Origin of the sequence: Hymenobacter actinosclerus (assembly GCF_900111515.1) — a bacterium.
Classification (GTDB): Bacteria; Bacteroidota; Bacteroidia; order Cytophagales; family Hymenobacteraceae; genus Hymenobacter; species Hymenobacter actinosclerus.
Genome location: NZ_FOHS01000005.1, coordinates 57672 through 115342 on the forward strand (window position 1 = coordinate 57672; position 57671 = coordinate 115342).

At 59.5% G+C, this 57671-nt stretch carries 42 protein-coding genes and 1 pseudogene (2 of these 43 cut by a window edge); 12 read left to right on the plus strand and 31 right to left on the minus strand.

Translation table 11 applies throughout. The annotated features are described in order from the left end of the window. The 20 genes and pseudogenes from BMY67_RS16360 to BMY67_RS16450 form a co-directional block, all read right to left on the minus strand. Window positions 1-1463, minus strand: the 5' portion of a protein-coding gene (locus BMY67_RS16360; protein ID WP_092773888.1) for a PKD domain-containing protein. It extends 2614 nt beyond the left edge of the window; the window shows 1463 of its 4077 coding nt (coding positions 1-1463); its start codon is at window positions 1461-1463; its stop codon lies off the left edge, out of view. A gap of 692 nt (window positions 1464-2155) precedes the next feature. Beyond that, a complete protein-coding gene (locus tag BMY67_RS19405) occupies window positions 2156-2389 on the minus strand; it encodes an integrase core domain-containing protein (RefSeq protein ID WP_177189887.1) in 234 nt (77 codons plus the stop codon). Then, the gene (locus tag BMY67_RS19855; protein WP_394333376.1) at window positions 2386-2763 is read right to left on the minus strand and encodes a DDE-type integrase/transposase/recombinase; all 378 of its coding nucleotides are present in this window, start codon (window positions 2761-2763) and stop codon (window positions 2386-2388) included. The genes BMY67_RS19405 and BMY67_RS19855 overlap by 4 nt, the downstream gene beginning before the upstream one ends. Beyond that, window positions 2664-2909: pseudogene (locus BMY67_RS19860) on the minus strand (hypothetical protein); the annotation flags it as partial. The gene BMY67_RS19855 and the pseudogene BMY67_RS19860, both read right to left, overlap by 100 nt. A 35-nt stretch (window positions 2910-2944) precedes the next feature. Continuing rightward, window positions 2945-3280: a transposase gene (locus BMY67_RS16375; protein ID WP_092773656.1), complete on the minus strand. Its 336-nt coding sequence runs from the start codon at window positions 3278-3280 to the stop codon at window positions 2945-2947. Window positions 3281-3384: 104 nt separating this feature from the next. After that, window positions 3385-4554, minus strand: a complete 1170-nt coding sequence (traN, locus tag BMY67_RS16380; protein ID WP_092773658.1) for a conjugative transposon protein TraN — start codon at window positions 4552-4554, stop codon at window positions 3385-3387. A gap of 5 nt (window positions 4555-4559) precedes the next feature. Next, a complete protein-coding gene (gene traM, locus BMY67_RS16385) occupies window positions 4560-5720 on the minus strand; it encodes a conjugative transposon protein TraM (RefSeq protein WP_177189888.1) in 1161 nt (386 codons plus the stop codon). Between the two features lie 101 nt (window positions 5721-5821). Next, entirely contained in the window at window positions 5822-6436 is a 615-nt protein-coding gene (gene traK / locus BMY67_RS16390; RefSeq protein ID WP_092773662.1) for a conjugative transposon protein TraK, read from the minus strand. Window positions 6437-6475: 39 nt separating this feature from the next. Then, window positions 6476-7564, minus strand: coding sequence for a TraJ family protein (locus BMY67_RS16395; RefSeq protein WP_092773664.1), 1089 nt, complete (start codon window positions 7562-7564; stop codon window positions 6476-6478). A 46-nt stretch (window positions 7565-7610) separates the two neighbouring features. Further along, window positions 7611-8081, minus strand: a complete 471-nt coding sequence (locus BMY67_RS16400) for a hypothetical protein (RefSeq protein WP_092773666.1) — start codon at window positions 8079-8081, stop codon at window positions 7611-7613. 105 nt (window positions 8082-8186) lie between these two features. Continuing rightward, window positions 8187-8840: a hypothetical protein gene (locus BMY67_RS16405; protein ID WP_092773669.1), complete on the minus strand. Its 654-nt coding sequence runs from the start codon at window positions 8838-8840 to the stop codon at window positions 8187-8189. A 31-nt stretch (window positions 8841-8871) separates the two neighbouring features. Next, on the minus strand, window positions 8872-9513 hold the full coding sequence (locus BMY67_RS16410; protein WP_092773671.1) for a hypothetical protein: 642 nt from the start codon (window positions 9511-9513) through the stop codon (window positions 8872-8874). 29 nt (window positions 9514-9542) lie between these two features. Beyond that, window positions 9543-12035, minus strand: a complete 2493-nt coding sequence (locus BMY67_RS16415) for a TraG family conjugative transposon ATPase (protein ID WP_092773673.1) — start codon at window positions 12033-12035, stop codon at window positions 9543-9545. A 27-nt stretch (window positions 12036-12062) separates the two neighbouring features. Further along, complete coding sequence (locus tag BMY67_RS16420; RefSeq protein ID WP_092773675.1) at window positions 12063-12395, minus strand: DUF4133 domain-containing protein; 333 nt, start codon at window positions 12393-12395, stop codon at window positions 12063-12065. Between the two features lie 9 nt (window positions 12396-12404). After that, window positions 12405-12722, minus strand: a complete 318-nt coding sequence (locus BMY67_RS16425; RefSeq protein WP_092773677.1) for a DUF4134 domain-containing protein — start codon at window positions 12720-12722, stop codon at window positions 12405-12407. A 66-nt stretch (window positions 12723-12788) separates the two neighbouring features. Next, window positions 12789-13649, minus strand: coding sequence for a hypothetical protein (locus tag BMY67_RS16430; protein ID WP_092773679.1), 861 nt, complete (start codon window positions 13647-13649; stop codon window positions 12789-12791). A 219-nt stretch (window positions 13650-13868) separates the two neighbouring features. After that, window positions 13869-14645, minus strand: coding sequence for a LytR/AlgR family response regulator transcription factor (locus BMY67_RS16435; protein WP_092773681.1), 777 nt, complete (start codon window positions 14643-14645; stop codon window positions 13869-13871). A gap of 36 nt (window positions 14646-14681) precedes the next feature. Further along, window positions 14682-16430, minus strand: coding sequence for a sensor histidine kinase (locus tag BMY67_RS16440; protein WP_143069874.1), 1749 nt, complete (start codon window positions 16428-16430; stop codon window positions 14682-14684). Between the two features lie 341 nt (window positions 16431-16771). Then, entirely contained in the window at window positions 16772-17485 is a 714-nt protein-coding gene (locus BMY67_RS16445) for a hypothetical protein (RefSeq protein WP_092773685.1), read from the minus strand. Window positions 17486-17497: 12 nt separating this feature from the next. Further along, window positions 17498-18319 (minus strand): ParA family protein, encoded by an 822-nt coding sequence (locus BMY67_RS16450; protein WP_092773688.1) that lies wholly within the window; start codon window positions 18317-18319, stop codon window positions 17498-17500. A gap of 955 nt (window positions 18320-19274) precedes the next feature. Here BMY67_RS16450 and BMY67_RS16455 point away from each other — a divergent pair. The 3 genes from BMY67_RS16455 (at window position 19275) to mobC (ending at window position 22680) form a co-directional block, all read left to right on the plus strand. Further along, window positions 19275-19598 carry a plasmid mobilization protein gene (locus BMY67_RS16455; RefSeq protein WP_092773690.1) on the plus strand — a complete coding sequence of 108 codons (324 nt, stop codon included), beginning with the start codon at window positions 19275-19277 and terminating at the stop codon, window positions 19596-19598. Next, window positions 19595-20479, plus strand: a complete 885-nt coding sequence (locus BMY67_RS16460; protein WP_092773693.1) for a relaxase/mobilization nuclease domain-containing protein — start codon at window positions 19595-19597, stop codon at window positions 20477-20479. The genes BMY67_RS16455 and BMY67_RS16460 overlap by 4 nt, the downstream gene beginning before the upstream one ends. 191 nt (window positions 20480-20670) lie before the next feature. Next, entirely contained in the window at window positions 20671-22680 is a 2010-nt protein-coding gene (mobC, locus tag BMY67_RS16465; protein ID WP_092773695.1) for a conjugal transfer protein MobC, read from the plus strand. Between the two features lie 320 nt (window positions 22681-23000). Here mobC and BMY67_RS19410 read toward each other — a convergent pair whose 3' ends face one another. Continuing rightward, entirely contained in the window at window positions 23001-23195 is a 195-nt protein-coding gene (locus tag BMY67_RS19410; RefSeq protein ID WP_177189889.1) for a hypothetical protein, read from the minus strand. A gap of 48 nt (window positions 23196-23243) precedes the next feature. Between BMY67_RS19410 and BMY67_RS16470 the strand changes: the two genes are divergently transcribed. The 4 genes from BMY67_RS16470 (at window position 23244) to BMY67_RS16485 (ending at window position 30920) form a co-directional block, all read left to right on the plus strand. After that, a complete protein-coding gene (locus BMY67_RS16470; RefSeq protein WP_177189890.1) occupies window positions 23244-24806 on the plus strand; it encodes a DUF3945 domain-containing protein in 1563 nt (520 codons plus the stop codon). Window positions 24807-25364: 558 nt separating this feature from the next. Further along, window positions 25365-25601: a hypothetical protein gene (locus tag BMY67_RS16475; RefSeq protein WP_143069875.1), complete on the plus strand. Its 237-nt coding sequence runs from the start codon at window positions 25365-25367 to the stop codon at window positions 25599-25601. Between the two features lie 310 nt (window positions 25602-25911). Further along, window positions 25912-27231, plus strand: a complete 1320-nt coding sequence (locus BMY67_RS19665) for a DNA/RNA non-specific endonuclease (RefSeq protein ID WP_245745072.1) — start codon at window positions 25912-25914, stop codon at window positions 27229-27231. A gap of 59 nt (window positions 27232-27290) precedes the next feature. Beyond that, window positions 27291-30920 (plus strand): hypothetical protein, encoded by a 3630-nt coding sequence (locus tag BMY67_RS16485; RefSeq protein ID WP_177189891.1) that lies wholly within the window; start codon window positions 27291-27293, stop codon window positions 30918-30920. Between the two features lie 480 nt (window positions 30921-31400). Here BMY67_RS16485 and BMY67_RS16490 read toward each other — a convergent pair whose 3' ends face one another. Then, window positions 31401-32702 carry an amidohydrolase family protein gene (locus tag BMY67_RS16490; protein WP_092773703.1) on the minus strand — a complete coding sequence of 434 codons (1302 nt, stop codon included), beginning with the start codon at window positions 32700-32702 and terminating at the stop codon, window positions 31401-31403. Window positions 32703-33610: 908 nt separating this feature from the next. Here BMY67_RS16490 and BMY67_RS16495 point away from each other — a divergent pair. Together BMY67_RS16495 and BMY67_RS16500 are read left to right on the plus strand one after the other, a co-directional pair. Then, entirely contained in the window at window positions 33611-33862 is a 252-nt protein-coding gene (locus BMY67_RS16495; RefSeq protein WP_092773705.1) for a hypothetical protein, read from the plus strand. 671 nt (window positions 33863-34533) lie between these two features. After that, the gene (locus tag BMY67_RS16500; protein ID WP_092773707.1) at window positions 34534-39027 is read left to right on the plus strand and encodes a DUF7619 domain-containing protein; all 4494 of its coding nucleotides are present in this window, start codon (window positions 34534-34536) and stop codon (window positions 39025-39027) included. Between the two features lie 107 nt (window positions 39028-39134). On the opposite strand, the gene BMY67_RS16505 is transcribed toward BMY67_RS16500, so the two are convergent. Beyond that, window positions 39135-40616, minus strand: coding sequence for an FG-GAP-like repeat-containing protein (locus BMY67_RS16505; RefSeq protein WP_092773709.1), 1482 nt, complete (start codon window positions 40614-40616; stop codon window positions 39135-39137). Window positions 40617-40732: 116 nt separating this feature from the next. Continuing rightward, a complete protein-coding gene (locus BMY67_RS16510) occupies window positions 40733-41656 on the minus strand; it encodes a replication initiation protein (RefSeq protein ID WP_245745073.1) in 924 nt (307 codons plus the stop codon). Window positions 41657-42698: 1042 nt separating this feature from the next. Here BMY67_RS16510 and BMY67_RS16515 point away from each other — a divergent pair. Beyond that, window positions 42699-42953: a hypothetical protein gene (locus tag BMY67_RS16515; RefSeq protein ID WP_092773711.1), complete on the plus strand. Its 255-nt coding sequence runs from the start codon at window positions 42699-42701 to the stop codon at window positions 42951-42953. 321 nt (window positions 42954-43274) lie between these two features. Beyond that, a complete protein-coding gene (locus tag BMY67_RS16520; RefSeq protein ID WP_092773714.1) occupies window positions 43275-44243 on the plus strand; it encodes a site-specific integrase in 969 nt (322 codons plus the stop codon). Window positions 44244-45193: 950 nt separating this feature from the next. Here the strand turns inward: BMY67_RS16520 and BMY67_RS16525 are convergent. Continuing rightward, window positions 45194-45352, minus strand: a complete 159-nt coding sequence (locus BMY67_RS16525) for a hypothetical protein (protein WP_177189880.1) — start codon at window positions 45350-45352, stop codon at window positions 45194-45196. A 108-nt stretch (window positions 45353-45460) separates the two neighbouring features. Here BMY67_RS16525 and BMY67_RS16530 point away from each other — a divergent pair, with 108 nt between their 5' ends. Then, window positions 45461-46351: a DNA/RNA non-specific endonuclease gene (locus tag BMY67_RS16530; RefSeq protein ID WP_092773719.1), complete on the plus strand. Its 891-nt coding sequence runs from the start codon at window positions 45461-45463 to the stop codon at window positions 46349-46351. A 220-nt stretch (window positions 46352-46571) separates the two neighbouring features. Here BMY67_RS16530 and BMY67_RS16535 read toward each other — a convergent pair whose 3' ends face one another. From BMY67_RS16535 to BMY67_RS16560, 6 genes are all read right to left on the minus strand, one after another. Then, window positions 46572-46937 (minus strand): HIT family protein, encoded by a 366-nt coding sequence (locus BMY67_RS16535; RefSeq protein ID WP_092773721.1) that lies wholly within the window; start codon window positions 46935-46937, stop codon window positions 46572-46574. Window positions 46938-46939: 2 nt separating this feature from the next. Further along, window positions 46940-47956 (minus strand): HNH endonuclease family protein, encoded by a 1017-nt coding sequence (locus tag BMY67_RS16540; RefSeq protein WP_218144626.1) that lies wholly within the window; start codon window positions 47954-47956, stop codon window positions 46940-46942. Window positions 47957-48668: 712 nt separating this feature from the next. Beyond that, on the minus strand, window positions 48669-50024 hold the full coding sequence (locus BMY67_RS16545; protein WP_092773725.1) for an McrC family protein: 1356 nt from the start codon (window positions 50022-50024) through the stop codon (window positions 48669-48671). 9 nt (window positions 50025-50033) lie between these two features. Continuing rightward, window positions 50034-52310, minus strand: coding sequence for an AAA family ATPase (locus BMY67_RS16550; protein WP_092773727.1), 2277 nt, complete (start codon window positions 52308-52310; stop codon window positions 50034-50036). 185 nt (window positions 52311-52495) lie between these two features. Continuing rightward, a complete protein-coding gene (locus tag BMY67_RS16555) occupies window positions 52496-53167 on the minus strand; it encodes a hypothetical protein (protein WP_092773729.1) in 672 nt (223 codons plus the stop codon). A 15-nt stretch (window positions 53168-53182) separates the two neighbouring features. Next, window positions 53183-57671, minus strand: partial view of a hypothetical protein gene (locus BMY67_RS16560; RefSeq protein ID WP_092773731.1) — the 3' portion only. Its footprint extends 335 nt past the window's final position; 4489 of the gene's 4824 nt are visible here — the last part of the coding sequence; its start codon lies beyond the right edge, outside the window — the gene reads right to left on this strand; it ends in the stop codon at window positions 53183-53185.

The following is a 57671-nucleotide window of genomic DNA, read 5'->3' on the forward strand; positions in this document are numbered from 1 at the left end:
CCAACCCGTGTACCGGTTACATCAATTTGGGGGCCGTAGGTTAATTCAGTATAGGCACCAGTTCCTTGTTGTATTTTATATAAGATGCAATTTTGAGCCGTTAAACCAGCGGAAGGTGTTCTGTCGCCTGATGGAAAGCGGGATTCTATGAAAGGCAACAATTCATTGCTAGCATTATCGTTAAAGTATCCCCAGTAATCACGGTTAGTGGCTCGACGAGAAACTGTTGAACCATACTCGCGATATAGAAAAGCAGTACTTGTTGATAAACAACCACTGCTTTTAGCGGAAATTCGATCCAGACGCAGACGTACATCATCTGAGTTGGTTGTATTGCTCGGGCCAAAGTGACTATAGTTAAAGGAAAAACTATTCATCACCTTTTCATCCCAGTCATATATTACAATCCGGTCCAACGCTTTTTCGCCCGGAGCATCACGCCGGCTAAATCGCTCACGGTAAAAACGTGCTGTGCAAACCGATGTAGATATATAGGATAAGTTCGCCTTCGATATTGATTGGGTAGTCGTTGTAGTTTCGTAACGGTTATTCATATGGCTAGCCTCAGTAGTGGTAGCCTCTTTACAGTTCTGCTCTTGGTAATTACATTCCTGATAGGCAAGTGCTATATGTGAAAAACCCTTATATACTACTGGAGTTCCGACAGAATATTGGTAGCCAAAATTTACCACATCTCCTCGGGCATCCTCCATTTTGGTTAGTTGCCAAGATGAAGTATATCTGTAATCTTCTTTGCTAGAGAAACGGCCTGTGCGTAACTGCTTGGTTTCAGTCTGCACGCGCGTAATATCTGAATGACTGAACGTGTAGCGTGTTCCCGTGGCATCAGTAGCGGTTATAGAATATATTCTTTTCGTACCAGTTGAGTAGATTATTCCAATTGAAAGGGTCGGCTCATTTAATACCCGTACATCGTTCGGTCCAGCAATCACGAAGTCAGCTTGCATCCCTGGTGCGGAGAGATGATATACATCATATTCGGAGTCCTTTCCTTGGCACAGCATTGGAGCCGGATAGGTACCACTGGTGCGGTCGATGATTCCAGCAACCCATGATTTGGCATCCGTATCCAACTCATCCGGGCGCCCTTTTACTTCACACTGCACGCTCCCGCCGGCCGCTAGTGCCCATCCGGTGCCTACTTCAGAAGCAACGCTGGTTACCTGCACTCCATTACCAGCGGTGTAGTACAATGCAAGAGGAATACTCAGGCTGCGGCTTGGTAACTGATATAATGGAACTGAAGGGCTAGCGGCGCCAGTGAAGAGATTGATAGGAATACCACCAACAATCGCAGTGCCCAGGCCTTTACCAGATGGTGGTGCTGCCACACTCTTGTCTCGCTCGGCAATGTTTTGCCCCACTGTTGTAGCAGGTAGAGCGTGAAAAAGATAGAAGCACAATAAAAAAAGCCTACAACAGAAAGGTAAGGTTAGCTTCATATAAGTGAGTTTGTGTTTTTACGTGAGTATATGCTGCATCCCAGCAGTGGGGAGCAAACAAGTAGTCCATGAATCAGCCCAGATGCCCTAGGTGAATCAAAGAAAAATTAAAAAATGAGGAGTAAGAGCGCGCAACAATCCACTACCCCATAAAGGTGATAGATGATGATAACCCACAAGGTGCGATACAAGTAAGAGCCAGTACAGAAGCTGCTTATAGCCGTTTCATGAACGGTTTACCCTGTCGTAAAGACGCAATATTTTGCGTCTCTTTGTTGCTAATATTACCCGGCGCCTACTGTCGGTCAACGACGAAATGCAAAATATTACGTCTCGTCTCCAACACGATATGCACTGTTCGCAAAACCGCTATAGCGGACGCGTAGCTAATTATAGGTCCGTATCCTGCGCGGCGGTTAGGTTGCCAACGAAAATGGCGTTACAATACTTTTTTGGGCTGATTTTCTTGTCATGATTCAGGTTGGTATCACGGAATTTAGAAAATACTGAAAAGCCGCTTGCTTGGCTGGGTGATTAAGTAGAGTAAACTTAGGCCGCGAATACAGACCACTCTTACTTAATACACCAACACAGTTATTCTGGGGACAAAAGTTGATTTTAGCATTGTGAGGTGGTCCAGCTGTATAGTCCCAGTGTGAGGTGGGTGTGTAGGCTTCCCTGAGGTGGTCTAGCTAAACCGGACAGCATTGGGACGTGGTTTGAAGTTGGGTTTCGAAGTGGTTGGGTGATTGATAATCGAGGGCGGAATGCCGGCGTTTGGCGTTGTAATAGGCGATGTGGTGGCTGATTTCGAACTTGGCTTCGGCGAGGCAGGGGAAGGAGCCACCGTCGAGCAACTCCGTTTTGAAGCGGCTCCAAAACGATTCGGCGTGGGCGTTGTCGTAGCAGTTGCCGCGCCGACTCATGCTTTGTAGGGCGCCATGTTGCGCAACCAAATCCTTAAAGCGGGAGGCAGTATACCGGCTGCCTTGATCAGAGTGGACAATGAGCCCGGCGCACGGCCAATGCCCGCCGCAGCGCTTCGCTGACCAAGTCCTCGGGCATGGCCAGAGCGCACGTCCCAGCCGACGACTTTGCGCGGGCAGCGGTCCAGCCATACGGCCAGATAAAGCCAGCCACCGCCCTGGCGGGGCAAGTACGTGATATCGCCCACCCAGACCTGATTGCGGGCTGTTGGGCCCGCAGCCCGCGGGCTTTGAGCACGCGGCGAATGCGCCAGCGGCCCACGGCGTGGCCCTGGTCCTGCACTTGGGCCCGCAGCCGGTGGGTGCCGTAGCACTGGCTGTGGTGGGCAAAGCTTCGCGCACGGCCACTTGCCAGGCGGGCTCGACCGTCGGCCCCTGCTGGCGGCGCTGCCAGGCGTAGTAGGCGTAGTAGGTGGCCGGGCCCTGCGCGCAGCACTTGGCAGAGCTGGCGCACGGGCATTTGGCCAGCTCGCTGGCCGATGTGCTGGTAGGTGCTCACCGCGCCTCAAGCGGGCCGAAGATGGCCAAGGCTTTTTTTGACATGTCGAGTTCCTGCGCCAGCCGCCTATTGGCTGCGCGCAGGGCCCGTCCTTCCGGGTCGCGGCCCACTTCCACACTGCCCACTTCCACACTGCCCACTTCCACACTGCCCACTTCGGCCACGAGTTGGGCCTGTTGCCAGCGGTAGAGCAGCTTGGGGCTGATGCCCAGTTGCCGGGCCGCGGCTTGCGTGCTGCAGCTCTCGCTGGCCAGGCGCAGGGCCTCGGCCTTAAACACTTCGCCGCATTTACGCCGTTTGTCGGGCGACGTCCCGCTGGGTTTTGCTGCCATAACAGCAGAAATATACGTCCTTCTTCTGTCCGGCTTACCTAGACCAACTCATACGGCCGGCTGACTGAGTAAGGACTCAAGCAGACGTAAAGCCAGAGCCGCCCCTATTGAAACGTGCGGGCTTTGAGCAGGTCCGAATTTGACAGGCGGAGCTTGATGTTGCGCCCTCCCCCCTTCTCATAGACTTCGACAATGAGCTGCTTCTGCTCGGGGATGGTAAACTTCTTAAACACGTACACCTGCTCGAGCTGGCCCTGGGCATCGATCTTCCGCTGGCGCCCATTGTAGACGTAGATGGGCCCAATCTCAATGGCCTGCTCGGCCGTGCGCTTCGCCACTTTCTTGTCCTGGATATAAAACTTGACAAAGTCCACGTCATAGGTCACGTTCGACTTGTTGGCCAGGTGCAGAGGAATGAAGAGCGTTTCCTGCCGGTAGCCAACGGCCCCGGCGCGCACCGTAAGCTGGTTGGCGCTCTCGCTGGCCGCCGAACCACCCCAGGCCAGGGCCTGCGTAGAATAGGCATCCAGGCTGCCCTGCGCAATGGGCGAGTTTGAAAGGATGGCCTCCCCGGATTCACCGGCGGTAAGCGGTGGGCTGGCCGCGCCCATATCCAGGCTGAGCACTTTGGGATCATGCTGGTAGCTGACGGTGAACAGGTAGAGCCGGCCGTTGGAGGTAAGCACCGTCATGTTGGTTTCGGCAAAGGACTTGCCCGCTGCCTTCACCCGGACAATGTTCTCGGCGCCCGTTGCCTTGGACGCCATGATGCCCGGGCTGCCCAAATCAACATAGGTCACCGGGTAAGGAAACACGAGGTGGGTGGTCTTCTGCTCGCTCACCTGCAGGGCCGTAGTGGGCAGCCGGCCCGCATCGGGGCGGCCATCAGCCGCCCCCAAGTCAAGGCCTACCAGGCGCGGGTTGCGCTGGTAATTCACCACGAACGAGTAGAGCTGGCCGCCCGCCAAAACGGTCATGTTGGTTTCATCAAAGCCCGCCGCCGCCGCTTTCACGCGCACGATGTTTTCCGAGCCGGTGGCCTTGGCGGCAATCAGCCCGGAGCTGCCTAAATCAACATAGGTGACGGGGCTGGGAAAAATCAGGTGGGTGGTCTTGTAATCACTCACTAGCAGCGGCATAGTTTTAAGCTTACTGGCCTGCTGAGCAGCGTCCGGCCGATTTTGGGCCAGCACCGTGTTTTGGGCCACTGCGGGCTGCGACTTGGCAGTGAGCAGCACCACTAGCAGTAGGGCTGAGGAGAGAGGGGTTTTCATAGGGTCTACTCTTTATCTACCTTGAGCATGATGTTGTAGCCGGCCTTGAGGCGGACTTTAACCAGGCGGATCTTGTTTTTGCCCAGATTCTTGGCCGCGCTTACCGCTACTCCGGCGGCCGCCATGGCCGGGTCGGTGCTCAGGCTCATCATATCGGCCGCATCCAGGCTGCTGGCGCCCGCCTGCTTGGCGGCATCGCGCGTGATGGCACCCGGGATGTGCAGCCCCTGCAGGCCGTCGACGTCGTAGACTTCCAGCGCGGCGGGGAACACGCTGTTGCCGGACTTAAGCGTCTCGATAGCGATGCTGAGCCGCTCACCGGCCAGGCGGCACTTGCCGTAGATGAACGTGTTGGCCGGCAACCGGTGCCCATTGATGAGCGCAGGCTCGGTGAGGCGCATTTTCACTAGCGAGCCCGTTACCACCTCCTGCGACTCGTGAATGACGGCCGGCAGCGTATTGGAATCGCCGCCCGACGAGCTGCCATTGTCCAGCCCCTGAAAGGAGGCTGTGCGCCGGCGGCCCGCCCCGTTCGAGCCCAGCCGTGATACGATCGCATCCTCGTCAATGGCCCGCAGCCGGGTGGCGGTCTTTTTCTTTGCCGGCGTCGCCGCCACTGCCCGCGGGGCCGCCGCCGCCCCTCCCCCACCGGCGGCATTTGACTGGGCCAGCAGGGCGGCTATCTGCGCCTGAGCCCGTGCGTCGGCCAGCTCCCGTTGGTGCTCGCTGCGCATGAGCTCCATCCGTTCCTGCGGACTCAGCGCGCCCGGCGGCGTTTCCGCTACCGCAGAGCCCTTACCCGCCGCGGTCCCGTTAAGCTGGGCCTGCTGGGCGGCAATGAGTTGGGCCTGGGCCGCGGCCACTGACTTGTCCACCGAGCCATTAGGACCGGCCGAGCCGTCGGCCTGAATGCCGTAGGACAGGCCCCCACCCGCGCTGGTATCGAGCTGGGGGTTGACCAGGCCGCGGTTGCGCATGGAGTCGACCGGGCTGGCGTAGGCTTCGAGCTTGCTGGCGACAATAGTGGCCTGCTCGGCCTGCGGCAAATTCGTGTTAAAGCCAGATTCGACATCCTGCGCGGCCACCCGCGTGCCCTGCCCGCCCCCACCTAGAAAGAACATCACGGCCATAAAAGGTACACCCACAACCGGCAGGAAGGTCGCCATCTTACGGGTTCGGAGAAATTGCGCGTCGTGCACTTTAGCAACCGTTGTCATAGCAGTGGAATAGGGGTAGCGAATCAGCAGGCAAGGCTTAGCGGGCAAGCTTAGCGGGGCAGGGTACTCAGGTCGTTGTTCTGCACCACCCGCCAGTTTTCCATCAGAAAGCCGTGGGGGTTGTTTGCTGAGCGCGTCACATCGCGCAGTGAGCACTCGGAAATGAAGTTGCGGGTGGTGACTGACGTGGCCCGGATAACGCGCTGCCGTCCGAAGCAGCGGGCCGTCAGCGGCCGGGAGTCGCCAATGATGACGCTGTCGACACTCATTTCCAGGCTGATGTTGGCCGCAATCAAATCGTTGTAGAAGCCTTTCTCCTTGAAGTTCTCATACTGCTTCTTGGCTGAGTTATCCGCCAGATACAGTGCCTTGTTCACGTTGAGATCAATGGCCTTCTGGTCGGGGTCGAGCGTGAAGAAAAGCTCATGAAACCGGGTGACGTGGCTGCGGGCTTCCACTGGCCGGTTGGCCCGCGCATCCTGCGCGCCGGCTGTGAGCAGCTGCCCTCCTTCCAAAACATAGATGCGGTTGGCCGCCGCGGTGGTTGACTCGAAGGCAAACCAGGCGATGGTGCCGGCCAGCACCAGCACTGCCACAATGAAAATGACGGCCAGAGTCTTGACCTGCTGGAAAGCGGAATCAATGGTTTTAAGCGAAGCGAACATGCCTGGTTGGATTTGCAGTGAGGGATTGCGGTGAAGCCCTTAGCCTTTGCGACTGAAGCGCTCGCGTAAGGCCGCGCCGGCCCGGTGACCAAACTCCTCGCCCCGGCTCATGCTTTGGGAGGCTGCCCAGCCGGCGGCGCCCTGGGCCACTCCCGAGCCGGTGCGCAGACTGGCCCCGGCAGCTGCGCCGGCAAACGCGGCTGGCGCGGCCACGGTGGTCGTAATAAACGAGGCCGCCGCGCTGCCCACGCCCGAGCCGTCAATGAGCATGTCCGCGGCTTTGGGAACGAAGATGTAGCCCACGATTGCCAGCACGAGCATACACAGGTAGGCGATATCGGCCGATTCCACGCTGCCCCCGGCACTGAGCTGCCGAATGTTTTCGTTGAGCATCGTAACCTGCACGTGGGCCAGGACCGCGGCGTAGATGTTGGCTACCGGCACCCACAGCGAAATGGTAAGAAAGTAGCCAAACCACTTCAGGAGCCCACCCCCAAAGCCGGGAAGAATGGCAATGCCAAAAGCCAGCGGGCCGGCCACACTCAGCAGCACCAGCAGGAAGGTAGAGATGAGGCTGATGGCCAGCTTGGCAGCCAAGGCACCCAGCTCCAGAATAGATTTAGTCCACTCCCGGAAGTTCTGCCCAACGGAGTACTGCACCTGATTCATCGCTAGACTGGCTTTGCGGCTCATATCTAATGCCCCAAGCTTGCCCAGTTCCTCTTCATATTTTTGATTGATTGCCATATCCGACTTAGCCTTGGCATCGGCTGCCAGTCGGTCCCGTTCGGTTGTGAGCCGATTTACTTCCGCCAGCTGGCCTATCCGGATGGAATCGGTGCCGTGCGCGACGGCCATGGTAATGCCCCGCAGCGCCCCGCACAGCGGCACAAACAGCAGAATAGCCAGGCCAATGGCAAAGGGCCGGAGCAGGGGAAACAGGTCGATGGGTTCTGCTCGAGCAATGTTGCCCCATACCTTGCTGCTGATGTAGAGCAGGGCCCCGATTCCCCCGATTGCCCTTCCCAAATTGATGAAGAGGGACGTGAAGGTGAGCATCTCCGTGTAAATGGCTTCGAGCTTTTGCTCATACACAGCCATGTTCAAATCAATAGCGGTTGGGTCCATCGTAAAGGAAGGGAATCAGGTTGTCGTTAATGCGGGTGGATTGAATCTATTGGGGTAGATAATGCTCGTTGTGAATACCAGCCAGCTTCTTTTTTGCCAGGTTTAGGTAGTGTGCCTGCTTGGTAGCTATCTCCCCGACCAAGGCGATTTGTGCCGGGTCCTGGTATTTAGATCCATCCAGTAAGCCCAATGCGGTTAGGTTGGCTTCACTCTGTTCAATTAGCCAAGCGAAATACTCTGTAGACTCTTTTGCGCGCGCCGGGCTCAGCTTCTCGTAACCCTGAAGCTGGCCGAGTTGCTCCAGATACTGCTTTTGGGTGGCCAGCAGCTGCTCGTGCTGTTGGCGGATGGTGGCTGCGCGTGGGTCCGGGTTAACACTTTCCCTGGGCGTAGCGGCGCTCGTTTCGGTGGTCGCGCCCGGGCCAGTAGCGTTCGGGCGGGTAGCAGCGTCCGAGCCGCAGCCGGCCAGTAGTGTTGCCAGCAGTGTTGCCAGCGCAGGCAGGAGGTAGTGTTTCATAACTCAGGGGAAATAGCGTGGTGGGTGGAGGCAAACCCTTAGCGTGCCGTCATGAAGGCGGGCACGGCGCCCACCGGCAGCCCGAAGGGTTTAGCAGGCAAACCCTTAGCGTGCCGTCATGAAGGCCTGCATGGCCGCGCGATCCTGCCGCTGCTGGGCCTGGAGTTGGGCGATAGCGCGGCACTTGTTGCCGAAGTAGTCCATCAGCTCGTGCTGCCCGGCAATGCGGTCGGCGATGTTGTCGATGAACTCGATGCGCTCGGGATCCGTCATCTTGGCTTTGCTGCTGCTCAGCACCCCAGCCAGCTCCCCGAGCAGGGCCACGTTCTCCTGCAAGAGCGCCTGGTACACGCTGGCCGCCTCGCTGAGCTGCGTGGGCGTGAGCTGCCGGGTCCGCAGATCTGGGATGGCGCTGGCGAACTGGCTGATCATTTCGCCCTGGTGGGTGTAGATCTCCTTAACCCGGCGGTAATTGCGGACCCCAGCGCTGATTTGCAGCAGGCTGCTATACCACTGCTCATGCAGGGCCTGGGTCTTGTCGATAACGCCTTTGATCTGGCCGCTTACCCGCTTCACATCCGCGGCCAGCCCCTTGCCCTGCCCCAGCAGCGTTGCTGAAACGCCCTGGTGGACAATCTGCTTGCGGGAGCTTTTCTCCGCAATGGGCGCCGAGATGATCGGCAGCTGGGCAAAAGACGGGCTGGCAAGCAGGGCCAGGCCCAGGGTGAGCAGCGAGAGTAGCGTGGTGCTGGTTTTCATGGCGGAGCAGCTTGTACAGTGGGCGATTGAATTAGCGGGCCCCCATCAGGGCATTGAGCGCCTGCGCGTCGCGCGCCTTTTGCTCGGCCAGGTGCATCTGCACGTAGTTGCGCTGGGTGTAGTAGGTGATCAGGCTTAGCTGGTCGGAGATCTTCACGTCTAGCTTATCAATAAAGCGCATGCGCTCGGCATCCGTCATTTTGAGCATGGTCGGGCTCACGACGGTTTGCAGATCGGAAAGCGTGTTGGCACTCTGCGTGAGCATTTTGGTGTAAACGCTGGTCATCAGCGAGAGCTGCTCGGGCTGGACGAAGGGGGACTGGCGCAGCGTTTCAATCGCGGTGGAATAGGTCTGGATGATTTTGCCCTGCTTCTCAAACACGGACTGCACCCGGCGGTAGGAACGCACGGCCGAGCTGACCTGCAGCAGCCCATCATACCAGGTCCTGGCCAGTTTGAGGTTCTTTTCCGAGAAGACCTTGGTCAGCTCCTGCTCTTTCACGCCGGCTTTGACCAGGATGTTGGCCGCCTTGGAAAGACCCTTCATCGTTTTTTGCAAGCCGGTCTGAATGCCCGACTGCACTTCCAGCACGGGGGCCGAAACCACGGCCTGCGCCCTGGCATTACCGCCGCTCAGGCCCAGCACGGCTAGGCTTAAAATGGTGAGTTTCATTCGCATGATTTCTTCCCTACTGGTGAAAATTAAGTCGTTCCCTCCCGCAGCTCGGCGGCCAGCAGCTTGATGGCCGTGGGCATATCCCCGGTCTGCTTGAGCTTGTCGAACAGCCTAAGCTTTTCGGTCTCCTCCGTGGTGTAGGTCGCGTACTCCTCCTTGGAGACCTCGAGGGCATATACCTTGGACACGACCCCGCCCAGGCTGATGAACACTTCAGTGTAGCGGCCCCGGCTCGCCTTGTTGTCGCGGTTGATGCTGAGCACCAAATCCTTTTCCTTGGGCGTGAGCGAGAGCAGGGCCTGAATCTCATCGAAGCGGTTGATGAACTTGCGCTGGTCAAGCAGAATCTTGCAGTCCGAGTTGTTGATGATGGCATCCTTAACAATCTCGTTGCCGATGATGTCGTCGATTTCCTGGGTGACGACGATGGCCTCGCCAAAGAACTTGCGCACCGTCTTGAAGAGGTACTTGATGTAGGCCGCCATGCCCGGCGTGGTGAGCGCCTTCCAGGCTTCCTCAATCAGAATCATCTTGCGCACCCCCTTGAGCTTGCGCATCTTGGAGATGAAGGTTTCCATGATGATGAGCGTGACGACCGGAAACAGGATGGGGTGGTCTTTGATGTTGTCGAGCTCAAAGACGATGAAGGGCGCCTGCACCAAATCCAGCGCCTGCTCCGAGTTGAGTAGGTAGTCATACTCGCCACCCCGGTAATAGGGCCCCAGCACGTAGACGAAGTTGTCGAGGTCGAAGTCTTTCTCGCGCACCTTTTCCTGCTCCAGAATCTGGCGGTAGGGCCCCTTAACAAACTCGTAGAACGTGTTGAAGCTGGGCTTGATTTGGGCGTTGGCTTCGAGCATCACGTAATACAGGCTCACGGCCGTGGAAAGCGACACGTACTCGGACTGGCTCACCGCCTCGTCATCCTTTTTCCAGAGCGCCTGCAGCAGCGTCTTGATGGATTCCTTCTTTTCCACGTCCAGCTGGCCCGAAATCAGGAAGGGGTTGAAGGCAATCGGCGCATCCTGCTCGTAGGTGAAATACACCCCGCCCACCAGTTCACAAAGCCCTTTATAAGAGTTGCCGGTATCAACCAGCAGCACGTGCGCGCCCTGCTCATAGTACTGGCGGACCATGTGGTTGGTGAAAAACGACTTGCCCGAACCCGAGGGCCCGAGCACGAACTTGTTGCGGTTGAAGATGATCTGCTTCTTCATCGGCTCATCGGAGATGTCGACCAGCACGGGCTTGCCGGTGAGCCGGTCGGAGAGCTTGAGGCCCTTGGTGGCTCCGGTAGAGCGGTAATTGGTTTCGCTGGCCCAGAAGCAGACGGCCTGCTCAATGAAGGTGTAGAAGGTCTCCTCGCTGGGAAAGTCGCCGGCATTGCCCGGAATGCCGCCCCAGTAGAGGGCCCCGATGTCGACCGTGTTCTGCCGGGGCTTGCAGTTCATGGCATTGAAGGCGGCGTTGACCAGCTTGCGCACCTCACTCAACTCCTGCTCCTGCCGGGCCCAGGTAAGCACGTTGCAGTGCACGCGCACTGGGCGGCGCTTGTGGGCAATCAGCTCGTTGAGAAAGTCGTTGTAGTACTCGAAGTTGATGGCGTTCTGGCGCGAGTAGAGCGAGAGCGAGTTGAGCCGGTCCTTCTTGCGCTCGAAGGTCTTCACCGTTTTGGCGGTCTCGTCCAGAAACACATACTGGTTGAGGATGTGATTGGTGCCCAGCAGCAGCCCCAGGGGTGCCGCGAACGAAATGGGAAAGTCTGAGTACTCGGTGCTGTAGGGCTCGTAGCGAATGTCGGTTTCCACGGTCGTGGGCAGATCATCGAGGTTGGCCACTGAAAACAGCTGGCAGAACTCGGCTCCTACTTTCAGCCCGGCGCTCAAATCCAGGTCCACCTGCTGGGCCTGGTCGGACAGATCCAGCGAGAGGTACTTTTCCAGCAGCCCGGCTTTGTCGGCTGTGCCAGCCAGCTCGGCCGAAGTAAGCCGGTGGGCGCGGATGTAGGGCGCGCTGGTCGGGCCCACGTTTTCGAGCGTGCGCACGAACTGACCCACACTGTCAAAAAAGCTCTCCAGCACCCTGGCGTCGAGCAGGTCTTTGGGCACGATGTTGCGCCGGGCCAGCAGCCCCGCACTGCTGGCCCAGTTGGGCCGCTCGGACGAGGTTTTGGTCAGGTAGAGGTAGCAGAAGTGGTTAAGAAAGGGCCGCTCGTTGAAGTGGCGCTCGTAGGCCGATGAGAGCAGCGTGCGCTCGGCCTCAAAGCCCGGCGCGTAGCTGTCCTGCACGTACCAATCCTGCTTGTGCACTACGCAGTGGTCGGGCAGCAGCCGCACGGCCTTTACAAAGGCGGCCTGCAGCTGGGCGTAGTCCTCACGCGAGAGCGTGAATAGCTCGGGCAGCTCGAGCCGGAAAGCCACGGTCACATCCGCATTCTTCGAAATCAGGCAATCCTTCTCCACCTTGTAGATGGGCTGCTTGGACTCGAGCGAAACGGAGGGCAGAACCTGGTAGCTCATAGGCTTGGAACGGGCCCGACCGGGCGGCTAAGCGCGGCCGGTCGGGTCCTGGTTAAGGCGTTGAAATAAGCGGCTGTGCCGGTTGATGATGTAGGTCGGGGACGAGCGCCGGGCCGCGGCCTTCATCAGCCCGTGCTCGCCAAAGCGGCGGTTTAGGGCAAACACGCCGGCCCACATCCCGCTTCCGGCCACAAACGTGAGCAGCACGGTGAGTTCCAGCGGCACCCCCGTCAGGTAAAAGGTCACAAACAGGGCAAACACCAGCCCGATGCCGGCGACCAGCAGGTAGATGTTGCTGCCCACCAGACCCTTGAATTCGACGGGCTTATTAATGCCCCGATTGAGGCCGTAGATGGGCATCGGGGCGGCCTACAGAAAGAAGGAACGCACGACGGTGGCCACGATGACGAGGAAGATCATCGAGCCAAACCACGAGACGGCCGTTTTCTGAGTGTCCTGATCGCCCGCATTCCATTTGCTGTAGACCTTGATGGCTCCGACCAGGCCCAGCACTGCGCCGATGGCATACATGAGCTTGGTGAGCGGGTCGAAGTAGCTGGTGACCTGGGTGGTGGCGTCCTGGATGCCCGCCGTACCATTACCGCCCTGGGCGTAGAGCAGCGGCGCACTCAGTAGCAGCAGCAGGGCGGTAAGGGCCAGCGAGGTGAGGAAAGGTTTGTTGTTCATAGCAAGGAAGAGTGGAAGCGGGAAATTGGAGCGGCAGGAAAGCAGTACCGGGCTACTGCAGTGTTATTACAAGTCGTCGTCCGGGCCAAAGAGCCCATCTAGCTCGGCGTAGCTCAGGGCCATCTGCTCGGCCATCTGCTCAGCCATCTGCTCGGATAGGGTCGTGCCGGCCAGCGCGGCTGGGGGGGATGGTTGCTGGCCGCTCTGCAGCAGCGACAGGTACTCGGCCACTGAGGCGGCACTTACCAGTTGGGCGGCGGGCAGCGAAACAACCGCCAGCAGCGAGCCCACTGGCTCATCGAATGAGGCCAGGGGTACACCGTTATCCCCAGCCACGGCCCCGGCCTCGGGCGGTAGCGGCCCGGCTTCATGCCGAACTAGGGCGGCCAGGTGCTCATCGGCCTCATCGAGGACCTCGGTGCGGGATTGGTCAAGCGTTAGCGCGTCGTGATTGGCGGCGTCCGCGTGCTCGGGCGCCGCGTGCTGGCGGTCGGCGTGGCCGGTTGCCGTGTCCGTGGAGTCGGGCAAGGCTCCATGGACCAGCGGCGCGGCCGGCGCGGGTAGGTTCAGGTCGGCGCCGGCTTCAGGGCTTTGGGAGTCGACGGCCTCCAGTTGCGCATCGCCCGTGGCGGCGTGCTCTCCGGCGGCCGGCGTTTCTACGGCGGCCGGCGCAGCCGCTGGCACGAAGGCCGAGGTGGGGCGCACCAGGGCCGGGGGAGCCGGTGGCTCGCTGCCCGCTGCTGCGCTTGTCCCCGCGCCTACCCCCGCGCCTACCCCCGCAGCTGGAGCAACCCTTCTGCTCCGGCCCCGGGCGAGCAGCTCGCTCAACTCGCTACGGTAGTAGAGCAGGCCCACCCCCAGGTAGTAAACGATGAGCGAAACCAGGGCGAAAAGGCCAAACTGGCTCCAGGAATAGGCGCTGAGCATCGAGCGGCAGTAGCTTGGGCCCCCCAGGCCGACCGGCCCGGGCGGGGACTTGCCAAATCGTAATCTGACGCTGCAAACCTATCGGCCCAGTAAGCGGCCTGGACAGAAAGTTGACGAACGGCTCAAATTCCCGGGTGAGCCGCCACCCCGGCACACGAACGGCACACCGTGGTGGGCCCTGAATGGGGGCCTGAGCAAGTGAGGCCTGAACGAGCAGGGCTACCCCACCAGGTGAATTCGACTTTTGAACTCATCCTTGGCCGAGCGGCTGACCGGCACGTACTCCTGGCCCAGCAGCACGCTGCTCTCCTCATAGGCCTGCACATGGTCCAGGTTGACGATGTAAGAGCGATGGGTTTTAAAGAACTGGTCGGGCAGCTTCTGCTCCAGCTCTTTCATGGTCGAGTCAAACACGAACTTCTCCCCCACCGTGTGCAGGCGCACGTAATTCTGCAGGGCCTCGAAGTATAGAATATCGCTCAGCAGCACCTTGACGTGGCCCGAGCCCTTGCGCACGAACAGGTAGTCCTTGAATTTAGGGCAGCGCTCGGCCGGCCCCAACACCTGCGTGCCGGCCCCAATGGCCATGTCGCTGGCCATGTCGCTGACCAGGCCAGTAGGGCCGGCCTGATAGGCATTGTAGAGGGCCAGCTCCACCTGCACTCGCAGCGAGTCATCGGTGAAGGGCTTGACCAGGTAACCGTAGGGCTGGGCCAGCTTGGCGCGGTTGAGGGTGGCCGAGTCAGAGCGGGCCGTTAAAAACACCACGGGCACGGCAAACTGCCGCCGGATGAGCAGGGCCGCCGCGATGCCGTCGCAGTCGCCGGCAATGTTAATGTCCATCAGCACCAGCTCAACGGGCTGCGTGGCTAGCACGCCCAGGGCCTCGTCGCTGCTGTCCACGGGGTCGAGCGCCGAGTGTCCCAGCCGGGTCAGGGTCCGTTCTATCTCGGCGCCAATGAGCAATTCGTCTTCAACAATGAGTATGGTAGCCATAGCTTGGAATAGGGACGCACGCCGGCAGACGATTACTCACTCACGAGTAAGCTCCAGGCGCGTGCCCGTGGGAGAGCAGGGGGTGACTGAAAGCGTCGCTTTCAGCTGTTTGGTAAGCGTGCGCACGATCTGCATGCCCAGCGAGTGGGGCTTGGCCGGCGCATCCTTGGCCGGCATGCCAGCCCCGTCATCGGCCACGGTCAGTTGAAAGCCCGTGGGGCGGTGGGCCAGGCTCACGTGCAGCTGCCCGCGGGCCAGGCCCGCAAAGCCGTGCTTGTACGCATTGGTCACCAGTTCGTTAACCAGCAGCCCCAGGGTGCTGGCCTCCTTGTGGCTTAGGATGACTGGGGCCAGCTCCGTGCTCAGGGCAATGAGCTGCTCGGGCGTGGCCAGGGCGCTGCGCAGCGAGTCCAGCAACTGGCGCAGGTAGTGATCCATGCGGACTTGCGAGATATTGTCTGCCTGGTATAAAAACTCATGGACCATGGCCATGCGCTGAATCCGGGCCCGACTCCCCTCCAGGGCCGCTACTAGGGCGGGCTCGGGCAGCGTGCTAGCCTGCCAGCCCAGTAGGCCGCTGACCAGTTGCAAATTGTTTTTGACCCGGTGATGGATTTCCTGCAGCAGCACTTCCTTTTCGGCCACGGCCTGGCAGTTGGCCTGATTGGCACGGGCCAGCAGCACCTTCTGCCCCCGCAGCCGCCAGTAGAGCCAGCCGCCCACCCCCAGACTAGTGCTCAGCCCCCCCAGCAGCAGCCACAGCGACTGCAGCTGGGCCTGCTGGCTGCGCTGCTCAAACTCGGCCGCCCGCTTCTGCTCGGTCAGCAGCTTGACGTTGTAGCTTACCTGCAGCTGGGCCAGGGCCTGGGCTTTATCGCCGTTGAGCAGGGAGTCGCGCAGGTATTGGGCCCGGTTGTCCAACTCAAAGGAGCGGGCTACCCGGCCCTGGTCGGCCTGCGCCCAGGCCAGGCTGGCCAGCGCGTCGGCCTGATAATCGGGCATCTTCAATTCCCGGGCCAGGGAAAGGGCCAGCTCCGCCATCCGCTGCGAGGCGGCCGCGCGCCCCTGCAGCCGGTACACGCGGGCCAGGGCCAGGGCCGAGCTGGCCGTCTGGGCCCCATAGCCGTGGCGGCGCATAATGCGCAGGGCCCGGCTCATGTTCACCGCCGCCGAGTCGAGCGTGGCCTTAGTCTGGGGCTCCATCATGGCGTACACCTCCCCGCGAAACTGCTGCGCGTAGCCCAGGCCGCGCGCGTCGCCCGCGCGCTGCATGTAGGGCAGGGCCTTAGATGCGTAGTGCAGCACCGAGTCGTAGCGGTGCATGACCAGAAACGTATTGGCCAGGTTAAGTAGCAGCCCGCCCCGCTCGCGGGGACTCACGTCACCGGCCGTGGCCTGTTGGTAATAAGCCTGGCGTAGGTGCCGGAGCCCATTGGGTAGGTCCTTCGTATCAACGGCTACCAGGCCCATGCACTGGGTGAAGCGCCACTCGCTGGGTAGTTGGTGGGCCCGGGCCAGCCCGGCACCCTGCTGGCTGTAGCGCATGGCGGCCACATAGTCGGCGGCCCGCTCACAGTTTACGACCAACTGGTAAAGCGCCTCAGCCGCATTAGGCCAGTCCCGTCGCTGGCGGGCAAGCTGCACGGCCTGCTCCCCGGCCCGCCGGCCCGCGGCCACATCCTGGGGAAAGAGCGCGTCGCTCAACGCCTGCAGCGCCTGGTAGCGAACTGAATCGGCCTGCCCCGGCCGCTGCGCTACTGCCCGCAACGAGTCAATGCGTTGCACCTGCGGCGCGGAAGGGCTCGGCTGGCCGGGAAGCAGGTCCCTGGCTTGCCCAGACACGCTGGTAAGCATAAAGGCCTGCACGAGGGCCAGTCTGATCAGGGGGCTATAGCCTCGCACGCCGAACCATTGCTAGCAAGGTGTTTTCAACAAACAGATTGTTTAGTGCCATGGCTGATTGAAAGGTGAAGCCCCTCCCCTACCCTACTTTCCCCCCCCCAAAGAAGTGCGGGCGCCGAAAGGTAACAGGCCTTACTTGAATGCAGTCGCGTCGGTGCCCAATACAGCCAACGACTAGCTAGTAACGTGGGCCTGACCAGTTAGGGTAACTGGTCAGGCCCACGTTACTTCTTGGATGAGAGCATCAGGCGCATCTTCTTCTTGAGCGCTTTCTGAATCTGCGCTTCATGGTCGGCCCGGAAGCGAGTCAGAATGTTATGCACGATGTCCGGCGCCGAAGCACCCGCTCCCAGCAGGAAGCCAATCTGGGTGAAGAACTGCTGGTGGTCGGCCGTGATGCGCAGCGTCGTGCCCTTCTTTTCCGCTGAGGGCACAAACAGCTGAGCTAAGTCTAGCTCGGCGCCTTCTGCCGGCAAAGAAGCCTCCGCTTCCGAGGACTGCTGCTGCTGCTGCTGCTGCTGCGATTCATCCAGCTCATCCAGCTCATCCAGCTCATCTTCTGGCTCCCCCCCTGCCGCTGCAGCACTCGGCTTGATGGCGGTTTCAGGTTCCTCTTCCGGCTCCTGCCCTGCCCCACCGGCCGGGCTAGCTGCTGCAACGGCAACGGGGGCTGACGTAACTGCGGGCTGCGGCGGCTGCACTACGGCCTTTGAGGCCACTGGCTTTGAGTTAGCCGGCTTTGAGTTAACCGGCTTTGAGGCCACTGGCGTGGGGGCGGCTGGTTGCGCCACCTGCGTGGGGGCAGCGGGCTGCGGCTGCTCGGGCTGGGCAGGGGCTCCCATTAGGCTGAAGGCGGCGACGCCCGAAGTGAGGGCGGCTAATTCGCGCTGCCGACGGGCTGCCGCGTCCTCTTTCGACTCTGGTGTTTTCTTGGCCATGATAGCAGGAAGTTATTTGGTGGTTTCGTCCAGCTCGGTAGTCGCCGCGGCAGGCGTGGTTTGCTCGTATTCTACCGGCGTGAACTTGATGCGTTTACCTGAAGGGGTCTTACTGCCCGCGCCAACTACCAGCGCCAGCATCTCGGTAATCAGGCTGCCCAGGCCCAGCTTGCCCAGCTCCTTTTCCGACATGGGAAACATCGTGGAGCGCTTTTCCTTGATGCTCACCAGCGATTCCACCCGGCTGTTGAGCAAGGGGTAGCCTTTCTCCCGGAACAGGGCCTCGGTTTTGATATAGGCCGTGCGCTTTTCGGCCTTGATGAACTTGTTCCAGAATGCGTAGAAGCCCACTAGGTTCGACTCCGGCCGCTGCGCCTGGGTGAAGTTGCCCAGGATGTGCATATAGGACATGGTGGAGGCAATCGTGCCCATATCCGGCTCCATGGGCAGGAAAATGTAGTCAACCCGCTCGAGCAGCTCGGAAAGGCCCGTGACGTTGACCGTGCCGGGCGTATCGACTAGAATGAAGTCGTAGTCGGACTGGGCCAGCGTATCGATTGCATCCACGGCCTTTTCCATGCTGGAAATCGCAATCGGGTAGGGCGTGATGCCCTGCTTGATCAGGCGCTCCTGAAAAGCCACATCGCTTTGCAGCAGGCCCTGCTCATGGGAACGGTAGGCATGCAGTGTGTTCTGAGGGTAATCACAGTCGAGCATGGCCACCTTGTACCCGTAGAGGTAACAAAGCGCTGAGGCCACATGCGTCCCGATGGTCGACTTGCCAGCCCCTCCTTTTTGAGTGGCAAAAGCAATTACGCGGGGATTGTTTTTCATGGTAGGCAGGGATTGTATCCGGGGGCAATATAAATAGAAAATTGGAGCAACGCTTCGCTGCTTCTAGACATCATAGATTCATTACTTCGATGTAGCACAGGAATAGTGAAGCGATATTTCAGTGATGTTTCGAGACGCCATCGCAAAGAAGCAAAAGTGCTACACTTCGGAGAAGCTTCGAAGCAGCATATCATTGATTCAACGAAATTTTGTATCAACGATTCATTGACGTATCGCTTCGGTGCATCAATGAAGCAGAGATGATGCGAAGCTTAGAAGCAGCGCTTCGACCATGTAATGAAGATCCGATGCGATGATGCAATGCGGTGATGATGCGCTGAAGCAACGAAGTAATGAAGCTACGAAGCGCTAACCCTCTCTTAATTAGCGAAGCACTGAAATATTGAAGCAGAAGATCAATGAAGCAATGATTCAATGTAAATTTAGCATCCAGCGCTGCAGTCTTGAAGCGCTGAAGCACTGTGCTGTTGAAGCGTAAAGTGGATAATAGGATTGCGTGACTTTTGTTCCTGTTGAAGCGTTAAATCGCTGAAGCATAGAAGTAAAAAATCAACGAAGCGGTGAAGCGTAGATAAGGCGAAGCGTCGAAGCAAAAGAAGTGGCATTTTATTAGTCGAATCAATCCCATGAAGAAGGTGCCATTAAGCCAATCAGATCGTGTTTATATTGCTTCAGAGCTTCTAAAAATCATTGAAGCAATGAAGCAAATCGATTCTAGTCCTAACACCGTTCAAGGAGCTCGTTCCCTGCACTCGTTCGTCGTCTAGCAAGCCATGTCATTGTCCGGACAAAGAGTAGTAAGTACTTAGCCCATGTGCGACAAAATCATTAGCTTCAATTGCTCAAACTCATAGATTAGCGTACAAGCAGGAGATCTCAAAGAATTAAAGCTACTTTAGCCTAAACGCTGCAGGCCCATGTCTGCCGTCTCACCATGGAAGTAAACGAACTCACTGACAAACCTGCTGACTTTCTCCGTACGCTGCGCATTGATGTAAGAGTGAGTCCGGACGAAAAGCAAGAATTGCAGGACAAAGCCAAAGCGGCTGGTTACCAAAAAGTGTCCGCTTATTTGCGCGATGTAGGCCGCGGGGTAGAGGTGAAGGAAAGCATCTCACCAGAGCTGCGGCGGCAGCTAGTCGGAATAGGGACCGACTTGCATCAACTCGCCCAGTTAGCCAAGGCCGGCAAGTCACTTGAGGGCCACGAGCCTCAGCTGCTAAAAGCGCTTGCCATCCTAAGAGCCCACTTGCTATGATTGCCAAAACCATCACGGGAAAAGACTTTGAAGGGGCCCTAACGTATGGTGCCGGCCTGCGACAGGGGCGGGGTAAATTGCCGGGGCAGGCCCCGTTGCTGGTGGTGGCCAACGTAATTCCAGGCAGCCCCAAACAGATGGCCCAGGATATGCAGGCAATGGCAGCCCGCAGCAAAAAGATTCAGAAACCCGTGTGGCATACAGTGCTCTCCTGGAAAGCAGGGGAGCGGGTAAGCCAGGAGCAGAAAGTCGCAGCTGCCAAGCGCTACTGCGCCTTGATTGGCGCGCCCGTTGACCGCCACCAAGTGGTGGTGTATGAGCACCGCGACAAGGAGCATGCCCACATTCACATCTACCTCAATCGGGTGCCGATTGATGGCGGAGCGGCCCTGCGGACGGACAATAATTTCTATCGCCAGCCGGCCATCACCCGGCAGATAAGCCAGGAGCTGGGCATGGCGCCCCTGCCCGAGCGGCAGCGCATTCTGCTGCCGGACCCGGACCCGGCCACGCAGGCAGCCCGCGAGCTGGTAAGCCGGGTGCTGCTGCGCTTACTGAGCCATCCTGATAGGGGAGGGGAGCAGTGGCTGGCTTTACACTTGCAGAAGGCGCGCATCTCCGTTCGCTTCACTCATGATAAGGGCGGCATTCTGCGCGGCGTGCGCTTTGAAGTCGACGGCATCGCCCTGCGTGGGCAGCAGGTGGGCTACAAAGGCGCCCAGATCCGCCAGGCCCTGGCCGCGCCCGTCCAGCCGGCCACGCCGGCCACTGCCGGTCCGCCGCTAGCCAACACATCCAGTATCTCCGCGCCAGAGGCGAGCTCAAAGCCCGGCCGCGCGCAGACCCCGCAACGCGCGCGCCGGAAAGGACCTGCCCGGTAGAGCCTGCCCGGTAGAGCCTACCTGGTAGAGCCTACCTGGTAAGGCTTGGTTGCTTGGTTTTAAACTCCTGCGGCAAATCATTCGTGTGCCCAGCGTGCGGCTCACCACAGACTTTGAGCCGCTCGTCAAATAGTGCTCGCCGGCTGCTGCCGGCGAGGGTAAGTTGGTCGATTCACCAAGCGTTTCGGGCAATGGAAGATGAGAAAGGGTTACGGAAAATCATGGAGTTCATGCGCCTGTTTGCCATCGTGGTGCTGGGCGTTAATATCTACTATTACTGCTTTGGCTACTTCCAGGCCCTGGGCTGGACGCCGGCCGTAGTCAAGCAGTTGCTGGACAGCTTCACCCACAACACCTTTCTGTTCAAAGCCAGCTGGGTGAGCAAGACGCTGGCCCTAGTCTTTCTGCTGCTCAGCTGCCTCGGCACGCGGGGCAGGGCCAATGAAAACCTTCGGGGCAGCTCGGTAGCAGCCTCCGCGGCCGCGGGGCTGGCGCTGCTCTACGGCTCGGATCTAGTGCGCCGGTTCCCACTGGGCCTAGGGCTGACGACGGCGCTCTACGCGGGGCTAGTAGCGGCGGGGTTTCTGCTGCTGCTCAGCGCCGGAGCCTGGCTGAGCCGGCTGTTCAACAACGACTTGATGAACGACATCTTCAACAAGCATAACGAGAGCTTTCCGCAGCAGGAGCGGCTGATGGAAAACGAGTACTCGGTTAACCTGCGCACGGAGTACCAGCTGCGCGGCAGGCGCCGGCAGGGCTGGCTCAACATTGTCAATCCGTTCCGGGCCACGATGGTGCTGGGCACGCCCGGCTCGGGCAAGTCGTTTGCCATTATCAACGAGTTCATCCGCCAGCACCTGGCCAAGGGCTTCTGCATGTACATCTACGACTATAAGTTTGACGATCTGAGCCGCATCTGCTATAACACGCTGCTGGCCCACCAGGACAAGTTTGATAAGCCGGTGGGCTTCTACGTCATCAACTTCGACAACCCGCGCAAAAGCCACCGCTGCAACCCGTTGCTACCCGAGCTGATGACCGACATCGTCGATGCCTACGAGAGTGCATCGACCATTATGCTCAACCTCAACAAGAGCTGGATTCAGAAGCAGGGTGACTTTTTTGTGGAGTCGCCCATCAACTTCGTGGCCGCCATCATCTGGTTTTTGAAGCTGTTTGAGCAGGGTAAGTACTGCACCTTTCCCCACGTCATCGAGTTTCTGAGCCGCGACTACGAGGAGATTTTCCCGGTGCTGGCCTCGTACCCAGAGATTGAAAACCTGGTCAAGCCCTTCGTCTCCGCCTTTCAAAAGGACGCGATTGAGCAGCTGGAAGGGCAGATTGCCAGCGCCCGCATTCCGCTCGGCCGCCTGGCTTCGCCGCAGCTCTACTGGGTCATGTCGGGCAATGACTTCACGCTCGATATCAACAGCAACGAGGAGCCCAAGGTGTTGTGCGTGGGCAACAACCCCGAGCGGCAGGCCATCTACGGGGCCGCCCTGGGCCTGTATAATGCCCGGCTGGTGAAGCTGGTCAACCAGAAGGGCAAGCGCAAAGCCTCGCTCATCATTGACGAGCTGCCCACCATCTACTTTAAGGGCCTCGATAACCTTATTGCCACGGCCCGCAGCAACCGGGTGAGCACCTGCCTGGGCTTCCAGGATTTCTCGCAGCTTGAGCGCGACTATGGCCAGAAGGAAGCCGAAGTCATCAAAAACACGGTGGGCAACGTGCTGAGCGGGCAGGTGTCGGGCAACAGCGGCAAGTGGCTGAGCGAGCGCTTTGGCCGGATTCTGCAGCAGCGCCAGAGCCTGAGCATCAATATGCGCGAAACCAGTACCAGCCTCTCCACGCAGATGGACAGCATGATTCCCGTCAGCACCATTGCCAACCTGACGCAGGGAACCTTCGTGGGCGCGGTCGCCGACAACTTCGGTGAACAGATCGAGCAAAAGGTGTTTCACGCCCGCATTCAGGTCGACCAGCAGGCCGTGGCCGCGGAGGCGCAGGCCTACCAGCCCATCCCTGACATTACCAGCTTTATCAACCCGGCCACCGGTAAAGATGAAGCCGAGCACATCATCAAGGCCAACTTCAACCGGGTGAAAACCGACGTCAAAGACCTCTGCGCGCGCGAGCTGCTGCGCATTGGGCGCGACCCGGCGCTGCGGCACCTGCTCAAGCAGAAAGCTGAAAAATAAAGCCCGGGCACACAGTGAGCGGGACTGGTGGGGAGTGGGACTGGTGGTGAGCAGTACTGGTGGGAAGTGGGGGGAGGCCCTCGCCCCAGCTCTACGCCATTCGTGTGCCGGGGCCGCCGCTCGTCGTCCATTTTGGGCCGCTCGTCAACTTTCTGCCCCGGCCCTGGTGAGGGCCGGTAGGTTTGCAAGGTCGAATTCTCTTCCGACCCACGCCTGCGCGGGCCGGAAGGACCGCTTTCATTCACCTACCCATTCCTCCTATGACTGAGCAAGATGAAGTGAATATGACTCCCGAGCCGGCCAAGGGCCCCGCCGCGCAGTTAGCTGGCAATAAGCTTGCTGCGCCACTCCGACAAGGGGCAGTCCCAACTACCGGAGGCGCTGATGGGGCGCAGCGGGTTTCGGGCAGCTCTCAGCCGCCGCTTGCCGCCGATGTTCGGCAGATGCTGGCCCAGCGGGCTGAGGCTCGAAAGCAGAAAGCGGCGGCGGCCAGCGCGGCCGAGCAGCCGGCGCACCCGCCGGTAGGGGAGGAGCCAGGCCGCGTGCAGCCTGCTGTTTCTCCCGTGCCAGTCACTGAATCAGCGCCTGCCCATAGTGCTGGCCCGGCGCCAGCTGCCGAGCTGCGCATCAGCTGGCAGCAGAAAGGCCACGAAGTAGCCCCGCTGATGGAGATGCGGGCTTACCTCGACCAGCTCCGCGACGCGGGCGTAGCGGTAGGCACGCTGCAGCTCGATCGCGACCCGGCGGGCAAGCTTAGCGGCGGGTTTAAGGTGAGCTATGATCCGGCGTCCAACAAGCTCGGGCAGTTGGAGGCGGCGTTGCAGGGCTTCCGGCAAGTGGGACAGGGCATCGCCGTGCAGGAAATGCCCGAGCAGGCGGCCAGGCGACGGCAGGAAGTTGGCAATGATGACGACTACGAGCCCCTGCGCAGCAAGCAGGTGGGTGAGGCGTTTGGCGCCCGGCAGTGGGACGGACTTAGCGCCCAGCTCTCGGCCGTGCCAAAGCACGCGCTCACCGTCCCGGAGCAGGTGCAGCAGTCCGCCGCCGAGCAGCGCGTGCAGCAGCTGGCCCGGCAGCAGGGCAAAACCACGGAGCAAATTATCCGCGACGGCAAAAGTGTTTTTGACATCGATACCAGCGGCAACCCCGCGTCGGCGTTTCTGAAAAACTTTTACGCCCACCTCAACGGCGGTCCCAAGACCCGCCAGAACCTGGAAGTTGACTATGAGCGCACCCGCCAGCACTTACAGGCCCGCCTAACCCGGCAGGCGGGAGCGGCTCAACCCGAGCTGGCCCCGTTGCCGTCAGAGGTAGGGGCAGAGGCGAATGCTCAGGCGCCCCGGCCCGGTCGGGGGGGGGAGCAGGCCACTAACCCCACTGGCGAGATGCCGGTGTCGGCTCCGGCAGCTCGCTTGTTTGAGCCGGGAGAAGTGCCGCAGCAGGTGCTGACCTCACTGGGGCTGGAGGTCGACGAGTTAGCGCGCAGTGGGCAGCTGCAAAAGCTGCTCAGCGGTCATAAGACGGACCTGCTTAGCCTGCAGGTGGCGGGCGAGCAAGGGCGGGAGCCCGTGCGCTTCGAGGGCAAGATGGTGCTGCACCGCGAGGCCGACGGGACGGCCACACTCAAACTCGAATTGCCCCAGGCCAAGCTGCTAATCCCGGCCGAGATTGGCGGGCAACCCATCGGGGCCGAGCAGCGCGAGCGGCTGGAAGCGGAAGGCAGTGCCGGCCTAATCCAGGGCCTCAAAAACGAGCAAGGCCGGGAGTTCAACGGCTACGTGGGCGTGGATAAGGCCATGAACACACTAGTGGTGCTGCCCCAAGACCAGGTGAGGCTCCAAGACACTGTAGCGGGCGTGAAGCTCACGCCCGAGCAGAGCCAGGATTTGCGCCTGGGCAAAGTAGTGGCCTTAGCCAATATGAGCAGCGGCAACGGGGGCCAGCAGTTTGATGGCACCGTGCAGATTAATGCCGCTAAGGCCTGCCTTGAAATAAAGCCCGCCGTCCCGCAGCCCGGCCCGCGCCAGGCTTTGCCGGCCACCCAAACCGCTAAGGTCCCCGCCCCGGACGTGGTGCCGGCCCCGAGGCCGGTGGTCAAGATAAATACCAAGGTGCCCCGCCGCTAGGCGGTGGGGGCAGGCGCGCGCGCTGGGGGCAGCGTGCGCGTGCATAAGCCGAGGCAGCGGTTTTGATCTCAACTAGCACCTTTTATAAGCGCCAACTGAAACTCTTGGCACCGTAGTCAGCTGGCCCGGGGATAAGCAGTAAACAGAAAAAATCCAGCAAATACTGCCCATAAAGCTTAAACAGGCATCCGGGAGGGAAAAATCCCTGGGTTATTACCGATAGTAGGCCTGGGTTTCGCTTATAAAACGTGCTAGTTGGTGCATAACCCAGTATTGGTGACTTATAAAGCGTGGTAATTCATTGATAATCAAAAGCTAGTAAGCAGTTAGTGAACACTGATTATATTCTGAAAGAGTACCTAGCCAGCTGATAAAGCGCGGTGTCTGCTGCGAAGCCGGCCGCCACTCAATAGCCACGGAAGCGGCTTATAAAACGTGGTTTTAAGCCATCATTGTACCGAATGCGCTTGAAAAAGTGCATTCGTTGTACCTACTAGGTCAGCCAGCACCGTGAGCAGGGGGCCGCCACACAAGATCGACGCCACCACCCAGATTAGCATGCGTTCGGACGGGATTTCGGACCTGACGGTGCTTATCCCGCTCAAGCCAAGCGGCGCCAACCACCTGCGCCAACCCATTAAATTGATTGACGGCAATCTCAGTAGGGCGCTGTTGGTAGGCACCCGGCTCGCTAAGCACTTTCTATTCTCGGAAGGCGATGAGGCCCCGCTGGCCCACCACGCCACCTACTTCATCGACAACGTCGCTGCGGCCCGTTACGTGCAGCGTTTCTAAGACCCGCCGACCACCCCCGCTAATGGGCTGAGCGGTCTGTGCCTTGCGGCCGGATGGGGGAGGAGCTACTGGCTGGTCTTGACCGATTGCAATTTCTTTGATAAAGTAAATTCCTGGCTTTGTCCTATCCTAAAGTCCCCGTAGCAGCAGCAGACGGTGGTCAGGTCAAACCAGTTCAGTATCAGTCCACTGTTGTTGGGATTACGGTGTGGTTAAATTACAGAATGGGTACTGCTATCTGGCGGCCGAATCTCTATATTCGCTGCCGCCAATATCTGTGGCCGCTCACTCACTTCTCGTTCCTCGCTGAATGCGCATTCTGCTCTCCACCCGGCTCACCCTGCGGCGGGTGCTGCTGGCGGGCCTCTGCCTGACGTCCTCCGTCGCCCTGGCCCAGACCACCACCACCGAATCCTTTGATTCGGGCACCAAAACCAGCTACCCGGTCGCTACCGTCAACTTGGCCACCGGCACCTGGACCTTCACCGACGCGCTGCTCGGCGCCGACCCCGACGACCACCGCGCCGGTGCCCAGGCCGCCCGCCTGCAGCAGACGGGCCGGCTGACCATGGAGTTCTTCCTGCCCGATGGCGCCAGCACCGTTACCATCCAGCATGCGCTGTTCGCCACCGACGCCAGCAGCGGCTTCGAGCTGTGGTACCAGTCGCAGGCCTGCAACTGCACCAGCTGGCTGCGCGTGGCCGACCCGGTTATTGCCACCACGCTCACGCTGCAGACGGCCACGTTCGCCGTCAACGTGTCCGGCCCCATCCGCTTCGAGCTGCGCAAGGTGTCCGGCGCCGCCGCCCGACTCAACCTCGACAACTTCACCGTCGCCCCCTTCGGCGTGGTGCCGCCTCAGCCCACGGCTGCCGACAACCAGCACCTGACCATGGGCAACCCCTCAGGGGCCACTGCCGACGTCAACCAGCCCACTAACTACCTGCTTGAAAAGCCCCAGTTCGCCATTTCTTACCACCGCGACCGGGGAACGCCCAATTGGGTGAGCTGGTATCTGGCCCCCGTGTGGCGCGGCTCTGCCCCCCGGCAGGACGACTTCCGACCCGACAACACGCTACCCGCCGGCTGGTACCAGGTGGGGGCGAGCAGCTACTCGGGCTCGGGCTTCGACCGCGGCCACAACTGCCCCTCAGCCGACCGCACCAGCTCCGTGGCTGACAACTCGGCCACCTTCCTGATGAGCAACATGATTCCGCAGGCGCCCAACAACAACCAGCGCACCTGGGCCAATCTCGAAAACTACGGCCGGATCCTGCTCGACCAGGGCAACGAAATCTATATCATCATGGGCTCCTACGGCCAGGGCGGAACCGGTTCGGCCGGCTTCAAGACCACCCTCGACCAGGGTCGTATCACCGTCCCCAACCGGGTCTGGAAGGTGCTCGTGGTGCTGCCCATGGGCAACGCCGACGTGAGCCGCGTGTCGGCCGCCACCCGCATCATCGCCATCGACACGCCCAACGACAACGGCATCAATTCCAACTGGGGCCAGTACCGCGTGAGCGTCGACGCCATCGAGGCCGCCACCGGCCTCGACCTGCTCTCGGCCCTGCCCCTAAGCGTGCAGCAGGTGGTGGAAGCCCAGGTCGATAACGGCCCGACGCAATGAGCCGCCCTCCGCTGCCCGCCGCCGCCCTTTCCGTTTCCGTCCGTCTGTTCTTTGCCGCCATGCCCCGCTTTACCTTTCCGCCTGCCCCGCTGCTGACGATGCTAACGCTGCTGCTTGCAACCGGCCTGCTAAGCCCGGTCCGGGCCCAGCTACTGCTACCCTCTACCACGCCCGTTACTACCGAGTTCAGCACCCTCGGCAAATCGGCCACGGCCGCTGTTCCCACCGGCTTTCAGCTCAGCAAGGCAGCCCTGCCGGAGTATAATGCTGCGGCCAACTTTACGGCCACCACCCAGGCCGCCGGCTCGTCCGGCGCCGGGGCCGTTACCGGTAGCTCGACCGGCGGCACCTATAACTTCGCGTCCGGCGTGACGGCCACCAGCACCGACCGGGCCCTGGGCTTTCTGACCTCGGGCGGCTACGGCTCGCCGCTGCATATTCTGCTGGCGGCTAAAAATACCACCGGCAGCCCCATCGCCAGCCTGGCCATCAGCTTCGATATTGAGCAGTACCGCACCGGCAGCCGGGCCTTTGACTGGCAGTTCTTCACCAGCCCCGACGGCACCACCTGGACGGAAGTACCGGCCGGCTCGCAGAACTTTCCCGCCGCTGCTGCCAATACGCCCGTCAATCCCCCGGCTACCACGGCCAAAAGCCTCACGCTCTCCGATCTGAACCTGGCCCCCAATGCCATTGCCTACCTGCGCTGGTCGTACGTGGGCAGCGGCGGCGGCTCCAATTCCCATGGCCTGGCCCTCGATAACTTGGTGCTCACGGCCAGTACGTCGACCACCCCCATTACGCCCACCATCACCACCGGCACCATCACCGGCAGCCCCTTTTGCGTGCCAACTGCCGGCGCAGCCGTGTCCGTGCCTTTTACCAGCACGGGCACGCTCACCGGCACGTTCAGCGCCCAGCTCTCCAACGCCAACGGCCTGTTTGCTGCCGACCCCACCCAGAACCTCATCGGCTCGGGCTCGGGCTCCCCACTTTCGGCCACCATCCCCACCGCCACGCCCGCCGGCAATGGCTACCGCATCCGGGTTGTAAACGCCGCCGCCACCGGCACGGCTAACATGAGCGACCTGACGCTCAACCCGGCTCCGACCAGGAATAGCGTCAGCATCAGCCCCGCTGCCGCCCAAAGCTTTGTGGCCACTGGCCAGGGTACTTCGCTCACGGCCACGCCCGCCGCCGCCTCAGCCTTTGCCTGGCTATATGCCACCAGCGCCACCGGCCCCTTCACCACGGCCATCAGCGGGGCCACGCCCGCCACCTACACGCCCCGCGGCGCTGATTTTGGCCCCGCCGGCACCTACTACCTCGTGGCCCGCGCCACCAGCAGCTGCGGCGGCGTGGTGGCCACCAGCACCCCGGTTGCCATCACCACTACGGTGGCCCAGCCCACGCTCAGCTTCTTGCCAGCGCCCGTGCCCGACTTCGGCCGGGTAGCCGTCGGCGGGGCTTCAGCCGCCCAGACCGTGAGCGTGTCGAGCACCAACCTCAGCCAGCCCGTCACCATCACCCCGCCTCCCGGCTTTGAAATCCGCACCGGCACCGGGGCCTTCAGCTGCTGCGCCCTCACCTTCATGCCCGGCGGCGGCACGCTCAGCGCCTCGTTCGACGTGCGCTTCACGCCCACCGTGGCCCAGGCCTACGCCACCATGCTGGCCGTTGCCAGCCCCGACTTGCCCACTGCCCCCGGCATTGACGTGTCGGGTACCGGCGTGGCGCCCATCTACCCGGCCACCATCAGCGCCACGGCCCCGGCTACGGCCTTGACGGCCACCACGGCCACCAGCGGTGGCACGATTGCCACCGACGGCGGCAGTGCCGTGACGGCCCGCGGCGTAGTCTATGGCCTGAGCCCAGCCCCCACGCTGGCCGAGGACGAGTTCACCCAGGCCGGAGAGGGCACCAGCACGTTCACCAGCGCCCTGTCCGGCCTGGCCCCCAACACACTTTATTACGCCCGCACCTACGCCACCACCAGCGCCGGCACCTCCTACGGCCCCCAGATTAGCTTCACCACCCTGCCCGTCCCGCTGGCCGACGAGCCCACCCAGAACCCCACGCTCACGGCCGGCAACCTCACCCCCCGCGATGTACTCATCACGCTCAGCGGCGGCAATGGCGCCAAACACCTGCTGCTCGTCATCCAGGGCCCCGACCTGGCCGCCCAGCCCACCGACGCGACGACCTATCCCGCCAGCGCCGTGTTCGGCCAGGGTGCCCAGCCTACCCCCGGCACGTTCGTGGTGCTGGCCGGAGTTAAGACTGCGGTTACCGTTTCCGGCCTGAGCCCCGGTACTGAGTACAGCTTCGCCGTTTATGACTACAATGACAACAACACGGCCGGGGCCGAGAACTACCTGCTCTCGGCCCCCCCCGGCCGCCTCACGCTCACCACGCCCAGCCCGCCGGCCGGCCTGCTGCTCACCGACGACTTCACCTACCCGGCCGGCGAGCTGCTTACCGCCCACGGCTGGAGCGCACATAGCGGCGGCGGCAGCAATGCCATTAGAGCAAGCGCCGCCGCGGGACTGTCCTACGACGACTACAGCCCGGCTGACGGGCCGGCCGCGGCCCTTACGGCCACGGGCGAGGATGTCAACCGCACCTTCGAAAGCCAGGCGCCCGGCACGCCCGTCTATGTCTCGGTGCTGGTCAACGTCAGCCAGGCCAAAAGTGCCGAGTACTTCCTGCACCTGGGACCCGACCCCATCGGCAGCGCCTTCCGGGCCCGCGTCTTCGTGAAGGCCGCCGCCACCGCCGGCAAGTTGCAGTTTGGCATCAGCGGCAGCTCCGGTACCGCTACCTTCGCGCCCACCGAGTACGACGAGAACGCCACTTACCTGCTCACGCTGCGCTACAGCTTTGGCCCGGCCGGCACCGAAACCCGCCTCTACGTCAACCCGCCCGCCGCCACCGAGCCCGCCCAGGCCGACGCCGTGAGCACGGAAGCCGCTAGCACGGCCCCTACCAACATTGGCTCCGTGGCCCTGCGCCAGAGCGCCGGCCAATCGCCCATGCTACTCGACGGCCTGCGCGTGGCCACATCCTACGAGCTGGCCCGCCCGGCCGCCCCCGAGGCTCCGCTGCCCGTTACGCTGCTCTTTTTCAGCGGGGAGCGCACGGCCACCGGCGTGCGCCTGCGCTGGAGTACCGCCCAGCAGGTCAATGCCCGCGAGTTCCAGCTGCAGCGCTCCCCCGACGCGCGCTCCTTCACCACCGTGGCCACCGTGCCCGCCGCCGGCACTACTACCAGCGCCCACAGCTACGTGGCTCTCGACTCGCCGCCGGTCGGTGGCGCCAGTGCCCTGTACTACCGCCTGCGTCAGGTTGACCTCGACGGCCGCGCCCACTACAGCCATGTCGTGGCCCTGGCCCCGGCCGGCAGTGCGGCGCTGCCCGCGGGCCTTTCTGTGGCCCCCAACCCAGCTTACGCCGGCGCCCCGCTCACGCTCACGCTGCGCGGCCGCGCCGGCCAGGCCCTGCGCTTGGAGCTGCTCGACGCCACCGGCCGTATCCACCACCGGCAGCCGCTGCGTGCGGCCACTAACGCCGAGCAGCTGCCCCTGCGGCTGCCGGCTCACCTGCCCGCCGGCCTTTACCTACTGCGCGTCATTGGCACGGGCCCGGGTGCGGCGGCCCCGCTGCAAACCCGCCTCATGCTCACCCGCTAGCCCGGAGTGCTACCCAAACACGAAAAAGGCCGCCCGCTACCGGGTGGCCATTTTCGTGTTTGGGTAGGTTAGAAGCCAGCCTGGCTGCCAGCCCTGCGGCCGGCGCACGGCCTGCCAGCCGCGGTGTTAATTGGCCTTCTTATAGCAGCAGGGGGATAAAATGACTCTAAGCGCCCATCAGGTCTGCTTCCGATGGCTTTCGCAGGCTGCCCAGTGTGTTGGGCTGTACTTCCACCTAGCTGGGAAGGTGTACTTGCTCGACCAGTTGATGTGCTCGTAGCGGGCGGGCGAGAGCCAGGCTGGATCCTGGTCGCGCACTTCTACGCCTTCGGTCCGCCGCGGGGTCGTTGATTACGAGTTTGCCCCTGCCAGCCATGTTGCTTGGCTATTACTGGCCAACAGCACCATGTTGCTTAATCGGGTCTGAATTCCCTAACACGCTCTTACAAATGAATGGTGCGTGTAATTACGCATGCGCTGTCAGTTAGTGTATTTCTTTTTTATCGCCGACAATTTCTCGTCTAGTTCCTTTTTGGAGAACCACCGGCCGCGAACCATTACACCACTGATCTTCGTGACATTTGTAATGTCGAGCAATGGATTCGCGTCGAGCAAAACGATATCGGCACTTTGATTCGCTTCAATTTTGCCCAGGTTATCATCTCCGAAATACTGGGCAGCGTTATAGGTACACGCTCGCAGGATGTTTGCGTTACTGATGCCACTCTGTGCAAACAGTTTCATTTCTTCCAGATAGCTGTACCCGGGAATAATAAACGCGCCATCGCCGGGACTCACCAACAGTTTGACGCCCTGTCCTTCCTTGTGCGATAACAATTTTTTGTACGCATTTATCCGCAAGGAATAGCTATCGTACTTTCGTTTGAGGGCGGCGCTATCGATGCCATACAGGTCTTTTTCCCAGCGGGCTACCATGTCTTTCGAAACATATTCGATACCGGGAGAGGTCAGCAACTTCGGCTTCGGAATTTGATAACCATATATCAGATACCAGTACAGGTCGGGACACGACCATAATCCTTTCTCCACAAACGTGTTCATTGCGGTGGCATAGCGCGTGCTGTCGTATAAATAAAGACCGATGAAGGGCTCGATGTGCTCCACCGACGACTGACTCGCGTTTACGGCTGCCTCCAGGCCCATGGGGGGGCCATGACCGGCGACTTTTATGCCGATCCGTTTCGCGATTTTGTTGATGGAGTCATAAACAGCCTGGTTGTTTCCGCCGAGGTATTTGATAAAATCGTAACCATCATGCTGGTATCCTTCCAAGAGCGTACGTAGATCTTGCTTCTGCAATTTTTCGTCTACCACTAGTGCGGGAGAACCAACAAAAAGAGAAGGCCCGATTACGTCTTCGTTCTGGATCTTTTGTTTCCAATCCAACACGACCGGCGCTCCCCGCATGACCCGCAGGGAGGTGATACCCCGCGACAGGTTGAGAAACAGGTAGTCGTCAACGGGAAACGGTTCGCCATCTACGTTGGGAAAATGGGCATGCATGTCGTACATGCCGGGCATAACGAATTTGCCTTGCGCATCAAGCACCACCGTACCCTTGGGCAACTTTTGCTTGTTGCGCCCAACTTCCACAATCTTACCGTTTCTGACCAGCACAGTGGTGTTGGCTACGATTGATCCCGCTTGTACATCCACCACGTTCACCCCCCGAAAGGCATAGCTTCTTTCCACCTTTTTCAGGGATTGGCTGTTGCCCGCAATAGAAAAAAGGCAGAGCAATAGGAAATAGTAGTACTTCATTATCAGCGCGTGTTGGGGAATTGGGATGGAGCCTGAATAAAAACGAGTCAGCGAGTTGTAGTTCCGAGGCTCCAGGCTACATGATGGTGGACGGCTATCAACCCCTCCCTGACTTGCAGTGGCAAGTTATTCAGTTGCTGCTGCCGGTGCAATGGCGTTGGCGCTTGCGTCTTCCATGCCTTCCTCTACGTCTGCCGCACGGGCTGCCAATGGGGCAGTCTGCTAGTATTTCTACCGCTGGCAGAAAAGTGGCTTGTGGTAGCGCCTGAACACGGTGTTCACTACCCTGGACCGCCTGCGGGAAGGATGCGAAGCTTTCCCCGCGCTGGGCTGCGCCGTCAGGCAGCGCGTCAAGCTTTCCCCGCGCACCTTCGAATACTGGGGCGTAGATGGGGGCAAGCACCTCAATGGCCGTAAACGTCAGATGCTGACCAATTCGGGCGGGCGCATCTGGTCCACGCACGTACACGCGGCTCACCAGCACGACAGCCGTGGGCAGTGGGCTTGCTCGCGTACCGGCCCTGGTGGGCGGCGCGCTCGCCAAACCTGCTCACCGACGCGGCGTATCGGGGCTGTTTTGCCGGCCACCTGCCCGCATTGCGCCTGCGCCATAAGGTTGCCAGCGCCCCCCACCACCACCCAAGCCTTCGTGCCCGTGGCCCACCGCTGAGTCGTCGAGTCTACCTTTCCCTGGCGGGCATTTTTTTTCGCCGTTTAGCCCTCGACCACGACCATGCCTCTCGCCATCAGCTCACTTAGCTGCTACTTGCCAACATAACCTTATGCTTAAATCTGCTCGCCTAATTCCCAAACACGTTCTTAGGGTGATTTTATCCTCCCCCGCTGCTATAAGAAAGCCTAATCCGGCCGGCAATTGCTATACTTGGACGTCTTAAATGGCTCTCCCCATGATAGTTGTTTCCGCTGCTCAATTCCAGCAGCTGCCCTACCAGAGGCAGCAGTTGTACTTCAACCAATACGCCACTTATTTCAACCAGCGCTGGCACCACAACTACAGCATCGAACTCTATTGCCTCGGCAATTTCTATTGCGAGCTGTGGCTCGAACAGGAAAGCCGTCAGCGCCACCACTACATTGCGCTGGCCGCTGATGCCTGCCTGGCCGCTTACTCGCTTGCCCCGCACGAAACTGACTACTAACCGCTATGGCAAGGGGGAGCAGCAGCCGCCTATCGGAATGCCTGTCGGAGATGGCCGGGAAAAAAGCTAGGTAAGCTCGTAAATATCAGCTGCTTAGCCGGAGCCACGGCTGTTGGAAATGCCCCCCTGAATCTTTCTGCCGTAACTCCGGCTCCCACAGCCGTAGTGAGCGGGTAGAAGGCTATTAGGGCAACAGGGGAGGGTCGTCTGGCAATAAAGGCAGTAAGCTTCAGGGGGTTGGCTATGGCAGCAGAATGATGATTCAAGCACTTTAATCGGTTTTCGGTAGCCGCGTGATGTTGTCTTCTTTTGATGTGGGCTACTGCCCTCTGGTAGCCTTAAGACAAAAAACGTAGACTGCACTGCCGGATAGTTTGCTTCTCTGCTTCAAAGCTTCAACGATCCAATGCATCACTGAAGTATTGAAGTAATGAAGCAAAAAAGCGGCTTCGGTCGTTGATATTCCTGCAGTTGCAATTAACAATGCCAGCTGCATTAAATAGGCGGCACCCCAGCCGTTTAACTAGCTTGCTCGGTAAGGCTATTGAGCTAATTTTGTCAGCCGATTTTTACGCCACTGACCCCTTTACCAGCAGAGTCGCCTTTGGGCTGCTTGCCAGTATGCGGCTGGGCCTACTTACCTGCCTACTATCCGCTATTCTAAGCCGCGAATGAAAAAACCTCTACTGCTAGCCTGTTTACTGCTGGTGCTTACGTCGGCTGCGGCCCAGGTGCGCGATTTCCGGCTTGACCGGATACTGGGCACACCGCTTGACTTTCCCCAGGACCTTAAGGTGAGCTCGACCGGCGTCGTGCACGTGCTTGACCGCGTGGGGCTGGTGCAGCTCGATGCCGCGGGCCGCCACCTGCAAACCATTCCGCTCCGGTCAGCCACGCCGACGCCTGATTATCGGGCCCTCGCCCTGGATGAACAGCGCAACATCTTCGTAGTAAATCAGGCCCAGTCGTTTGTGCGCAAGTACAGCCCGAACGGAGACTCACTCTCGCAAATTGGCGGCGCGGGCGCGGCTCCGGGGCAGTTTCAGCAGCCGGGAGGCGTGGCCGTGGATGCGGCCGGCAACCTGTACGTGGCGGACACTGGCAACAACCGCCTGCAGAAAATCGGTGCCACCGGGCAGGTGCAGTGGGTGTACGCCCCGGCCGGCGCGCAGGTCCTGGTGCAGCCAGTAGATGTAAAGCTCGCGCCCGACGGCAGCGTGTACGTGCTCAACAAGAACTACACAGCCGTCCGGCTCAGCGCCGCGGGGCAGTTACTCGGTACGCTCTCGTTGCGTTTCCCGGGGCAGGACGCGTTTGACGAAACGATGGGGCTGGCAATCGATGCGGCCGGCACGCTCTACGTCGTGAGCTCGCGGCAGCGTGCAGTTCAGCAGTACAGCGCCCAGGGAGTGCACCAGGGGGATTTCGGCGCCGACAGCGGCTCGCTCAATGGCGCGCGCGCCGCCCTGGCCGTGGATGGTGGCGGCAACCTGTACGTGGCCGATGCTTACGACCGGGAGCAAAGCGTGAGCTCCATTCGCAAGCTGAGCCCCGGCGGGGCGCTGCTGGCCAAGTGGGGCAACGAAATGGTGTTTGGCCACCGCATGCGGCAGGATGAAGCCGGCAACATCTACTACCAGAACTTTAAACAGACGCACATCGCCAAAATCAATCCCGCTGGGCAGCAAATAGCCATTATCGGCGGGCCCGGGGCCGGCGATGGGCAGTTCTCCTTGCTCACCAGTTTTGCCCTCGACCCGTTTGGCAACGTGTACGGGCTGGAAGCCTTCACCTACCCCCCACGCATCCAGAAGTTCAACCCCCAGGGCCGCTTTGTTGGGAAAGTCGAACTACCCAACCCAAACACCAGCTCCAACGGCTACTACCCTTCGGACCTGGCCGTGGATGCGGGCGGTAACCTGTACGTGCTCGATTACTACAGCGGGGTGCGCAAGTACAATGCGCAGGGACAGCTGCTGCACCTGATTGGGGAGGGCGGCAGTGGCAGCGGCCCCGGCCCGGGGCAGTTCCACGCCCCCCGCGGGGTGGTGCTCGATTATCGCGGTAACGTTTACGTGTCGGATGGGGCCGGCGCCCGGATCCAGAAGTTTAGTGCCAGTGGCCAGCTGCTGCGCGAGTTGCGTTCCCAGTTCCCCCCTTCGTTTCAGGGCTCCCCCTCTTTGTCGGCCAACGACGCGGGCCTGGCCGTGGACGGGGCCGGCAACGTGTACGCCAGCGTTGGCAAGGATAATTTCATCACCATGTACGAGGCGGGCAGCAACCGGCAGACGAAGCTGCTGGTGGGAGGCAACCCGCCGGTTATCACCGTTAATCAGCGGGGCACCCGGCTCACGACGGCCCGCTGGGGCCATGATGTGCTGCGGTTTTTTGTGCCTACTACCAGCCGGCCCGAGAACCTGATCAGTGGCAAGATATTCCAGGATTTGAATGGTGATTGCGTGCAGCAGTCCAACGAGCCGGCGCTGCCCAACATGGTGGTGATGGCCGAACCGGGCGATAGTTACGGGCTGACCGATGCCGAGGGCCACTACACCTTAGCCGTGGATACGGGGACGTATTTCGTGCAGCAGATGCTGCCCGAAATGCAGCCGGGCCGCACCGTGCGGCAGCAGTGTTCGGGTACGCCCACCGTTTCCTTCAGCTCGTATGGCAATGCGGTCGGGGGCCCCGACTTTGGCAATGAGGTGAGCACTGCGCCGCACCTGAGCGTGAGTGTTGCCTCGGACCGGCGGCGGCGCTGCTTTCGCAATACCACCGCCGTCAGCTACGCCAACACGGGCTTTGCGGCCGCGCCCAATGCTACGGTGACGGTTGCGCTGCCCCCGGAAGTGGTGTTCGTGCGGGCCGATGCGCCGCACACCGTGGACGCGGCGGGCAACTACGTATTTGCGGTGGGGGCGCTGCAGCCCGATCAGCGCGGCACCATCACCATCCTGGACTCGGTGCGGTGCGACGACCCGACCATACGCGGGCTTACCGTGTGCACCCGCGCCTGGATCAGTCCGGCCAACGGCTACGTCCCGCCAGCGAGCTGGAACCGGGCCTCGCTGGCAGTTGCGGGCCAGGTAGCAGAGGGGAGCCAGGTGCGCTTCGTGGTGCACAACCGCGGCGGTGGGGCTACCACCGATAGCCTGGCGCTGCGGGTTTTTCAGGATGCGCAACTCTCGCTGGTGCGCCCCATTGCCCTGGCAGCCGGCGACAGCCTGGTGCTGCGCTGGGCCGCTGCCAGCCCGGTGGTGCGGGTAGAAGTGGATCAGCCGGCCAGCCATCCTTTCGGCCGGCTGGCCAGCGCCACCGTGGAAGTGCCCGCTTTGCGCCCCAACGCGTTGCCCAGCCCGGCCATGCTGGCCATGTCGCCGGCGGACCCGCAGCCCGAATTCGCGGAAGACTGCCGGCCTATTCTTGACTCCTACGACCCCAACGACAAGCAGGTGGTGCCCACCGGGCGCACGGCGCAGCGCTATACGCCCACCGGCGAGGCCCTGCGGTATCAGATCCGGTTCCAGAACACGGGCAACGACGTGGCCTACCAGGTGGCGGTAGTTGATACGCTCTCGGCCGACCTGGACCTGAGCACGCTGCTGGTGGGGGCCGTATCGCACCCGTACCGGCTGAGTGTTTCCGGCCGGCAGCGTCCGGTGCTCACCTTTACCTTCGACCGCATCATGCTGCCCGACAGCGCCAGCAATGCGGCGGGCAGCCAGGGCTTTGTGCAGTTCAGCATCCGGCCCAAGGCCAGTTTGCCGGCCCGCACCCGCATTGACAACTTCGCCGATATTTTCTTCGACTACAACGAGGCCGTCCGGACGGACACGACCACTAACCGCATCTACGACATGCCGCCGAGCGTGGTGGCTGCCGTTGCCCTGCAGTACCCGCACGTGCTGGCCTCGCCCAGCATTACGGCCCTGGTGCCGGCCCAGGGTCGCCAGGGCACGCTGGTAACGCTCACCGGCAGCAAGTTCTCCCCCGTTGCGGCCCGCAACCACGTCGCGTTCAACGGCGTCGCGGCCCTGGTGGAAAGCGCCAGCAGCCGCCGCCTCACGGTGCGCGTGCCGGCCGGCGCCACTACCGGCGCGCTGACGCTGACAACGGCCGATGGCGGGGCCCGCAGCCCAAGTTTCACCGTGTTCCAGGCCCCTACGCTTACCGGCGTAACGCCGGGCGAGGGTCAGCCGGGTACGGAAGTAACCTTGACTGGGACGCACTTTTCGGCTTTCACCGCCCAGGATACCGTGGCCTTTAACGGCGTGGCCGCCCGGGTGCTCGGGGCGAGCCCCGGCAGCCTGCGCGTGGAAGTGCCGGCGGGCGCCACGCTCGGCCGCATAAGCATTCGGACGCTGGGCGGGCACGTGCTCAGCCCTGAGCCCTTCATGGTCTGGTACCCACCAGTTATCAGCAGCAGCCAGCCGGGCCGGGTGCGCACCGGTGCCACCGTGGCGCTGGCGGGCGCCCACTTCGCCGAAGCGGCGGCGCGCAACGTGGTGACGTTCACAGGCGGGCCGGTCGGCCAGGTGCTGCAGGCTTCGGCAACTAGTCTGGTAGTCCGGGTGCCGACAGGCGCGCAATCCGGCCCGGTTCGAGTGCAGACCCCCGGGGGGCAGGCCACCACAGGGACGGGCCTGAACGTGATTCCGGCCCCGATTATCACCAGCTTCAGCCCGTCCCGCGGCCCCGTCGGCACTGCGGTGACCATCACGGGACGCAACTTCGGGGAGGAAGGGCTCAACGACACTATCCTGTTTGGGGGGCTTGCCGCGCAGGTTTTGCGCGCTACGGCCACGAGTGCGCAGGTGCTAGTACCCCGCGGGGCCAGCACGGGCGCCGTGACGGCGGCCGGAGCCGGCGGCCGCGGGCAGTCGGGGGAGCTGTTCCAAGTGAGTGCCCTGCCGCTGAACGAGGCGGTTACCGTCTCACCCAACCCCACGCATGACAAGGTCATCATCAGCTGGCGGCAGGCTGACTTTGTGGTCCGACAGGTACGCATTTATGATGCAATCGGTAGTCTAATCACCACCCAGACGGCGGCATCAGCAACGGCTGATGAGCTGATCGTATCGCTGGCCCACTGCCGGGCCGGCCTCTATCTGGCAGTCATTGAGACGCCGGCAGGCCGGCTGGTAAAGCGCATCACGTTGCTCTAAAAGCATTTGTAGAAGCCTGCCCCAAATAGTTTGCTGCGGTTGAGCGAAATGGACTCAGGCAGGCACTGAACCAGCCCACTCAGGCGCATTGGGGAGCTCTTTTTTGCCTACTCAATCACCACCCGGGCGCTGGCGCGGACGCTAAGCCCGCGCACGTGCAGCGTGTATACCCCGGCGGGCAACGCTGCAGTATCAATGCGTAGGTCAGGGGCGGCGGCAGGCCGGTCCAGTTGTAGTCGACGTACGACCTGCCCCAAGGCATTGACGAGCTCTACCTGCACGTTACGGGCGGCCGAGAAGGCTGCCAGCTCCAGGGTGAGGTACTCGCGCGCGGGGTTTGGGTAGGGCCGCACCCTGGCCGTACCAGCCGCGGTCGCGGCCGACAGGAAGGTCCCGGTGTTGAGCAGTACTGCGGCCTTGCCGCCAATGTAGTCGACCAGGGCGACGTCCAGCCGTCCGTCGCCGTTGAGGTCGCCCAGCGCCACATCGTGGGTGCTGCCGCCGCCGCTGTCAAACTCGGTCGCCGTGAGCGGAAAGGACCCGGGAGTGGTTGCCGAGTTCACCAGCACCCCCACGCGCGAGTCGGCCGGCAAGAACTCCCGGTTACCCGTTACGATATCCGGCAGCTTGTCCCCGTTGATGTCGCCCAACTCCACGCTGTAAACGCCGCGCCTGCCCGCCGCTGCACTCAGCACGGGCGGCGCAAACGTGCCAGGAGTCCCGGCCGCGTTGAGCAGCACGGCCACGCGGCCGTCGTTGCCGGTGGCCACGACGATATCGGGGCGCCCATCCGCGTTTACATCCCCCACGGCCAGGTCCTGCGGATAGCTGGCGCCGCTGCTATAAGTTACGACCGGGCCAAAGGTGCCCGGGGTGGATGCCCGGTTTAGCAGCACGCCAATGCGGCCGCTACCCCCGCCGCACACCACCAAGTCAGCCCAGCCGTCGGCGTTGACGTCGGCCAGGGCGACTCCCACCGCGTTGCGCCCGCCGGTCGCGAAGACCGTGGCCCTAGCGGGGAACGTGCCGGGCGCGGTAGCCGAGTTGAGTAGCACTGCCGCTTCGCCCTGCTCCGTGTCGAGCGCCACGATATCGGGGTGGCCATCCCCGTTGACGTCGCCGACCGCCAGGCTGCGGGGATCCCCCAGGGTGGAATAAAACTCCGCCGGCAAAAAGGTGCCGGGCCGCAGGGTAGAGTTGAGCATCACGGCCACCCCGCCGCCCTGCTGCAGCGCGGCCACCATATCGGGGTAGCCATCACCATTGACATCGGCGGCGACCACGCGCAGCGGATAGGCGCCGATGGGGTAGGAGACGGCCGGGGCAAATCCGCCGGCGGCTCCCGGCTGATTGAGTAGCACATTAACCGTATTGGCGTACGAGCAGCTCACCACCAGGTCGGGCCGCGCGTCGCCGTTGAGATCTGCCACGGCCACCCCCTGCGGACTGGCCTGCACGGCCAGCAGCCGGGGCGGGGCAAAGCTTTGGGCCCGCGCGCCGGCCAGCAGGCCGCCCGACAGCAGAAGAGTGGCCAGGCTCAGCCGGAGGGCTTGCTTGCTTGCAAAGGGGGTTGAAAATTGAAGCATCATGAAAAACCAAGTAAGTAACGCCCCTCCTTCAGGCCCCCCGCTGGCGAGCCTTTAGCATGCGTGCACGGAAGAAAGTAGATAAAAAGCAGGCCGGCCCCCTGGCGCAGATAAAGCGCCTAGCGCAGGCCCTGCATTTTGAGAAACAGGCCTCCCGGATTCTTGTCGGCTTTGATTCGCTCGGTCTTCAGCTTGTAAATGAAGGCGAACAGCGCATCGACGTGCTTGGTCGACTGCAAGATATCCTGTACCAGCTGCGGCTCCTGAATGCCCAGGCTCTCGAGGTGCTTGCGCGCCAGCTGCACCTTGGCATCGTCGGCTTCCAGTTCAAAGGGGATGGGCAGCTGTTGGGGGACTTGGGTGTTGACGTAGAACTTAATGCTTTGGTAGGAGCGGCCTTTCTTCAGCAGCTCATACTTAATGCGCAGGTCGGTGTGCTCGTTGATCTGGGTGGTGGCCACATCCAGCACGTACTTCTGCAGGGAAGAGATCTGGGTGTACTGCTCGGGTTCCTTGCCCGAGAGGTCCTTGAGCTTGAGCATGGCCTTGAACTCGTCCAGCGAGTAAGTTTTGGTCTCGCCAATGTCCTTCCACTGCGAGGCCAGCTGGTAGATGCGCTTGGCGTATTTACTCGACAGGCTGAAGGCGGCCTGCAGCCGGTAGGAAGTGAAGTTGCTTTTTAAATCAATGAGGTAGGGGCGCATGCGCTCGGATATTTCGAGCTCAATCGTGCCCTCACCCTTGCGGTAGAGGGCCGAGGACAAGAGGCTGACCTGCAGCAGGGTTTTGCCCGTGTCGATGTGGTAAACCCGGCTGTTGAGCTGCTCGGTGGAGTCGAGCAGCTGCTTGTAGTTCCAGGTGCGGCCGGTGAGCTCCTGCAGCTCCTGCACCCGGATTTCATAGATGGTGCCCGACTTGTCGTGCTTGGTGAGCTTGGAGAGCAGCGAGAAGACAATGTCCATCTCGCAGGCGCTCATCTCGTAGCGGGCCGTGGTGAGCGCATTGTGCTGCCGGATTTCTATTGGAACGGTAGAATCACTCACGACTGTAGGAGCTATAGTAATGATAGAGAGCAAACATACCGCTTAAATCGCAAACTAATAGAGTTGAATTGCGACTCTATCTATAAGCAATCCGGCCACGCAGGAGCTGACTTATAAAACCTATTAGTTGGCGAGGCGCCGGATTAGGAAGGCAGCTTATAAAAGCTATTAATTCAACTTATGAAACCTATTAGTTCAGCTTATAAAAGCTATTAGTTCGCGGGGCACTGGATTGGGACATGAGCTTATAAAAGCTATTAGTTCGCATTGCCTCATCCAGGTGGGGGAGGCTGGTAGGGAGGTGGCTTATAAAAGCTATTAGTTGGACCTGTCAGGCGAATTGATAGCTTTCAAATTAGCAGCTATTACTTAGCTTATGAAAGCTATTAGCTCAGCTTATAAAACCTATTAATTGGCTTATAAACTCTATTAGTACACTGATGAAACCTATTACTTAGCTTATGAAACCTATTGCTAAAGCCACTTAAGTTGCTGTAGTATATGATGTTATGAGGCCTGCAAATACCTTAAATACTTAAAATACTCACAAGCTTGTTGAAGCTGGAGTACAAAAGCTTTCAAAACGGTGGTCCGGGGCGAAGTCAGAACAGAAACAACAAAGAAAGAGGGTATAAATAAGCACAAGCAGGGATTGTACTATTTAAGTATTTTTATGCCTTTTTCTACTAACATGGCTTTGATTATCTACCCCCTAAAGTAACCTAATATCCTGTCCTATACTCCTCAGACGGCTGATTAATAGATTTTATACGTCTCCTCCATCACTTCTTAGCTGACTGAACGATTGTTCTTACCAGCGTTAGCAACGGCTGCTGAAACGATCAAAAGGCGCGATATTCAGGGCTTTAAGGGGAATAACTGTGGTTCAGGGGCTATAAATAGCTTCTTTAGCTAGTCCTGCGGCCGGTGAGTGGGTGGCGCAATAAGGCCAACTAATAGATTTTATAAGTCAAAATCCTGCTCTGCGATCTCTGAGTTCAAGTTATTGAATGCCCGTTAGCCCTTCTTTGACCCGTTGACCATGACCAGCTACTGTGCCTTTCGCGCCCTGAGCTTCGAGCAGCAACTTCCTATTCTCTATGCGGAAGGAGAATTCGTAGCTAATCGCTACGAGGAGGAAGATGCAGTCAACCTTTACCGCTTACCCGGGGGCTTCTTTGTGGAGCTCTTTTACGACCAGCACGAAAACCAGGTCGTGCGGCTGCGCACCTTTACCAGCAGCCAGCAGCTAGAGGATTATACGCCCTACATCGACTTGTCCGACCTGGGACTTTAAGCTGCTCTGCTGGGACGGCGTCGCATGAGCCCAGCCCTAAAAAGCTGGTTGAATTAGCAACTAGTGGGCGCTTGCGGGCTCATGGCATCAGGCGGCCGTGGCAGACGCTAGCACAAATGCAATGCCTTCACGTGACCCGTGCCCCCCCCAACTAGACCCAGGAGCCGGCTGAAAGCAAAAAGCAGCAAAAAGCAGCTAGAAGATAGGGACTCGCAAGAGTTAATCAAAACCAAATTAATAAGGACTGATAAGGTTTACTTATCGTTCCTTATATTAGTGGGGCGAAAACGTGTACTTTTCGCTTCGCTACTCCTTATATATATGGCTACCGAAAATCAGCTGCCCGTCGTTCAGTCTTCGCCCGCCGCGCAGGTGCCCGCCCACCTGGTCGATTCCACCCAGCGCTATGTCGAGTCCGGGTTGCGCGGGGCGGACAACACGGTGCGCGCCTACGCTGGGGACTGGAAGCGCTTCTCGGCCTGGTGCGCGCTGCACCAGCTGAATTCATTGCCGGCGCCAATCGAAGCGCTGGTGGGATTTTTGACGGAGCTGGCCGATGCCGGGAAAAAGTATGCTACCATTGAGCGGCACGCCGCCGCCATCGCCAAGGCCCATGAATTGGCTGGAGTTGAGTCGCCCACGGCCGACAAGAAACTTAAGGTGCTGCTCAAAGGCATTGCTCGGGAGATCAAGACCCGGCAAAAGCAAGCGCCCGCGTTTTCGCTGGAGAGCTTTAAGCGTACGATTAAGAGCATCGATGTTACTGCCCCGGCCGGATTACGCAACCGGGCTTTGCTGCTGCTGGGCTTTACGGGTGCCTTTCGCCGCTCGGAGCTCGAAGCGCTCAACATCGAGGATCTGGCCTTTGATGACGACGGCCTGGTGGTCACGCTGCCGCAGAGTAAAACGAATCAGTTGGGCCAAGCCGAGGAGAAGGCCATTTTCTACTCGCCGGATTCTGCGTTATGTCCTATTCGCTGCCTGCAGGCCTGGCTGCGGGTGCTGGGTCGTACGGAAGGGCCAGTGTTTGTGTCACTACGCAAAAACAACCAGGTAACGGCACGCCGTATGACCACCAAGTATACTAACCTAATTGTGCAGCAGTACCTGGGCCCGCAGTTTACAGCTCACTCTCTGCGGGCATCGTTTGTGACGGTATCGAAGCTTAATGGAGCCGATGACAGCAAAGTAATGAACCAGACCAAGCACAAAACCTCAGCAATGATTCGGCGCTACACTCGTCTCGATAATGTACGGCAGCATAATTCAGCGAAGGAACTTGGTCTCTGAAATACTGGCATTATTTATTAAATCACTTTCAATACGGATAACAAGCCAATACGAATTATAACTATTTAATTATTTAGGTTTTATTATTTTAAATGAGCATCAATTATTTTGTTATTTAAATATATTCTCGAATAATTTAAGCTAGTATCAGTTTGTTATCTGAAAATAATACTTCTCAAAAGTGTTGCGTTATTTTATGTAGTTCCATTTGAATTTCCTTTTGCTTTTTTTCGCCAGCCAGTAAAATGGAGTTTTTAGTGGTGTTCATTTTATCTTTCGTAAGGGTGATCTCCTGACATATCTGGTTGATTTCAGCTTTGAGGATATTTAAGCGTTGGGTAAGGGTTTGCAGTTCCTGCGCTTTCTGCTGGATCAGTTCTTCCTTAGGCCGCACCTCTTTATTGTACTGCTGCGCGTGGGCACTCTGAAAAGCATTTAAATCCAGACCAATCAGGTTTAGGTATTCCTGGCCGGTGGAGAGGAGCTTTTCTTTGGTGAGCCTGGTGCTTTTTAAAACGTTGTAAGCGGTCTGGTATCGGAGGGCTTCGTCCTAAATGTCGTCAATGTCCAGTCAGCTTTCCACAAACTCCTTATAATCAGCTCCCTGAAACAAGGGGTTGCGGGCGTTCGCTTCATAAATCAGCCGCTCAAAGTACTGCTCGTGTTCTGGAAAATGTTCCGTAATGGTGCCCCCGGGTGAATAGATGGGAACATGGTCTGGAATAGTGTTGGGGGGAGGGGGAGCCCATTAATCAATGGATGCTGGGCGTTCTCGGGAACAGATGGGACTGCTGGGGGGAAGAAGGTAGGCGTGGCAGGCACTGCCGCCGGAGCGGTGACCGGTGGAGCGGTGACCGGTGGATTCGGTTTGGCCGGTCCTTGTTTGGAATCGTCTTCAAACTCCACAAACGGCGTCAACAACTGCTTTAATAAACGCATAGGAAGAGAGCTTATTTATTGAGGCTCAGCAGGAACCTGATGACAAAGTTTGCATCCCAGTCAAAAACAAAGGTGTCGGTGCCGGTCGCCTCGGCCAAGCCTTTGTAAATATTCAAGCCCGAGGCCATTTTCTTGTCGGCGGCCTTGTACGCCCCCGGAGCCTTGAGCACGGTATATGTCTGATTATTGAGCCAGCAGACAGACAAGTTGCCGTACGCGCCTGAAAACCACGACCAGTCCTTGCCTGTACTACCCGAGGCTGTGCTTAACTTTCCGGGATGAACGTTTTCCGTCTGCCAATCCTGCTGACAACCTTGGCCCTGGCCACTGCTGCCTGCTCCACTACCAACGACCCCGCCCCAGCTATTCCCCCCGTTACCCAGCCGCCAATTGTGCCGCCGGTGGTCGGCCCGTCGACCGAGCACCTGAATATGGGCAACCCCAGCGGGGCCACGGCCGACATCAACCAGCCGACTAACTACCTGCTCAGTAAGCCCCAGTACGCGCTCAGCTACCACCGCGACCGCGGCATCCCTACCTGGGTCAGCTGGCACCTCAACGCCAGCTGGCGTGGATCCGCCGCCCGCCAGGACGACTTCCGGGCCGATAATACCCTGCCCGCTGGTTGGTACCAGGTGCAGTCTACTAGCTACTCGGGTTCGGGGTTTGACCGGGGCCACCAGTGCCCCTCGGCCGACCGCACCAACACGGTGGACGATAACTCGGCCACCTTCCTGATGAGTAACATGGTGCCCCAGGCCCCGCGCAACAACCAGCAGACCTGGGCTAACCTGGAAAACTACACCCGCACCTTCCTCAACTCCGGCAACGAAGTCTACATCATCTGCGGCGCCTACGGCAAGGGCGGCACGGGTTCGGGCAGTTTCGCCACAACTATCGATCAGGGCCGCGTCACCGTCCCTGCGCGCCTCTGGAAAGTGGTGGTGGTACTGCCCGTCGGCGATAACGACGTCACCCGTGTGAGTACCAGCACCCGCGTCATCGCCATCGACACGCCCAACGATAACTCCATCAATATCGACTGGGGCCAGTACCGCGTCAGCGTCGACGCCATTGAAGCCGCCACCGGCCTCGACCTGCTCTCGGCCGTGCCCGTAGCCGTGCAGCAGTCCATCGAGGCCCTGGTTGATAAAGGAGCTACAAATTAACCCCTGGCTAATTCAATTGCTGTATAAGCACTGCCCCCACAACCAAATAGCCCCGATCTCACCGGCCGGAGATATTTGCATTTAGCCCTGGGGCTGCTACAACAACTCCATCGCTGATCTATTCATCCGCTCCGTACATTCCTGTGCCTGTTGCCCTTGCTTCACCGTCGCCGCCAACACGGCTGCCCCGATGCTGCCTGCTGTAACCAGGTGCCCGGTGTCAATAGTAGCCTTTGCCAGCAACGCAATGCCGCACTCCTCCCCGTGGATTATCCATATCACCCACGTAGCGCGGAATGAGGTGACAGTGGAAATGGGGCACTGTCTGGCCCGCCACCTCGCCGCAATTCATGCCGATGTTGTACCCATCCGGTCGGTATTGCTGCTCAATAAGACACTTCGCCTGAGCAATGACCACCGGCAGGTGCAGTTGCTCTTCCAGCGTTAAGGCAAAGTAATCCGGCCGTAGGTGGTTGGAAATAATCAATGAATGTCCCGGCGAGACGGGATACCCGTCCCGGATAACGAAGAAAAACGCGTCCCGGTAGAGAATCCGCTCGGCAGGCACCTGCAGAAATACGCTCATGGCTAGAAGGTGCCTGGCAACTCCACCGCGGGCTGCCACTGGTGAATCGAATAATCCAGCGCCAACTGGTAATGCTTGAGCAAAAATTGCCGCCGGCGTTCGCTGGTGGCCCCCGTCTGGTTGATAATAGTTTCGGCCAGCGGGTGCTTGCTCTCGATGAAGAACTCATTGCGCTGATGCAGCCGCTGCAAGAAGCGCACGGCCGGCACCCGTGCCCCCTTGGCCCCGTTCGTGGCCCGATCCGCCAGTACCAGATTCCAGACCCCATTGATGTTAGCCGGCAGGTGGGCTTGTTTGTTGAGGTGGGGTAGGAAGTGGTCCACCGCGCACAACTGCTCAGCCCCGGAAACAATGCTGATGTCCTGGAAACTGTAGAAGCACTTACCCTTCTGGTATCCGTTGAGGGCATCGCGCACGGACGTGATGTTGATGCGGCGCATCATATTTCTCTCAATGAAAAACATGCTGCGGGCTTCGTCGTACTCGACCTCCAGCACGTTGGGATTCAACTGCAGATTCCAGGCCGTCTCCACCAACCGCCAGCGCGCCTCTGCCTCCTGTGGTAGGTTTTGGAAATGGAAGGACTCCTTGAGCTGAAGAAAGTGGTCCGTGAGCGTGAGCTGGGGTTTGCCGTTGACGCGGTGCTGCTCATAAAAGGGCTGCGGAATCAATCCGTTATGCACCACTTGAAATGCATCCAGCACGTTGACGAAACCCAGCTGCTCGGTTTGCTGCAGAAGCCGCTCCAGGGGCAGCGTGCCTGCTAGGTACTGCCGGCAGGCCGTGAGAAACTTGCTCGACCCGGCACTGCCCTGTTTGTCATGTTGTCGCAGGTGCTCGACGATATGACGCGAGAAAGGTTTCGCCAGATCGGTCAGCGTAATGGTGTTCGTCTCGCGTTCGGCTAACTCCAGCAGCGTCTTCGCAAAGGCAAACTTGTAGGTGGCCGAGTTCTTCCCAAATAGGATAAGTGACCGCCATTGTGATTCTAGCGAGGGGTCATTGATTTGATACTGCACGGTGGAGGGATTAAATATGCGCCAAACCTACGTGTATTACGAGTTGACCGGCACAAGTATACTCAGACGCAGACATCCCCAGCCAATGTGGTCGGGGATGTCTGCGTCTGTGTATAGTGCTGCTACAGCGTCTGCGCTGACCAACCGTTCATCAATTCCTTACGATGCTGAGCCTACTCCCCAGTTTTGCCACCGTACTCGCTACCGCGGCTCCGATGCTGCCAGCACGAGGAAGCCCCCAGCGTAACCAGCCCCGCGGGCAGCATCACCAGCGCCGCCACCAGAATGGCCCCCACGGCCACCTACCCCAACCGAATCTTGCGAAAGAACTGGGGTGCAGGTAGCGTCACCGACCCGGTGCTGTCTATTTTTAATTGACTTTCAGCAAGGCCACCAGCTCATATTACCAGTCAGCAAGCCTGCTTTTGGCTTTCCCGTCGCTGGCTATGCTACCCAATGCTGCTAACTCACGTCGCCTTACTTTCAGGCGTAGTTTCAACCGGGTTAAGCGGCGGCATGAGGGAGGTGGGCTATGTAAAAGTCAAGTAATAGAATGATTTAAGCGGACGGTATACACGGTTGTTTTATTATGATTTGAATAAATCGTTAGATTATACTTTGCTCATCTAGAATCTCTCAATTCAATGGCCGCATGAGGTAAACGCTAAGTGATACCCCTCAATTCAGTACTGACATTCGTTGCTTGTCAGCATCAGGTATTAAGCCTACTACTATCAGGCAGCCAACTTGCAATTTCTGCGCTTAGCGAGCACAGGAGATAATTTGTGCCGGCTTCTATGTCGTCTGATTCACTTCCTATGGAAGAATTCGCCCGACCGACGCGAATGAAGGAGATTCCGCAATGGATTCTCTGTGGTTCAGTTTTTTCGATTACCATTGGCCGTGAGAAAGTTCCCTCCACCGCGGCATCCTGCCCCGCTTGGGGATAGAGTAGCCGCACCTGCTTAGCGCCAAATTGATGGGCGTAAGCAAAGAGTTGGCGTAAATCATCTTCAGCATAGTACCCGTTAGGACGCTTCCACTTCGCATCGAGCACGAGGTTACCGTGGTCGGGGTGCGTGAGTAGAATATCGGGCTGCATCCGGCTGACGTTGTCTTGGGTGGCATCCTGCCAGAACACGCATTTCGGAGGCTTGCTAACCGCCCAGGAAGGTGGTGCCAGTCGCCGGAGCGTGCGCAATAGATACCTTTCCCAAATGTGGTTCATGTTGAAAAAGAGCGCTACCAAGTCTTGCGAGCCGCTATGCAGATCGGGACTGAGGCGCAGCAGTAGCAAGCGGGCAATATGCAGGGCAGGACGGTAGGCGACGATTTTGCGGTCAAATCGCGTGCGGGCAAACAGCGCCTTTGTTGGTCGCACGGCAGGCAATTCAGGCCAAGCCTGCAGGGCGCGGGCGGCCCGACCCTGCAGGCCGGGGTGGGGCGTGAGGGTCGGTAAGAGCACGAGCGCCTGCCGTAACAGCCGGTGGAGTAAGTGGTCGTTGTCGTAAGTCTGGTGGCGGGTGTAGAACCGCTCCCGGTGGACGGCGTTGCGGGCTATGTGTTGACCAAACAGCAGCGTGCCTTTCAAGGCATTCACCTGGCCTTCGTGAAGACGGTAGCGCTTAACCAGCCCGCGTCGCAGCAAGTGCTCTATTTCGGTTAGAAATAGGCTCAGGTACACCTCAAGCAGGCTGTGGGGCCGCTCCTGCAGCAAAGCAGTGTTGAGCGACTCGACGGGCAACAGGCCAGCTTCGGCTAGCATGCGTAGCAGCAGCCGGCGCCACCGGTCGAAGTCCTCGGTGGGGGCAGTAGCCGCGTCGGGCACTGCATCAGCTTTAGGTAAAACTTCGATGGTCAGGTCACCGGCCTGGAGGATGCCTACGTAATGCTTGAAGCGAATGGCGCGGTGGCGGATATCGTAGTAGCGGCGGCCCGCGCCAGTGCTGTGGTAGCGTAGCAGTGCCTCCCAGTGTTCGGGCCGGAACTCGGCCTGCTGCTCCCCAGCGCCTTGTTTGTCGCCGATAGTCAGCACACTGTGCTCCAACACTCGCATAATGCGCGGCATGGCAGCAGACTAAGCAGTGGCCGGATAGAGGCTCTGAAACGCCACCACGTCCCAGGTTGCGGGCGCAGTAAGGCGGTACAGGGGCCTATCATGTAAGCCGGAGCTATCATAACCAGCAAATTTGGCCAATGGGTCGCGGCCCACGCCGGTGCGTGGCACGGCAGTCACGAACTTCTCGCCCAGTACCAGCCCGATTTTGCCCCAGTCGCCGAAGAAGTATTCCTGCAGTAGCGGCACTATGTTGCGCTCAAAGGCGGTGCGCAAGCTGTCGACATCGGGGCTGGATAAAAGCAGTAAAGCGTGGCCCAAGCAGTGATCGTGGTCGAGGAGCTGCTCCAGACGGCTATTGAGCACTTCCAGGATGCGGGCAACGTCGATAGCCGCCGCTCCTTCGCCAATCACGCCGCTGGAGCCCACCTGCGCGCGAATAACAGCGGGTTCCGGCTGCATCTCGGTAAAGCTAAAGCGGCGGCGCAGCGCCGTATCGAGCGCTTCCACCGAACGGTCGGCAGTATTCATGGTGCCGAGTAGGAAAAGGTTGGGTGGCACCGTAAAGTCGGTTTTGGAGTAGGGCAGCCGGGCCGTCAGCCGCTCGGGCCGCCCAGCGCGTTTGCCGTCTTCGAGCAGCGTAATCAGTTCGCCGAATATACTGGCCACGTTGCCGCGGTTTATCTCATCGATGATGAGCACCATGCGCGGGGCGGCATTGAAGTCGGCCGACGTTAAATTCCGGTAATCAAATTCTTGGGTTATTTCCGCTGCTATTTTCGGGTCCCTTATGACCCGCTGCAGGGCTTCATCCAAATTCTGCGGGGCCACTTGCACTGGTTCATCTGTTGGTATTTGCGCCCTGAATTGCACGAATTCCCGGAAAGCTGCCCAGTATACTGATCGGTCCCGGCCGTACTTTACCTCGAGGTCGGCTTCGGCAAGTTGCCCCGCTTCATCCACGGGATTATCGTTGTTGATTTTCCGTAGACCATTGCGTGTTACCTGAGGTAAGTTGACACTATTGCCATTTGCGTAGCGGAAGTAAATGGTGCCACTCTCGCTGATGGAATCTACATGCAGTTTGCTGTTATGCTTGGTATAGAACAGGATTTGGTCCTGCTCAGCCAGCCGTTCGCGCAGTTGGTCGATAAAACGCTCAAATACCGTATCGAAGTCCGGTGCTATAACCTGATCGGGGCCTATGCTTGCGGCCAGACGCTGCTGTTGCTGTAGATGCAGCGCATACACGCTGCGTTGGGCCATGACCTTGAAAATGCCGTCCGCTATGGTGTAGCTCAACTCTTGTCCAACTTCTTCATTACCTACTCCCGTATCCAGGAGCACTGGCTTAATGCCCTCGATGAAATCCTCGTAGCTGAAGGCCTGGTGAAAGGTGATAAACTGGATGCGGCCTGCTTGCTGGTACATATCGTAGCGCAGACGGATTTCTTCCCGTGTAGAATATCGGACCATTACTTGCGCATCAGTCAGGCGCTCCAGCAGGCCGATGGCGCGCAGGGCCGTGTGGTAGGTTTTGCCAGTGCCAGGTGGGCCGTATAGGATTTGGTTGAGGGGCTGGTGCATAGAAATGGAAACGGGCAGGTCGTCTTCGGCCTCTGTGGTATCTAGATCGGGATTCATTCCGGCGATTTTAAGCGAATCGTCACGTAGCTTTTCGGCAATGACGAATGCGTGCAGAAGCTTTTCTAGAATGAGCGTTTTCAAAGCCACCCGGCTCGGCAAATCGGCTTGGGAATTCAGGTCAGCGACAGGCAGGCGAGCCAGCGTGAGCCACTCGCCGCTGAGCGTGGGATGCTTAAACAAAGGAGCGGGAAACACTCGTTGTAGCGCCTGCCGAATGTCGATATTCAGCTGGTCAGTTTGCGCTGCCGTACGTAGCTCCTTCGGCGTTCGTCCCCGACCAAACCAACGGTTCTTGCCGCCTTCGTTGTTGCCCAGCTTGAAGCTCAAGTACACAAAATCCTTGTCCTGCGGCAGCAGGTACAGCGGAAAGCCCACCATACGAAATTCGTTACCCGTGCCCAGCGCCAGAAATGTATTAGGGAATTTCTTGCTTTCTACGGTGCCCCAGGTATGAAAGCTAAAGAGCAGCGGTTCCGTTTGGCCGCCGTGGGTCCAACTAAATACTAATGGTTTATTGGCCGCTTCGGCCCCATTGCGAATGCTATAATTCTTGTGGGCTACTTGAATTGACTGAACTGGAATTGAACTACTAACGAGCAGATTCTTCAACTGCTGTAAGGTATCAGTATTTATTCGGCGTAGTGCGGGCATAGTCACGAAAGTAAGCTTACCCGTAAAGGGGGCTAGTAAGGAGCGGTAAGGCGGGTTAACGAAACTCAGTCGAGGTTATAACGTGCAGTGCTTGGGCAGAGCGCAGATGGCTCTCATCGTATGGCCCCAGGCGGCAGCGTTCGCGTACTATGCGCCGGCACCGGGAATTCGAAAACGACGCCTGTCTACCCTTTAATAAAACCCGCCGTCAGCATGGCCAGCACGCCGAGTAACGTAATAAGGCCCACTACCCGCTGCCACTTCAGCATGCGTTGCTGCGCCGCCGCTAACTGCGTTAGCTCATTTACCTTTTTACTCAATTCGTCTACCTTGTTGCGCACCTCGTAATCGAGCGTCGAAGGTAGAGGTGCTTTGGGCTTTGTTGAAGGCTCCAATAACAGCTGCAGCTGGCTTTGTAGTTGCTGAAACTGCTGTTTCAAAGTTGCCTGTATCCCCTCCGCGATCATGCTTTCCGGCTGCCGACTGCCGAGCGCACTCTTCAAGTGAGCAGCAAGCTCTTGGTGACCTTGCTTTAGCTGCTGCGCCATTTGTGCCAGGTCCTGCTGCTGCTGTGTTGCTACCGCCTGGCTTAGTTCTGCCACCAGCGAACTGGTTGCTGCTGCCTGCCGCTCCGGCAAGTGATTCAGGTACTCAGTTAGCTGCTGGTGCAGCTGGCCCTGTTGCACCACCACCCGCTCGGCCGCCTCAATAGCTTGGGTGGCGGCGGACTCCGATAGACTCAGATGGCTTACTGCCGACTTGAGTCGGCGCAATTCCTGGTCAAGCTCCTCAAACACGTTTTCGCTAACTGGGGAATCGCTAATTGAGGACTTGGTAAAATTTTGCTGCTGAGACATAAAGATGAGGGATTGCTATGAGGGGTAACCGGCTAGAAAAAGTGTGTTGAATCGCTGCAGCTGCTGTAGCATCCGCTGCGCCTGATTGCGCTGCGCCGTAATCTGCTGCGAACTAAGCTGCAGCCCAGCCAGTAATGGTTTAACTTCAGTCGGCAGCGCGGCAGGGGGGGGAGTAGTGAGCGCGCTGCTGGGTGGAATAACTGCCGCGGCTGCCGGAGCTGGCGGACTGTGTAGTTCCAAAGGGATAAAGTTGCTGTCGGCATCATACGGATGCTGACGGCCGGGCCCGGCCGCTAAGGTCTCATCCATCCGCTTGCGCCACGCTTGGAAGGCCTGCTCCTTACCACGCTGCCCCCGGATGGTGCGCACGTAGCCCAAATGACAACGTAGCCGGTGGCAGGCCAAGCCGGGCGCCAGCAGCGCGGAGCGGATGCCACTTACGTTTTCCAGCAAATCAGTCAGCCGCTCCAGCGCTTGCTCGTAATGCCTAGCTGGCGCCCGGAACACGTAGGTAGCGCGGTTGGAATTGGCAAATTGGGGTGACCATATAAAAATGACATCGTCCTGCACTAAGCTATGGCGCAGTACCATCTGCCGGGGCCGCATCGCTAGCCCCAGTAGTACTTCATCGTCGTCATCATCATCACCGCGGGATCGCACCGCAGCCGGGGAAGGTACTTCCGCTTCTAGTTTGGGTCTGACAATGACGGGCGAGGCCGAGCGATTGGCCAGCTTTTCCGTCAACATTACGGTTGCAAAGGGGGTACCATCGGTCAACTCCGCCAGGTAGGAACTCAGCTCATCGTGCAGGCGCTCATCTTCCCAGTAGCCCAAGGGGTTGTCAGTCGTGCCATGCACTTTGCGCTCGCGCTGAAAGTGATAAGTGGCCCGGGCTTCGTGATCGGTGGGGTACTGGTTTAAGGCGGCTTCAAGGCCCTGAATCTTTAGCAGTTCCCCACTCAGATCGTCTACGTGCGCCATCACCTTGCAGGCGGCCCAGGGTTCGCGAATAAAGCGGCTGTTCCACTCTTGCTGCGCTTGGGGGTAAGCAAAGGGTAGAGTATGGGTTTTTTCGGCTAATTCAACTTCCAAGTAGCCATCCTGCGGGCAGTAACAGTGCGCCAACGACACGCGGTATACACTCACTCCATTGTGCTGTCGGTGTAAAATTCGCCGCCGTAAGTGTAATACGCTCTTGAACTCTTGTTCTGTTTTTTCCGCCCCGAGCAGGTAGCGCTGCCCCTGGCGCAAGAACTCCCGCTGTTCGGCTGTGCGCAGCCGGCTGTAGCCGCGCCGAAAGGAATAATAGTTAAACGTGCGCTGCTGACTGTCGGCGGGTAACGTCATCCACAGCCGTACTTTAACCACGCCCGCACAGCGCAGCAGCAGCTCACTTTCCAGCTCCTCCCAGCGGGGTAGCTCAACCACTGCCAGGGCGTGGTAGCTGCGCACTAGCTTGAAGGTATCTTCGGCCAGGGTTTGATCATGCTCCTCCCAATACTGCTCCTTGAGCCACTCATCTAACTCGTCGGCCGTTGGCGCCAGCCAGGGAATAGAGGCCAACTCTCTGCCCAGGGAAGGGAGTTGGATAACGCCTTGCATCCGCTCGGCAATTGTCCAATAGCTGCCCTCCGTAGGGGCCTCACCTGGGTAGCCAAACAGCCAGAGTAGTGCGCGCTGCGCAGGCGTTAAGTGGGGATCTAGGTGGGCATCAGCCTCCTGCAGCAAACCCGGAAAATGGGCGGCCTCCGTGAGTAACGGCTTAAGCGCTTGGAATTGCTTGTCGAAACCGACCGTTTTTAGGTGGCCGAGCGCCTGCCAAGTTTTGACAAGCACCTCGGGTAATTTGTAGGCAGTTGCCACCCGAGTTATTGCCGCCGTCGGCATAGCCCGCACCACGAAAGCAACCAATTCCGGGTTACTAATAGCGGGATGAGCTGAGATAAATCCGCTAACCCAGCACTCCAATTGTTGCAACGCGCTTAGGTGCGGAGCTACCCGCTCCTGCATCAAGTCCTTGATACGGGCCTGTCCCCGGTTCTCCACTTCGGCATACCTGGAATACGTCCAGGACGAGCTAGGTGCTTGGCATTGTTGCAACAAGCTGCTCAACCAGGGAAGAACCAGCCCCGGCTCTTGGCCCCAGCGCTGCGTAATTATTTCGGCAAATTGCACCAGTAGAGGCACCCGCGCGGTGGCATTTTGGCCACTAAACATTCGCTTATGGCAGAGCAAATCGGCCACTACGCCAACTAATTGGCGTGAGGCAACGGGTAATAAGCCCAGCACCTGCGTCAACCTTTCGCGGGTAGCTTTCTGCGCAATTGCCAGCCACTGCGAGTGCTGCTCGTCCGCCAAGGCATGGGCAATTACTTCCCAGGCTGGTATGGCGGCCTTGACATCTTCCAGCCACCACTGCACTTGCCGCTCATGGCTTAGCTGCGCAAGCAATTCGTTACGCAATTCCAGCGTGCTGATGTTGAAGCGAGTGGGACTGCTAAGTGCTTCCAGCAAAGCCTTTATCTGCTGCTCGTCTACGTCGGCTGAGGCCAGCAGCACGGGCAAGTAAGCCTGTAGTAGGCTGACGGGGCAGCGCTGGAAAAGCTGGGGCCAGTCCGCTTTCGGCGTTACCTGCACCATAGTGAGCAGCTGCTCCGCCCTGGGTGGGGGCAGCAACTGCTGCTGCCAATACAGGCTGTACTGCGCCGGGGTCAGCTCCTGCGCCAGCTCTTGCACCAGGCTATTATACCAGGATTCCAGCTCCACGTAATCGGTCAACTCATGCTGGCCGGCTACTTTCAGGCATAATTCCAGGGCCGCGGACGGACCCGTAGGCCGGCCGGCCAAAGAGTAATTTAGCAGCGCGGGCAAGGTACTGGGCTCAGCGGCCATTAAAATCTGCCGCACTCCATCCGGCGCAGCCTGCGCAAGCGCCGTTAGCAGGGTTTGCACGCTGGGCTGATCGCTTTCTTCCAGCAGCCAGAGCTCTACCAGCGCCGCCGCGGGCCAGGTCGCCTGGATTGCCGCTGCCACTTGCTGTCCTAAAGGAGCCAGGTGAGAGTAGCTAGACCATGTTTGCCGCGTTTGCGCTAGCCAAGCCACTGGCTGAACTTGCGCCAGCCAAGCTAGCAAGAGCGGCGCTAGGGCGCTAGCGCCCGCCGGGCTCAGTCTTGCCCAACCAAGTTGCTGCTGGCCACCTGCTTCTGCTAAGCAGTGAGCCAAGAAAATTTCAGCACTTGGCTCCGGCATCAATTGCTCCAACCACCAGCTCACCCAAACGGCCGCCGGCAAATCTGTTGCACTCTGCTGCAAGCTCGACAAAGCCTGCTGCGCCCACGCCACGGAAATTGCGCTCACTGGCTTGGGCGGGCTCCAGGAGTAGAGGGTAGGAGCGGGCCGAATGGTGTTATATAGCTGTTGCAGCACAAGCTTGATAGTGCTGGCCCGTTGGCCTTGCCAGGGCTGCTGCTGCCCCGCCGCCGCCACCGCTTCCAAGGCGTCGGGCAGCTGCGCCAGCCGCTGTAGTACGACCAATGTTGTCGCGTCGGATTCAGTCGACAGTAGCTGCTGAGCTAAAAAATCAGCGGGCAGCCACTGCAGTTCATTGCCCTGCCAGGCGGCAGCCAAGTCATCACCCGCCAACTGACCAATGATAAATTCTGCTGCCCAGTTGGTGACCGTCGTATTGTCCACCAACGGCTTTACCACTCGAAGAATGCTCAGGCGCTCACTCACGCTCAGGGCTGAGAGCAACTCCCGGCCCGTCTGCTCCAGACAGGCATGGTGCTGACAAGCCGCTAGCAATTGGTGTAGGGGCTGCTCTTGCTGGGGATCTGCCACTAGTAGCTGCAGCCGGCGGTGCAGCTCGCCCGTCAGAAAGCTCAGTGGCGGCATGGGCACTAAGCCCTGTTCCCACCAGCTTACACGGGCCTGCTCAGGCAGCGGCAGTTGGCTGAGCGCTAGTGGCTGGAGTAGGGGCTCCGTGCGCACATGCTCGGGTAGCGCTTTTAGCCATTGACCCAGCGTTTGGTACTCCACTAGGGGTGTTTCGGACGTCAGGCTCGTTACGCGTTGCCGGGCAAGCCGGGCAAGGTCCTCTGCGGGCAATTGATAGGCCGCGTTGCGCAACGATACAGGGTCCGTTGCCTGCCCTACCAGTTGCACTAGGGCTTCTTGGCTTAGGTAATGGGCATAGCCATCGGCGGCCAATAGGCTGGCCTGCTGCGGGGTAAAAGTGAAGCGTAGATCCAGTGGCTCAATGCTATACGCATCCCATTGCTGCAGTAAGCCTCTCAGGTAGTGGTAGTGCTCGTCCGTAGTGACGGGGCCCAAGTCATTCAAGCGCTTTCGCAGCGTTTTTTTGCCCAACTCCATTTCCGCTGGGTCGGCCAGCAGCGTGGTGGCCAGCGACCGGCAGTGCTCACTATTGGGCGGCACAACGAGCAGCTCCGTTGCGTTAACCAGCGTGTTCGTGTCGCTTTTCACCTCGTAGCGCACCAGTATG

Excerpts from the sequence above, each read along its gene's own strand:
- traK (WP_092773662.1), bottom strand. The coding sequence starts at position 6,436 with ATGTTCGCTTCGCTTAAAACCATTGATTCCGCTTTCCAGCAGGTCAAG.
- BMY67_RS16405 (WP_092773669.1), bottom strand. The coding sequence starts at position 8,840 with ATGAAAACCAGCACCACGCTACTCTCGCTGCTCACCCTGGGCCTGGCC.
- BMY67_RS16395 (WP_092773664.1), bottom strand. The coding sequence starts at position 7,564 with ATGGACCCAACCGCTATTGATTTGAACATGGCTGTGTATGAGCAAAAG.
- traN (WP_092773658.1), bottom strand. The coding sequence starts at position 4,554 with ATGAAAACCCCTCTCTCCTCAGCCCTACTGCTAGTGGTGCTGCTCACT.
- BMY67_RS16455 (WP_092773690.1), top strand. The coding sequence starts at position 19,275 with ATGGAAGTAAACGAACTCACTGACAAACCTGCTGACTTTCTCCGTACG.
- BMY67_RS16545 (WP_092773725.1), bottom strand. The coding sequence starts at position 50,024 with ATGCCGCGCATTATGCGAGTGTTGGAGCACAGTGTGCTGACTATCGGC.
- BMY67_RS16400 (WP_092773666.1), bottom strand. The coding sequence starts at position 8,081 with ATGAAACACTACCTCCTGCCTGCGCTGGCAACACTGCTGGCAACACTA.
- mobC (WP_092773695.1), top strand. The coding sequence starts at position 20,671 with ATGGAAGATGAGAAAGGGTTACGGAAAATCATGGAGTTCATGCGCCTG.
- BMY67_RS16435 (WP_092773681.1), bottom strand. The coding sequence starts at position 14,645 with ATGGCTACCATACTCATTGTTGAAGACGAATTGCTCATTGGCGCCGAG.
- BMY67_RS19665 (WP_245745072.1), top strand. The coding sequence starts at position 25,912 with ATGCGCATTCTGCTCTCCACCCGGCTCACCCTGCGGCGGGTGCTGCTG.
- BMY67_RS16495 (WP_092773705.1), top strand. The coding sequence starts at position 33,611 with ATGATAGTTGTTTCCGCTGCTCAATTCCAGCAGCTGCCCTACCAGAGG.
- BMY67_RS16375 (WP_092773656.1), bottom strand. The coding sequence starts at position 3,280 with ATGGCAGCAAAACCCAGCGGGACGTCGCCCGACAAACGGCGTAAATGC.
- BMY67_RS16450 (WP_092773688.1), bottom strand. The coding sequence starts at position 18,319 with ATGAAAAACAATCCCCGCGTAATTGCTTTTGCCACTCAAAAAGGAGGG.
- BMY67_RS16415 (WP_092773673.1), bottom strand. The coding sequence starts at position 12,035 with ATGAGCTACCAGGTTCTGCCCTCCGTTTCGCTCGAGTCCAAGCAGCCC.
- BMY67_RS16420 (WP_092773675.1), bottom strand. The coding sequence starts at position 12,395 with ATGCCCATCTACGGCCTCAATCGGGGCATTAATAAGCCCGTCGAATTC.
- BMY67_RS16530 (WP_092773719.1), top strand. The coding sequence starts at position 45,461 with ATGAACGTTTTCCGTCTGCCAATCCTGCTGACAACCTTGGCCCTGGCC.
- BMY67_RS16410 (WP_092773671.1), bottom strand. The coding sequence starts at position 9,513 with ATGAAACTCACCATTTTAAGCCTAGCCGTGCTGGGCCTGAGCGGCGGT.
- BMY67_RS16460 (WP_092773693.1), top strand. The coding sequence starts at position 19,595 with ATGATTGCCAAAACCATCACGGGAAAAGACTTTGAAGGGGCCCTAACG.
- BMY67_RS16475 (WP_143069875.1), top strand. The coding sequence starts at position 25,365 with ATGCGTTCGGACGGGATTTCGGACCTGACGGTGCTTATCCCGCTCAAG.
- BMY67_RS16550 (WP_092773727.1), bottom strand. The coding sequence starts at position 52,310 with ATGCCCGCACTACGCCGAATAAATACTGATACCTTACAGCAGTTGAAG.
- BMY67_RS16535 (WP_092773721.1), bottom strand. The coding sequence starts at position 46,937 with ATGAGCGTATTTCTGCAGGTGCCTGCCGAGCGGATTCTCTACCGGGAC.
- BMY67_RS16515 (WP_092773711.1), top strand. The coding sequence starts at position 42,699 with ATGACCAGCTACTGTGCCTTTCGCGCCCTGAGCTTCGAGCAGCAACTT.
- BMY67_RS16485 (WP_177189891.1), top strand. The coding sequence starts at position 27,291 with ATGCCCCGCTTTACCTTTCCGCCTGCCCCGCTGCTGACGATGCTAACG.
- BMY67_RS16430 (WP_092773679.1), bottom strand. The coding sequence starts at position 13,649 with ATGCTCAGCGCCTATTCCTGGAGCCAGTTTGGCCTTTTCGCCCTGGTT.
- BMY67_RS16500 (WP_092773707.1), top strand. The coding sequence starts at position 34,534 with ATGAAAAAACCTCTACTGCTAGCCTGTTTACTGCTGGTGCTTACGTCG.
- BMY67_RS16520 (WP_092773714.1), top strand. The coding sequence starts at position 43,275 with ATGGCTACCGAAAATCAGCTGCCCGTCGTTCAGTCTTCGCCCGCCGCG.
- BMY67_RS16490 (WP_092773703.1), bottom strand. The coding sequence starts at position 32,702 with ATGAAGTACTACTATTTCCTATTGCTCTGCCTTTTTTCTATTGCGGGC.
- BMY67_RS16505 (WP_092773709.1), bottom strand. The coding sequence starts at position 40,616 with ATGATGCTTCAATTTTCAACCCCCTTTGCAAGCAAGCAAGCCCTCCGG.
- traM (WP_177189888.1), bottom strand. The coding sequence starts at position 5,720 with ATGGCGACCTTCCTGCCGGTTGTGGGTGTACCTTTTATGGCCGTGATG.
- BMY67_RS16445 (WP_092773685.1), bottom strand. The coding sequence starts at position 17,485 with ATGGCCAAGAAAACACCAGAGTCGAAAGAGGACGCGGCAGCCCGTCGG.
- BMY67_RS16425 (WP_092773677.1), bottom strand. The coding sequence starts at position 12,722 with ATGAACAACAAACCTTTCCTCACCTCGCTGGCCCTTACCGCCCTGCTG.
- BMY67_RS16555 (WP_092773729.1), bottom strand. The coding sequence starts at position 53,167 with ATGTCTCAGCAGCAAAATTTTACCAAGTCCTCAATTAGCGATTCCCCA.
- BMY67_RS19405 (WP_177189887.1), bottom strand. The coding sequence starts at position 2,389 with ATGAGTCGGCGCGGCAACTGCTACGACAACGCCCACGCCGAATCGTTT.